The 57,508-nt window shown below is 60.5% G+C and carries 50 protein-coding genes, 1 tRNA gene and 1 pseudogene (2 of these 52 only partly in view); 18 read left to right on the plus strand and 34 right to left on the minus strand.

What is annotated here, in order from left to right; all coding sequences use genetic code 11:
• From AACY08_RS12980 to AACY08_RS13015, 8 genes are all read right to left on the minus strand, one after another.
• Positions 1-178 carry the beginning of a glutathione S-transferase gene (locus AACY08_RS12980; protein ID WP_339469762.1) on the minus strand. Its footprint begins 452 nt before the window's first position, so only the first 178 of its 630 coding nucleotides appear in the window; its start codon is at positions 176-178; its stop codon lies off the left edge, out of view.
• Positions 179-238: 60 nt separating this feature from the next.
• Positions 239-421 carry a hypothetical protein gene (locus AACY08_RS12985; RefSeq protein ID WP_339469763.1) on the minus strand — a complete coding sequence of 61 codons (183 nt, stop codon included), beginning with the start codon at positions 419-421 and terminating at the stop codon, positions 239-241.
• The gene (locus AACY08_RS12990) at positions 418-1,521 is read right to left on the minus strand and encodes a PepSY-associated TM helix domain-containing protein (RefSeq protein ID WP_339469764.1); all 1,104 of its coding nucleotides are present in this window, start codon (positions 1,519-1,521) and stop codon (positions 418-420) included. The genes AACY08_RS12985 and AACY08_RS12990 overlap by 4 nt, the downstream gene beginning before the upstream one ends.
• A gap of 62 nt (positions 1,522-1,583) precedes the next feature.
• Positions 1,584-4,016: a TonB-dependent siderophore receptor gene (locus tag AACY08_RS12995; RefSeq protein ID WP_339469765.1), complete on the minus strand. Its 2,433-nt coding sequence runs from the start codon at positions 4,014-4,016 to the stop codon at positions 1,584-1,586.
• A 133-nt stretch (positions 4,017-4,149) separates the two neighbouring features.
• Positions 4,150-5,112 carry a FecR family protein gene (locus AACY08_RS13000; RefSeq protein ID WP_339469767.1) on the minus strand — a complete coding sequence of 321 codons (963 nt, stop codon included), beginning with the start codon at positions 5,110-5,112 and terminating at the stop codon, positions 4,150-4,152.
• Positions 5,109-5,627: an RNA polymerase sigma factor gene (locus AACY08_RS13005; RefSeq protein WP_065871830.1), complete on the minus strand. Its 519-nt coding sequence runs from the start codon at positions 5,625-5,627 to the stop codon at positions 5,109-5,111. Before AACY08_RS13005 ends, AACY08_RS13000 begins: the two co-directional genes overlap by 4 nt.
• A gap of 100 nt (positions 5,628-5,727) precedes the next feature.
• The gene (locus tag AACY08_RS13010) at positions 5,728-6,435 is read right to left on the minus strand and encodes a 3'-5' exonuclease (RefSeq protein ID WP_339469769.1); all 708 of its coding nucleotides are present in this window, start codon (positions 6,433-6,435) and stop codon (positions 5,728-5,730) included.
• Positions 6,432-8,354 carry a putative nucleotidyltransferase substrate binding domain-containing protein gene (locus AACY08_RS13015; RefSeq protein WP_339469770.1) on the minus strand — a complete coding sequence of 641 codons (1,923 nt, stop codon included), beginning with the start codon at positions 8,352-8,354 and terminating at the stop codon, positions 6,432-6,434. Before AACY08_RS13015 ends, AACY08_RS13010 begins: the two co-directional genes overlap by 4 nt.
• A 245-nt stretch (positions 8,355-8,599) precedes the next feature.
• On the opposite strand from AACY08_RS13015, the gene AACY08_RS13020 reads away from it, so the two are divergent.
• Complete coding sequence (locus AACY08_RS13020) at positions 8,600-9,046, plus strand: response regulator (RefSeq protein WP_339415461.1); 447 nt, start codon at positions 8,600-8,602, stop codon at positions 9,044-9,046.
• Between the two features lie 99 nt (positions 9,047-9,145).
• Here the strand turns inward: AACY08_RS13020 and AACY08_RS13025 are convergent, their stop codons facing one another.
• The gene (locus AACY08_RS13025) at positions 9,146-11,323 is read right to left on the minus strand and encodes a malate synthase G (protein WP_339469771.1); all 2,178 of its coding nucleotides are present in this window, start codon (positions 11,321-11,323) and stop codon (positions 9,146-9,148) included.
• 267 nt (positions 11,324-11,590) lie between these two features.
• Between AACY08_RS13025 and AACY08_RS13030 the strand changes: the two genes are divergently transcribed.
• On the plus strand, positions 11,591-12,103 hold the full coding sequence (locus AACY08_RS13030) for a glycine cleavage system protein R (RefSeq protein WP_339415370.1): 513 nt from the start codon (positions 11,591-11,593) through the stop codon (positions 12,101-12,103).
• A 223-nt stretch (positions 12,104-12,326) separates the two neighbouring features.
• Here the strand turns inward: AACY08_RS13030 and rarD are convergent, their stop codons facing one another.
• From rarD to AACY08_RS13055, 5 genes are all read right to left on the minus strand, one after another.
• Positions 12,327-13,211 (minus strand): EamA family transporter RarD, encoded by an 885-nt coding sequence (gene rarD / locus AACY08_RS13035; RefSeq protein WP_339415371.1) that lies wholly within the window; start codon positions 13,209-13,211, stop codon positions 12,327-12,329.
• 170 nt (positions 13,212-13,381) lie between these two features.
• Positions 13,382-14,356 (minus strand): serine/threonine protein kinase, encoded by a 975-nt coding sequence (locus AACY08_RS13040; RefSeq protein WP_106575556.1) that lies wholly within the window; start codon positions 14,354-14,356, stop codon positions 13,382-13,384.
• A 153-nt stretch (positions 14,357-14,509) separates the two neighbouring features.
• A complete protein-coding gene (locus AACY08_RS13045) occupies positions 14,510-16,408 on the minus strand; it encodes a PhoX family protein (protein ID WP_339469773.1) in 1,899 nt (632 codons plus the stop codon).
• A 79-nt stretch (positions 16,409-16,487) separates the two neighbouring features.
• On the minus strand, positions 16,488-17,252 hold the full coding sequence (locus AACY08_RS13050; protein ID WP_339469774.1) for a TOBE domain-containing protein: 765 nt from the start codon (positions 17,250-17,252) through the stop codon (positions 16,488-16,490).
• 58 nt (positions 17,253-17,310) lie between these two features.
• Positions 17,311-18,048, minus strand: coding sequence for a ComF family protein (locus AACY08_RS13055; RefSeq protein ID WP_339469775.1), 738 nt, complete (start codon positions 18,046-18,048; stop codon positions 17,311-17,313).
• Between the two features lie 92 nt (positions 18,049-18,140).
• Here AACY08_RS13055 and bioB point away from each other — a divergent pair, with 92 nt between their 5' ends.
• From bioB to AACY08_RS13105, 10 genes are all read left to right on the plus strand, one after another.
• Positions 18,141-19,196: a biotin synthase BioB gene (bioB, locus tag AACY08_RS13060; protein ID WP_339469776.1), complete on the plus strand. Its 1,056-nt coding sequence runs from the start codon at positions 18,141-18,143 to the stop codon at positions 19,194-19,196.
• 69 nt (positions 19,197-19,265) lie between these two features.
• Positions 19,266-20,447, plus strand: coding sequence for an 8-amino-7-oxononanoate synthase (gene bioF, locus AACY08_RS13065; RefSeq protein ID WP_339469777.1), 1,182 nt, complete (start codon positions 19,266-19,268; stop codon positions 20,445-20,447).
• On the plus strand, positions 20,440-21,171 hold the full coding sequence (locus tag AACY08_RS13070; RefSeq protein ID WP_339469778.1) for an alpha/beta fold hydrolase: 732 nt from the start codon (positions 20,440-20,442) through the stop codon (positions 21,169-21,171). The genes bioF and AACY08_RS13070 overlap by 8 nt, the downstream gene beginning before the upstream one ends.
• Entirely contained in the window at positions 21,164-21,976 is an 813-nt protein-coding gene (gene bioC, locus AACY08_RS13075) for a malonyl-ACP O-methyltransferase BioC (protein WP_339469779.1), read from the plus strand. The genes AACY08_RS13070 and bioC overlap by 8 nt, the downstream gene beginning before the upstream one ends.
• Complete coding sequence (gene bioD, locus AACY08_RS13080) at positions 21,973-22,653, plus strand: dethiobiotin synthase (RefSeq protein ID WP_339469780.1); 681 nt, start codon at positions 21,973-21,975, stop codon at positions 22,651-22,653. Before bioC ends, bioD begins: the two co-directional genes overlap by 4 nt.
• Before the next feature lie 106 nt (positions 22,654-22,759).
• Entirely contained in the window at positions 22,760-23,041 is a 282-nt protein-coding gene (locus AACY08_RS13085; protein ID WP_339415380.1) for a pyrroloquinoline quinone biosynthesis protein PqqE, read from the plus strand.
• Between the two features lie 333 nt (positions 23,042-23,374).
• Entirely contained in the window at positions 23,375-25,180 is a 1,806-nt protein-coding gene (locus AACY08_RS13090; protein WP_339415381.1) for a phenylacyl-CoA dehydrogenase, read from the plus strand.
• 207 nt (positions 25,181-25,387) lie between these two features.
• On the plus strand, positions 25,388-26,674 hold the full coding sequence (locus AACY08_RS13095) for a GGDEF domain-containing protein (RefSeq protein WP_339469781.1): 1,287 nt from the start codon (positions 25,388-25,390) through the stop codon (positions 26,672-26,674).
• Between the two features lie 90 nt (positions 26,675-26,764).
• The gene (locus tag AACY08_RS13100) at positions 26,765-28,534 is read left to right on the plus strand and encodes an acyl-CoA dehydrogenase C-terminal domain-containing protein (protein ID WP_339415383.1); all 1,770 of its coding nucleotides are present in this window, start codon (positions 26,765-26,767) and stop codon (positions 28,532-28,534) included.
• Positions 28,535-28,655: 121 nt separating this feature from the next.
• Complete coding sequence (locus tag AACY08_RS13105) at positions 28,656-30,434, plus strand: acyl-CoA dehydrogenase C-terminal domain-containing protein (protein WP_339469782.1); 1,779 nt, start codon at positions 28,656-28,658, stop codon at positions 30,432-30,434.
• A gap of 226 nt (positions 30,435-30,660) precedes the next feature.
• On the opposite strand, the gene AACY08_RS13110 is transcribed toward AACY08_RS13105, so the two are convergent.
• A complete protein-coding gene (locus AACY08_RS13110; RefSeq protein ID WP_339427682.1) occupies positions 30,661-31,560 on the minus strand; it encodes a LysR family transcriptional regulator in 900 nt (299 codons plus the stop codon).
• 209 nt (positions 31,561-31,769) lie between these two features.
• Here AACY08_RS13110 and AACY08_RS13115 point away from each other — a divergent pair, with 209 nt between their 5' ends.
• Both AACY08_RS13115 and AACY08_RS13120 read left to right on the plus strand, forming a co-directional pair.
• Positions 31,770-33,032, plus strand: coding sequence for an aspartate aminotransferase family protein (locus tag AACY08_RS13115; RefSeq protein WP_339469783.1), 1,263 nt, complete (start codon positions 31,770-31,772; stop codon positions 33,030-33,032).
• A 171-nt stretch (positions 33,033-33,203) separates the two neighbouring features.
• On the plus strand, positions 33,204-33,362 hold the full coding sequence (locus AACY08_RS13120) for a YqaE/Pmp3 family membrane protein (RefSeq protein WP_049711246.1): 159 nt from the start codon (positions 33,204-33,206) through the stop codon (positions 33,360-33,362).
• A 5-nt stretch (positions 33,363-33,367) separates the two neighbouring features.
• On the opposite strand, the gene pqqE is transcribed toward AACY08_RS13120, so the two are convergent.
• From pqqE to AACY08_RS13175, 11 genes are all read right to left on the minus strand, one after another.
• Entirely contained in the window at positions 33,368-34,498 is a 1,131-nt protein-coding gene (pqqE, locus tag AACY08_RS13125) for a pyrroloquinoline quinone biosynthesis protein PqqE (protein ID WP_015886197.1), read from the minus strand.
• Positions 34,491-34,766 (minus strand): pyrroloquinoline quinone biosynthesis peptide chaperone PqqD, encoded by a 276-nt coding sequence (pqqD, locus tag AACY08_RS13130; RefSeq protein ID WP_339469784.1) that lies wholly within the window; start codon positions 34,764-34,766, stop codon positions 34,491-34,493. Before pqqD ends, pqqE begins: the two co-directional genes overlap by 8 nt.
• Positions 34,763-35,515, minus strand: a complete 753-nt coding sequence (gene pqqC, locus AACY08_RS13135; RefSeq protein WP_339469785.1) for a pyrroloquinoline-quinone synthase PqqC — start codon at positions 35,513-35,515, stop codon at positions 34,763-34,765. Before pqqC ends, pqqD begins: the two co-directional genes overlap by 4 nt.
• An 11-nt stretch (positions 35,516-35,526) precedes the next feature.
• Positions 35,527-36,438 (minus strand): pyrroloquinoline quinone biosynthesis protein PqqB, encoded by a 912-nt coding sequence (pqqB, locus tag AACY08_RS13140; RefSeq protein ID WP_339469786.1) that lies wholly within the window; start codon positions 36,436-36,438, stop codon positions 35,527-35,529.
• 66 nt (positions 36,439-36,504) lie between these two features.
• The gene (pqqA, locus tag AACY08_RS13145; RefSeq protein WP_003194766.1) at positions 36,505-36,579 is read right to left on the minus strand and encodes a pyrroloquinoline quinone precursor peptide PqqA; all 75 of its coding nucleotides are present in this window, start codon (positions 36,577-36,579) and stop codon (positions 36,505-36,507) included.
• Between the two features lie 159 nt (positions 36,580-36,738).
• Complete coding sequence (gene pqqF, locus AACY08_RS13150; RefSeq protein WP_339469787.1) at positions 36,739-39,087, minus strand: pyrroloquinoline quinone biosynthesis protein PqqF; 2,349 nt, start codon at positions 39,085-39,087, stop codon at positions 36,739-36,741.
• Positions 39,088-39,146: 59 nt separating this feature from the next.
• On the minus strand, positions 39,147-39,941 hold the full coding sequence (locus tag AACY08_RS13155) for a carbon-nitrogen hydrolase family protein (protein ID WP_339469788.1): 795 nt from the start codon (positions 39,939-39,941) through the stop codon (positions 39,147-39,149).
• 10 nt (positions 39,942-39,951) lie between these two features.
• The gene (locus tag AACY08_RS13160; RefSeq protein ID WP_339469835.1) at positions 39,952-41,634 is read right to left on the minus strand and encodes a flavin monoamine oxidase family protein; all 1,683 of its coding nucleotides are present in this window, start codon (positions 41,632-41,634) and stop codon (positions 39,952-39,954) included.
• 166 nt (positions 41,635-41,800) lie between these two features.
• Positions 41,801-42,247: an Lrp/AsnC family transcriptional regulator gene (locus AACY08_RS13165; protein ID WP_339469790.1), complete on the minus strand. Its 447-nt coding sequence runs from the start codon at positions 42,245-42,247 to the stop codon at positions 41,801-41,803.
• Positions 42,248-42,959: 712 nt separating this feature from the next.
• Positions 42,960-43,202 (minus strand): hypothetical protein, encoded by a 243-nt coding sequence (locus tag AACY08_RS13170; RefSeq protein ID WP_339469791.1) that lies wholly within the window; start codon positions 43,200-43,202, stop codon positions 42,960-42,962.
• A 10-nt stretch (positions 43,203-43,212) separates the two neighbouring features.
• On the minus strand, positions 43,213-43,713 hold the full coding sequence (locus AACY08_RS13175; protein ID WP_339415392.1) for a hypothetical protein: 501 nt from the start codon (positions 43,711-43,713) through the stop codon (positions 43,213-43,215).
• Positions 43,714-43,885: 172 nt separating this feature from the next.
• Between AACY08_RS13175 and AACY08_RS13180 the strand changes: the two are divergent.
• A pseudogene (locus tag AACY08_RS13180) lies at positions 43,886-44,041 on the plus strand (tyrosine-type recombinase/integrase); the annotation flags it as partial.
• 164 nt (positions 44,042-44,205) lie between these two features.
• On the opposite strand, the gene AACY08_RS13185 reads toward AACY08_RS13180, so the two are convergent.
• The 5 genes from AACY08_RS13185 to rpsU all read right to left on the minus strand — a co-directional run bounded on the left by AACY08_RS13185 (position 44,206) and on the right by rpsU (position 52,713).
• Positions 44,206-44,282, minus strand: a tRNA-Ile gene (locus AACY08_RS13185).
• Positions 44,283-44,297: 15 nt separating this feature from the next.
• On the minus strand, positions 44,298-48,041 hold the full coding sequence (locus AACY08_RS13190; protein WP_339469793.1) for an EAL domain-containing protein: 3,744 nt from the start codon (positions 48,039-48,041) through the stop codon (positions 44,298-44,300).
• 121 nt (positions 48,042-48,162) lie between these two features.
• Positions 48,163-50,013 (minus strand): RNA polymerase sigma factor RpoD, encoded by a 1,851-nt coding sequence (gene rpoD, locus AACY08_RS13195; RefSeq protein ID WP_339469795.1) that lies wholly within the window; start codon positions 50,011-50,013, stop codon positions 48,163-48,165.
• Between the two features lie 67 nt (positions 50,014-50,080).
• A complete protein-coding gene (gene dnaG / locus AACY08_RS13200; protein ID WP_339469796.1) occupies positions 50,081-52,051 on the minus strand; it encodes a DNA primase in 1,971 nt (656 codons plus the stop codon).
• 446 nt (positions 52,052-52,497) lie between these two features.
• Entirely contained in the window at positions 52,498-52,713 is a 216-nt protein-coding gene (gene rpsU, locus AACY08_RS13205; protein ID WP_002551877.1) for a 30S ribosomal protein S21, read from the minus strand.
• A gap of 202 nt (positions 52,714-52,915) precedes the next feature.
• Here rpsU and tsaD point away from each other — a divergent pair, with 202 nt between their 5' ends.
• A complete protein-coding gene (gene tsaD / locus AACY08_RS13210) occupies positions 52,916-53,941 on the plus strand; it encodes a tRNA (adenosine(37)-N6)-threonylcarbamoyltransferase complex transferase subunit TsaD (protein ID WP_065871797.1) in 1,026 nt (341 codons plus the stop codon).
• A gap of 33 nt (positions 53,942-53,974) precedes the next feature.
• On the opposite strand, the gene plsY is transcribed toward tsaD, so the two are convergent.
• Positions 53,975-54,544 (minus strand): glycerol-3-phosphate 1-O-acyltransferase PlsY, encoded by a 570-nt coding sequence (gene plsY / locus AACY08_RS13215; protein ID WP_339469797.1) that lies wholly within the window; start codon positions 54,542-54,544, stop codon positions 53,975-53,977.
• Positions 54,545-54,618: 74 nt separating this feature from the next.
• On the opposite strand from plsY, the gene folB reads away from it, so the two are divergent.
• On the plus strand, positions 54,619-54,972 hold the full coding sequence (gene folB / locus AACY08_RS13220; RefSeq protein ID WP_032883867.1) for a dihydroneopterin aldolase: 354 nt from the start codon (positions 54,619-54,621) through the stop codon (positions 54,970-54,972).
• On the plus strand, positions 54,963-55,481 hold the full coding sequence (folK, locus tag AACY08_RS13225; protein ID WP_339469798.1) for a 2-amino-4-hydroxy-6-hydroxymethyldihydropteridine diphosphokinase: 519 nt from the start codon (positions 54,963-54,965) through the stop codon (positions 55,479-55,481). The genes folB and folK overlap by 10 nt, the downstream gene beginning before the upstream one ends.
• 55 nt (positions 55,482-55,536) lie before the next feature.
• On the opposite strand, the gene AACY08_RS13230 is transcribed toward folK, so the two are convergent.
• Complete coding sequence (locus AACY08_RS13230) at positions 55,537-56,766, minus strand: multifunctional CCA addition/repair protein (RefSeq protein ID WP_339469799.1); 1,230 nt, start codon at positions 56,764-56,766, stop codon at positions 55,537-55,539.
• Between the two features lie 63 nt (positions 56,767-56,829).
• On the minus strand, positions 56,830-57,508 hold the final stretch of the coding sequence (locus AACY08_RS13235; RefSeq protein WP_049711259.1) for a SpoVR family protein. Its footprint extends 887 nt past the window's final position; only the last 679 of its 1,566 coding nucleotides appear in the window; its start codon lies off the right edge, out of view — the gene reads right to left on this strand; the stop codon is at positions 56,830-56,832.

Genomic DNA, 57,508 nt, shown 5'->3' on the forward strand with positions numbered 1-57,508 from the left:
CCGGGATCTTGCCCACCGGGTTGCCTTGCACCAGTTGGGCGTCCGGGTTGACCGGGGTCGGCATGCACCCGTGCAGGGCCACGCGATCTTGCTGGCCGGTTTCGGCCAGCAGCACACGGACCTTGCGCACGAACGGTGAAGCGGGGTTGTGGAACAGGGTCATGCTGGGAGCGGACATGGGCATTCCTCAAGATAGGCGTGGCTAGCCTAGAGGGTTGCATGACGGCTGGCGAGGCCCTTAGCCGCGCCGTTTGAACAACGCGTGCACGCCTATGACTGCTGGCACCCCTAAACCCACCCAACTGAGCGAATCCCACAGCCCATCCCCGAGCAACGCCGCAAACAACCCGGCGGCGCTGAGCAGGCCAATCCCCAGGGGAATGCCAAACACCTTCCAGAAATTCGACCGGCGCGGCTTCATGCCTTGCCCGCCTTGCGCCGCACGATCCACAAGTAAATCCCGCTCACAAGCACGATGATGGTCAGCACATCCAAGACGGCCCAGAGGATTTTCATCGGCATGCCGCCGTAGTCGCCAAAGTGCAGCGGTTGGGACATGCCCATGGCGTCCATGTACCACGGCCGTTCGGCGATGGCGGTGACGGCCAGGGTACTGGCGTCGATCAACACCGGCGTGAGCAAGTGCGACGTCAGGTGGGTGCTGCCCTTCATGAACACCGCGTAGTGGTGCTCACTGGAAAAGCGCGTGCCGGGGAAGGCGATGAAGTCCGGCTGCATGCCCGGCGCGGCTTTGGCGGCGATGGTCAGCAACTCGGTGGCCGGGGCGCGTTGGGTCAGGGGGGGCGCGCTTTTATAGGGCTCGATCATCGCGCTGAGGCTGTCCTGGCGCCAGGCGGCGATGATCAGGTCGGCGCAGGCGCTGATTACACCGGTCACGCCCACCACCAGCGCCCAGGTCAACGTGACCACACCGATCAGGTTATGCAGGTCGAGCCAACGCAGGCGAGTGGATTTGTCCTGGCGCACAGTGGCGAATGTCAGGCGGCGCATGAACGGCAGGTACAGCACCGTGCCGGAGATAATCGCCAGTACAAACAGAATGCCCATGAACGCCAGCAACAACTTGCCTGGCAGACCGGCGAACATATCCACATGCAACCGCAGCAGGAACAGGGTGAGCCCACCGTTGGCCGCCGGGGTTTCCACCGCTTCACCGGTGCGTGCATCCAGCATGAAAGTGTGCGACGCGTTGGGTTCGGTGCCGGCGGTGGCGGCCATGATTACGATCACGCCGTTCTGGTCGTCTTCGTCCCAGGCCAAGTACTGCATGGCTTCGCCGGGGCGATGAGACTGAGCTTTAGCCACAAGCTGCTCGAGGTTGAGCCGTGGGGTATCGGCGGGCATCTGCGCCAGTTCAGGCTCATTGCCCAGCAGGTGGTCGATCTCGTGGTGAAACACCAGCGGCAGGCCAGTCAGGGCGAGCAGCAGCAGGAAAACGGTGCAGATCAGGCTGATCCAGGTGTGGATGAAGGACCAGCGGCGGATGGTTTTGCTTTTCATTTTCTAACCTTCAGACACACGCAAGCCGCTCAAGGGAGCGGCCTGGTTGTTGGCTCAGCCGATTACCACTGATAGGTGGCGCTGGCGACTACGCTGCGTTGGTCGCCGAAGTAGCAGTAGGAACCGTCACAGGTGGAGATGTAGTCCTTGTTGAATAGGTTGGTGGCGTTGAGTTTGACCGATGCACCTTTGAGGCTGTTGTCGAGGCGGCCCAAGTCGTAATGCACCGCACCGTCGAACACGGTGTAGGCGTTGGCCTTACCCAGCCAGGTATTGCCCTGGTCGCCATAGGTGTTGCCGGTGTAGCGGGCGCCGAAGCCGATACCGAAGCCGTCGAGTACGCCGGTGTGCCAGGTGTAGTCGGTCCACAGCGAAGCTTGCTGGTTGGGCATCAGTTGCAGGCGGTTGCCCTTGAAGTCGCCTTTTTGCACTTCGGATTTGGCCAGGGTGTACGCCGCGATCACCTTGAGGTTCTCGGTCACGTCAGAAACGGCTTCCAGTTCCAGGCCTTTGACTTTCACTTCGCCGGTCTGGTCGGTGATCGGGGTGCCGCTCGTTCCGGTGCTGGTGACCAGTACGTTTTTCTGAGTGAGGCTATAGATCGCCGCACTCAGCAAGGTATTGGAGCCAGGTGGCTGATACTTGATTCCCAGTTCCCATTGCTTACCTTCGGTGGGTTTATACGACTTGACCGGGTCGGCGCTGGCGTTGCTTGCTGGCTGGAAGGATTCGGCGTAGGACAGGTATGGCACGAAGCCCGAATCGAACACATAGCTGACTGCCGCGTTGCCGCTGAAGTTTTTGTTGCGGTCGGTGTTGGTCGCGTCTTGTTTGTTGAAGTACGTGGTGCCTTGGTGCACCCAATCTTCACGACCACCGAGGGTCAGGCGCCAGTTGTTGAGGGCCATCTGGTCTTGCACGTAGAGGCCGGTCTGCACGGTTTTCTGGTTGTAGTCGTAGAACGCATCGGAGCGCGCCGGGCGCACTACCGGCGTGGTATTGACCGGGTTGAAGATATTGACACGCCCGGCACCCCCGAAGATCGACAGGTACGAGGTGTCGGTCCGCTGGTGGTCCAGACCCAGCAACAGGGTGTGGGTGACATCACCGGTGGCGAAGTCGGCCTGGAAGTTGTTATCCACCGCGAACTGTCCGATGTTCTCGTCGACGTTGGTCGAGAGGCGATCCATGTTGCCCGCTGCATCCACTGGAGCGAAGGCATAGGAACCCACGGTCAGTTGCTGGAACGACAACTCCGACTTGGTGTAACGCAGGTTCTGCTTGAACTGCCAGGTATCGTTGAAGCGATGCTCGAAGGCATAACCCAGCGCGTAGTAAGTGCGGTCGTAGAACTCGTAATCTGGATCGCCCAGGTTCTTGTGATGTGATACGTCGCCCGATGGCGATTTGATCTTGGTGCCCACGATCGGCAAGAACTGACTGGTGGCGCCAGTATCGTCACGCGTGAACTGCGACAGCAGCGTCAGCTTGGTGTCGGTGTCAATATTCCACGTCAGACTCGGCGCAATGTTGTAGCGCTTGTTGTCGATGTGGTCGACCTGGGTACCCGCATCGCGTACCACACCGCTGACGCCATACAGGAACTGGCCTTCATCATCGATCTTGCCGGTGCTGGCGAAGTTGATCTGGCGGTAGTTGTCACTGCCGTATTGCACCTGAATGGCATGGCTCGACTCTTCGCTCGGACGCCGACTGACCATGTCCAGCAGGCCACCCGGTGGCGTCTGGCCGTACACCGATGAGGCCGGACCGCGCAGCAGGGCAAGGCGGTCGAGGTTCCAGGTTTCGGCTTTCGGGTTGGCGTACACCCCGCGTGGTAGCGGCAGGCCGTCGAGGAACTGGGTCGGTTCGAAGCCGCGCACGCGCATCCAGTCGTAGCGGGTGTCGCTGCCGTAGCTGGCGGACACGATGCCGGGCATGTATTTGACGGCGTCGTCCAGGTTCTGCACGTTGCGGTCCTGCATCTGCTCGCGGGTGGCGACAGAGATCGAGCGCGGCGCTTCAACCAGCGCAGTGTCGGTTTTGGTGCCGGCGGCAGTGCGCGTGGCCAGGTAGCCTTGCACCGGGCCCCAGGCACTTTCCCGGCCGCTGTCTTGGCCAGTGATGTTGGTGACCGGCAGCGCCATTACGCCCTCTTGAATCGCCACCAAGGTGTAAGTCCCCGCGCTGCTCTGCTCCAGTTGCAACCCCGTCCCACGTAACGCTTCACGCAGCGCACCCGGCGCATCGAACTGGCCCTGGACCGGTGCCGAGGTCTTGCCGGCGGCGAGCGCCGGGCTAAGGGTCAGCGCCAAGCCGCCCTGGCTGGCGATCTGGTTCAGGGTGCTGGCCAGTGGCGCCGCCGGCAGGTTGTACGCACGCACGCTGGACGCCTGCTCGGCGGCGATCAGCACAGTGCTGGCCAGCGGGGCGCTGAGGGCGATGGCCACGGCTAACAGGCTGGGGCGCAACAAGGTGTCTAGGGTGCGGGACATACGGCGGCTCCTGAATGGAAATATTTCTCAATTGCCTAGGAGCCGAACGAGAATCGAAAAGTGATAGGGCGAGGTGAAAATATTTTTCCAGGGTGTTCTTGCCTGCGATAGCGATAGCACGGGCATCGCGAACCTAAGGCTCGCCCTTCACCGTCACCCACCACGGGGTGTGCTGCTCAATCTGCACCGGTAACGTCGGCAGCAGCGCATTCAGCGCCAGCGTGGTGTCGTGCAGCGGGAAACTGCCGGTGATACGCAAGTCGGCCACATCTTTATCCACACCCAGGTAACCGGCGCGGTAGCGGCCGAGTTCCTCGACCACATCCCCCAGGCGGGCGTTGTCGACCACCAGCATGCCGCGGGTCCAGGCGTCGGTGGCGGGGGTGACAGCCAGCAGCGGGCCGAGGCCGTCGCTGCGCATCAGCACTTGCTGGCCTTCCTTGAAGACCTGTTCCTGATGCAGCGCCTCAGGCTGGGCGGCCACCGCCGATTGCAGCACGCTCAAGCGCGTGGCGTCGTCTTCGCGCTTGACGATAAATCGCGTGCCCAGCGCCCGCAGGCTGCCGTCGCGGGTTTGTACATAGAACGGGCGCGCATCGTTGTGGCCGGTCTCGACCAGGATCTCGCCTTCCTGCAACACGATCAGCCGGCGTTTCTCATCAAAACGCACATCGATAGCACTGTGGGTATTGAGGTTGATCAGCGTACCGTCCGCCAGCTTCAGCGTGCGCTGCTCGCCGGTAGCGGTACGTTGGTCCGCCAGCCAATAGTGGATCGGCACGTAGCGCTCACCGGCAAACAACGCCACGCCAATGACCAGTGCAATGCTCGCCAGGCCACTGCCCAGCTTGCGCACGCGCTGGCGAATGCCTTCCCGCGATTGCAACAACGCCACCCGCGCCGGGCCCGAAGCGGCGCTGAAACGCTGGTCGAGCATGCCCAGTTGGCGCCAGGCGCGAGCGTGTTCTTCGTTGCTGGCCAGCCATTTATCGAATTCTTCGCGCTCAACCAGGCTGCCGTCGCCCGAATCGAGGGACAGTTGCCAGGCAATGGCTGCATCCAGCACATGGGCCGAGACCGGTCTGGAACCGTTCACAGCGGCTCACCATACAGGGCGATGTAGCACTGGCGAATGCCCTGGGCCAGGTACTGGCGCACGCGCGGCACGGACACGCCGAGGCGCTGGGCGATTTCCGCATGGCCCATGCCGTCGAGGCGGTTGTAGAGGAAGGCCGCGCGCGCCTTGCTCGACAATTTGCCGAGCAGGCGGTCGATGGCCTTGAGGTCTTCGAGGATCAGTTGCTGTTCTTCCGGCGAAGGGTGTTCGCTTTCCGGGATCAGCATCAGTTCGGTGAGGTAGGCCTGTTCCAGTGCGGCGCGGCGGAAGTAGTCGAACAGCAAGCCCTTGGCGATGGCGACCAGGAACGCCCGAGGTTCGCGGGGTTCGCGCAGTTCATCACGGCCCAGCAGGCGCATGAAAGTGTCTTGGCTCAGGTCTTCGGCGCGGCTTGGGCAGGCCACATTGCGTCGAAGCCAGGCCAGCAGCCAGCCACGATGGTCGCGATACAACGCGCCAACAAGCTCACTGTGTGGGTTCTGGACCGACGACAAGGCATCACCGAATAAACAAGAGGTTTAAATTAACGAGAATTATTCGCGATTGTGTCAGAGCCGTGGGGTGGGTGCAATTGGCGTCTGTCGAGAGAGGGTATTAAAACGATGGCGCGTGTTTACGCCGCTTCCACTGGCTCAAGCGCTCTTGCAGCGTGTGGGGGGTGTCGATCTGTTGCTGGCGTGCGCGGCTGAGCAGGATGAGCATCAGCTCCGCCGTGGCCAGCGCATCGGCGCTGGCATGATGGCGCTCGCCCACGTGCAGGTTGAAGTGGTTGATCCAATCGTCCAGCCCGGCTTCGCGTATATGCGCCTCGGGGCACAGCAGCGGGGCGATGTCGGCAACATCAAGAAACGGATGCGTCAGGCGGTAACCCAGGCTGTCCTTGAGCGCCCGGCACAGCATGTGTTGATCGAACGGTGCGTGGAAGGCCAGCAATGGGCTGTCGCCGACAAATTCCATAAAGTCCAGCAACGCCTCGGCCGGGTCGCTGCCGGCAGCAATGGCACTGGGGCCGAGGCCGTGGATCAATACGCTGGGGCTGAGTTTGGTGTCGGCGCGTTGCAGCGTGCGCTCGAACAATTGAGAAAAGTCCACCGCGCCGTCTTCGATCACCACCGCACCGATGGACAGCACCTGATCACGGTTGAGGTTCAGGCCGCTGGTTTCCAGGTCCACCACCACCCAGCGCTGACTGCGCAAGGAACCTTCGCCCAGCGCGGTGGGCTTGCGCAGTTGCTCCAGGCGTTGTTGCTGCGCGGTATCCAGCCCAGGCTTTTTCGTACGCAGCCAACTGAACAGGCTCACAACTGATACCGCAACGTCAGGCTGCTTTGCAGGCGTTGAGCCTGGCGCAGGGACTCTCGCAGGATGCGCCGGTCCAGGTGGTTGAGGCTGTCCGGGTCGACGCGGTTGGAATACGGCTGATTCTCGCGGGTTTGCAGCTGGTGCTGCTGCATGCGGGTTTGCTGGATGAAGTGGTAGGCCTCTTCATAGGCGGCGCCGTCCAGAGGCTCGATCACTTCCTTGACCACCAGTTGGCGCAGGCGCTCCAGGGTGTTATTGGCGTGGATGCCGTTGGCCAGGGCCAGGAGGCGCGCGCCGTCGACAAACGGCGTCAGGCCTTGCACCTTGAGGTCGAGAGTGGCTTTTTCGCCGCCTTTACGCGTCAGTACAAACTCGCGGAAGCGTCCTACGGGCGGCCGTTGGCGCAACGCGTTTTCAGCCAGCATGCGTTGGAACAAGCGGTTATCCGCGACCTGGTCGAGAATGCCCTGGCGCAATTGCTCGCAACCACGCTCATCGCCCCACACCACGCGCAGGTCAAAATAAATGCTGGAGCCCAGCAGATTCTCCGGCGTCGCCTCGCGGATAAACGCCGCAAAACGCCGCGCCCATTCCGCTCGGGACAGGCAAAGCTCTGGGTTGCCGGCCATGATGTTGCCCTTGCACAGGCTGAACCCGCACAACGCCAGGCTCTGGTTGATCTGCTGTGCCAGCGGCAACAGGCGACTACGGATCTGCGCTGCTTCGGCGGTGTCCTTGGCATCGAACAGAATGCCGTTGTCCTGGTCGGTGTACAGCGTCTGCTCGCGACGACCTTCGCTGCCAAAACACAACCAACTGAATGGCACGCCGGGGTCGCCTTTTTCAGCCAGCGTGAGTTCGATCACCCGGCATACGGTGTGATCGTTAAGCAGCGTAATGATGTGCGTGATCTGGGTAGACGACGCGCCATGGGCCAGCATGCGTTCGACCAACTGGCCGATCTCGCCGCGAATCGCCACCAGGTTTTCCACGCGTGGCGCGTTACGGATGGTGCGCGCCAGGTGCACCAGGTCTACCCGTTGCAGGGAAAACAGATCGCGCTCGGACACCACGCCACACAGGCGTTGGTCTTTGACCAGGCACACATGGGCGATATGCCGTTCGGTCATGGCGATGGCGGCGTCGAAGGCGCTGTGGTCCGGGGTCAGGAAGAAGGGCGCCTGGGTCATGTGGCCTTCGATGCCTTGGGTGAAATCGCTGGTGCCATCGGCCACCACTTGGCGCAAGTCGCGCAGGGTGAAAATGCCCAGGGGCGCCTGGCCCTCATCGACGATCACAATGCTGCCCACCTGTTGTTCGTGCATCATCGTCACCGCTTCGCGCAGCGGCGTGGTTGGGCTGCACATCACTGGGTGGCGCATGGCCAATTCACCCAGGCGGGTGTTCAGTGAGTATTGAGTGCCGAGGGTCTCCACGGCTTTTTGTTGCACCTGTTGATTAACCGTGTCCAACAGGCTGCTGACGCCACGCAGGGAGAAGTCGCGAAACGGGCTGGACAGCGCGAACAGCTTGATAAACGCCGGTTTGTTCAGTTGCAGGCAGAAGGTGTCTTCGGCCGCCTTGTGCTCGGTGCGGGTTGCCCGTTCACCTAACAGCGCCGCGAGGGGAAAGCACTCGCCCGTCGCGATTTCAAAAGTGGTTTCGGCGCTGTCCGGGCGCTCACCTACGACCCGTCCCTGCTTGACGATATAAAAGTGTTCAACCGGCCCGCCCGACGGTTTAAGGATGCTGTCGCCGGGGCCATAAAATCGCAGCTGGCACTGTTCCACCAAAAACGCCAGGTGTGCGTTTTCCATCTGGTTGAAGGGCGGGAAGCGTTGCAAGAACTGCAGGGTGCCGTGAATGTTTTGCAACACAGCAGTCTTCCCCGCCTGGGCGAAGGCATCAGCTTTACTCATAACAGTGGCCGCATTTTTTGTCGTTATCGTCCCTCATGGTCGACTCGCACGCGGCGGGTGCCCATTGGACGTAAGTCTAGGTCGATACAAACCGCACTCACCTAGGGGAAAGCCTTACATGACTATCGTCCAAAACCCGTAGAACGCCCACTAGTCAGACTTTCCGACGAAGTGCACATTGTTTGACCCTCCGGTGATGTCTGACGTCTGAGCGGAGGGGATTGATGAGAACTGCTGAGAACCGTATGTCCGACCACGATATTTTAAGCGATGCCGAGCGCGAGGCGCTGAGCGCTGTGATGCTGGAGCCTGATCTACCGCCACAGCGCGTGTTGATCGTCGATGACGACAAAGACGCGCGTGAACTGCTGGCGGAAATCCTGGGCCTGGACGGCATTCGCTGCATGACCGCCGAGAATGGTGAGGCGGCGTGGTACATGTTGAATTCCAGCAGCTCCATCGGTTTGCTCATCACCGACCTGCGCATGGCGCCCAGCAATGGCCTGGAACTGATCCGCCAGGTTCGCGAATCCACGCGTGCGGCGTTGCCCATCATCATCATGTCGGGGGACGCGGAAGCGCCGGATGTGATCGATGCGATGCATTTGAGTGTGGTGGATTTTTTGTTGAAGCCGATTGATAGCGCGAAGTTGGCGAAGTTGGTGAAGCGGGAGCTGGGGATGGCGTCCTGACTCTGTGTTGACGGTGATGGCCTCTTCGCGAGCAAGCGCCAGTCCAGCCGTCACAAAACCCAATAAAAAGCCCTGATCTCGCGACCAGGGCTTTTTCATTTACAGGCCGTTTTTAGCCTTGAACTCCCGCCGCCGACGGTGCAATACCGGCTCGGTATACCCATTCGGCTGTTTGGTCCCTTCAATCACCAACTCCACCGCCGCCTGGAACGCGATGTTGCTGTCGAAATCCGGTGCCAGCGGGCGATACAACTTATCCCCGGCATTCTGACGGTCCACCACCGGCGCCATGCGCTTGAGGCTTTCCATCACTTGGGCTTCGTTGACGATGCCGTGGCGCAGCCAGTTGGCGATGTGCTGGCTGGAGATGCGCAGGGTGGCGCGGTCTTCCATCAGGCCCACATCGTTGATGTCCGGCACTTTCGAGCAGCCGACGCCCTGGTCGATCCAGCGCACGACGTAGCCAAGGATGCCCTGGGCGTTGTTGTCCAGCTCGTTGCGGACTTCTTCGTCAGACCAGTCGGTGGTGCTGGCCAGAGGAATCGTCAGGATGTCGTCCACCGAGGCGCGCTCGCGCTTGGCCAGTTCGGCCTGGCGGGCGAAAACGTCGACCTTGTGGTAGTGCAACGCGTGCAATGCGGCTGCCGTTGGCGACGGCACCCAGGCAGTGTTGGCACCGGCCAATGGATGGGCGATTTTCTGTTCGAGCATCGCCGCCATCAGGTCGGGCATGGCCCACATGCCTTTACCGATCTGCGCGCGACCTTGCAGGCCGGTGCTCAAGCCGATATCGACGTTCCAGTTTTCGTAGGCGCCAATCCACTTCTCGGCCTTCATCGCGGCCTTGCGCACCATCGCGCCGGCTTCCATGGAGGTGTGGATTTCGTCGCCAGTGCGGTCAAGGAAGCCGGTGTTGATAAACACCACACGCTCGCTGGCCGCCTTGATGCAGGCCTTGAGGTTGACCGTGGTGCGGCGTTCCTCGTCCATGATCCCGACTTTCAGCGTGTTGCGCGGCAGGTTCAGCACGTCTTCGATGCGCCCGAACAGCTCGTTGGTGAACGCCGCTTCTTCGGGGCCGTGCATTTTCGGTTTAACGATGTACACAGAGCCGGTGCGGCTGTTCTTGCGGCTGCTGTTGCCGTTGAGGCTGTGGATCGCCGCGAGGCTGGTGAGCAAGCCGTCAAGAATGCCTTCCGGCACCTCGTTGGCGTTTTTGTCGAGGATCGCGTCGATGGTCATCAGGTGACCCACGTTGCGTACGAACAACAGCGAACGACCGTGCAGGGTGACATCCTTGCCATCCACGCCGGTGTAGACGCGGTCGGCGTTCATGGTGCGGGTAAAGGTCTTACCGCCCTTGGCTACTTCTTCGGCCAGGTCGCCCTTCATCAGGCCGAGCCAGTTGCGGTAGATCACCACCTTGTCATCGGCATCGACGGCGGCGACGGAGTCTTCGCAGTCCATGATGGTGGTCAGCGCGGCTTCCATCAGCACGTCTTTGACGCCGGCGGCATCGGTCTGGCCGACCGGGGTGCTGGCGTCGATCTGGATTTCGAAGTGCAGGCCGTTGTTTTTCAGCAGGATCGCAATCGGCTCAGCCGCAGGGCCTTGGAAACCGATCAACTGCGCGTCGTCACGCAGGCCGCTGTTGCTGCCGCCCTTGAGGCTGACGATCAGCTTGCCATCGGCAATCTTGTAGCCGGTGGACTCGGCGTGGCTGCCGGCGCTGAGCGGGGCGGCCTCATCGAGAAAAGCGCGGGCGAAGGCGATAACCTTGTCGCCGCGCACTTTGTTGTAGCCCTGGCCCTTCTCGGCGCCATCGGCTTCACTGATGGCGTCGGTGCCATACAGTGCGTCATACAACGAACCCCAGCGCGCATTCGAGGCGTTGAGTGCGAAGCGCGCGTTCATCACCGGCACGACCAACTGAGGGCCGGCCATGCGGGCGATTTCGTCATCGACGTTTTGGGTTGTGGCCTGGAAGTCTGCAGCTTCTGGCAGCAGGTAGCCGATGTCTTGCAGAAAGGCTTTGTAGGCCACCGGGTCGTGAGCCTGGCCGGCGTGGGTCTGGTGCCAGGTATCGATGCGCACCTGGAAATCGTCGCGTTTGGCGAGTAGGGCTTTGTTCTTCGGTGCCAGATCATGGATGACCTTGTCGGCACCGGCCCAGAACTGGTCGGCAGTGATGCCCGTACCGGGAATGGCTTCGTTGTTCACGAAGTCGAACAGGACTTTGGCGACCTGCAGGCCACCGACTTGAACGTGTTCAGTCATTGCTTGCCTCACTCTGCGGAGCTTATGCGCTTTTTCAGATTTTCATTATGTAGTGCACGGTTGGGCATACTACATGATGACTTGCGGTTGTGAAAATTAGACTAAATACGTCGTTTAGCGACCCACTTTGGTCGTACGGTCACAGCGGAGAATCGGATGTTCTCAAAAAACTATTGGATTGTTCCAGATAAATATAAAAATGGTACACGATTTGTTTTCAAGGGCTTCCGGGTCCACCTTGTAGATTGAATTCCAGAGGGCTTTGCCATGGACCATCTTGTACTCACAATTATCGCCGCCGACAAACCCGGGCTGGTTGAACGCATTGCGCAGAACATCAACGCCCACGGCGGCAACTGGCTGGAAAGCCGCATGGCGCACATGGCCGGGCAGTTTGCCGGGATCCTGCGGGTCAGTGTACCGACGCAGAGCCGTCAGGCGTTGGTGGGCGCGCTGGAGGATTTATCCACACACGGCATTCGTGTGCTGGTGGGTGAGGGCAGCACTGGCCAGGCTTCAGCATCCAAAGCGATTGTGATGACGCTGGTGGGCAACGACCGTTCGGGCATCGTGCGCGAGATCACGGCGCTGCTGAGCCAGCAGGGGGTGAACCTGGCGAGTCTGAGCACTGACGTTCGCCCGGCCCCTATGAGCGGTGACCCGTTGTTCACTGCCGAGGCGCTGTTGCAGGTGCCGGCAGCATTATCCCTGGATGTATTGCAGTTATCCCTGGAAACCCTGGCGGATGACTTGATGGTGGAGTTGCACCACGAGGAATAATCGGGCCATGAGGTTATGCATGGAAATCTTGCATGGGCCTGTGGATAACCTGTAGAGACCCGGCGCCAGGCCAGACCGGCCGGGCTTCTCCGTCAGCTGAGCAAAAAACGAGCAGTTTCAAGGGCTTGTGCACAAATGGCGGGGATCAGGTTGTGGATAACCTTGGGATGGGTGTCTGCAAGTCACGCCGACCGTGCCTTGCAGAGGTTTGTACGTTATTTGATCAGCGTTTTCGCACGCTCAGCCAGATATCCACGCTGTACACCACCAGGCCTGCCCAGATAAAGGCGAAGGCAGTCAACGTGCTCGGCGCCAGGTGTTCGCCGAACAGCAGCACGGCCTCCAGTAGCACCAGCGTCGGCGCCACATACTGCAGGAAGCCTAGCGCGGTGTAAGGCAAATGCCGTGCGGCGGCGTTGAAACACACCAGCGGGATCAGCGTCACCGGGCCCGCAGCTACCAGCCACCAGGCTTCTGAGGTGCTCCAAAATTCCAGCTGCGCACTGTGGGCCGTTGGGTTGAACAGCAGCCATGCGACAGCAATGGGCACCAGCATCCAGGTTTCTACCACCAGCCCCGGCAACGCTTTCACCGGCGCCTGTTTACGGATCAATCCGTAAAAGCCAAAGGTCAACGCCAGCACCAGCGACACCCACGGCAAGCTGCCCACCTGCCACACCTGTTGCGCCACACCCGCTGCAGCCAGCCCGACGGCGACCCATTGCAGACGGCGCAGGCGTTCACCCAGGATCAGCATGCCCAGCAGCACATTGACCAGCGGGTTGATGTAGTAACCCAGGCTCGCTTCCAGCATGCGCCCCGTATTCACCGACCACACATACGTCAGCCAGTTGGCCGCAATCAGCGAACCGCTGAGGGCCAGGATCGCCAGGCGCTTGGGGTTGTCACGCAGTTCGCGGAACCAGCCGGGGTGTTTCCACACCATCAGCAGCAAACCGCCGAACAGCGCTGACCACAGTACGCGGTGCACGATGATCTCGGCGGCGGGTACGCTGGCGATGGCTTTGAAGTAGAGCGGGAACAGACCCCAGATGACATAGGCGCTAAGGCCCAGGATGTACCCCTTGCGGGGGTTGGCGGCTTGCATGCGGAATCCTTGCTTAGGCAGCTAACAAAGCGTAATTGTAAGGATATTTCTCAGGCATTGGGATCTGCTTTCTGTGGGCGCCGGGCTTGCCCGCGATAGCATCATCTCGGTTCTCCTGCACAACCGAGGTGCCTGCATCGCGGGCAAGCCCGGCGTCCACAGAGAAGCCGTCAGAAGAGTTTCAGAGGTTCTTCGTTCAGGGCCGAGAGTTGTTCGCGCAATGCCAACACCTGGTCGCCCCAATAGCGCTCACTGCCAAACCAGGGAAAGCTGTGGGGAAACGCCGGGTCATCCCAGCGCCGTGCCAGCCAGGCGCTGTAGTGCATCAGGCGCAGGGCGCGCAACGGTTCGATCAACGCCAGTTCACGCGGGTCGAAGTCGTGGAATTCCTGATAGCCGTCCATCAATTCCGACAACTGTCCCAGACATTCTTGACGGTCTCCGGCGAGCATCATCCACAGGTCCTGCACCGCCGGGCCCATGCGGCAGTCATCCAGGTCGACGATATGGAACATCTCGTCACGGCACATCATGTTGCCGGGATGGCAATCGCCGTGCATACGGATGTTCTTGTGCGGCGTGGCCTTGTACACCTCTTCCACGCGTTTGAGCAGGTCGCGCGCCACGGACTCGTAGGCCGGCAGCAGGCTCTTGGGAATGAAGTTGCCTTCCAGCAGGGTGGTTAGGGAATCGTGCCCGAAGTTCTTCACGCCCAAGGCTTCACGGTGTTCGAACGGGCGGGTGGAACCCACCGCATGCAAACGGCCAAGCAGTTGCCCAAGGCGATACAGCTGATCCAGATTGCCCGGCTCCGGCGCACGGCCGCCACGGCGTGGGAACAAGGTGAAGCGGAAACCGGCGTGTTCGAACAGGCTTTCGCCATTGTGGATCAGTGGCGCCACCACCGGCACTTCGCATTCGGCCAGTTCGAAGGTGAAACGGTGTTCTTCAAGGATCGCCTCGTTAGTCCAGCGCTGTGGGCGATAGAACTTGGCGATCAACGGTTCGGAGTCTTCGATGCCCACTTGGTAAACGCGGTTTTCGTAGCTGTTAAGCGCGAGAATGCGCGCATCGCTGAGGAAGCCGATACTTTCGACAGCGTCGAGCACCAGGTCGGGAGTGAGTGTTTCAAACGGATGGGCCATGCAAACTCCTGCGCGCAGCAGGTCGCCGCGTCCGGCCGGGTATGGTAACGCACACGAGCATAGATAGGTGGTGGCTGTGGGGACGCCTTCGCGAGCAAGTCGAAGCGTCTAACCGCCGGTTCGACGCTTCGACTTGCTCGCGAAAGCGGTCTATCAGGCGCCGACGATACCGCCGTCATCCCGTCGAATCGCCATCACCGACGAACGCGGCTTGCCATTCGGTAGGTGCTCCGGCCAGGTGGAGCCGCCGGTTTCACCCGGATGCTGAATCCCCACAAACAACGTCTTCTGATCCGGCGAGAAGCTGATGCCCGTCACTTCACAGGCCACAGGGCCAACCATGAAACGACGGATTTCCCCGGTGGTCGGGTCAGCGCAGAGCATCTGGTTATTACCCATCCCCGCGAAATCACCCGCGTTGCTGTAGTCGCCGTCGGTCAGAATCCACAGCCGCCCGGCCTTGTCGAAACCCAAGCCATCAGGGCTGTTGAACATATTTTGCGGGTTGATATTCGACGAACCGCCCTTCGGCGTGCCGGCGTGAACGCCAGGGTTGCCGGCCACCACAAACAGGTCCCAAGTAAATGCCATGCTGGCGTGGTTATCGGCGTCGGCTTTCCAGCGCAGGATCTGGCCGTAGACGTTTTTCTCACGGGGGTTGGGGCCGCCGACGGGCTGGCCGTCTTCACCGCGCTTGGCGTTGTTGGTGAGGGTGCAATAGACCTGGCCATCGGTGGGGCTGACCACGATCCATTCCGGGCGGTCCATGCGCGTGGCTTTCACCACACTGGCGGCGAGGCGCGCGTGGATCAGCACTTCGGCCTGGCTGTTGAAACCGCTGCTGGCGTCGATGCCGTTTTTGCCATGGGTCAGCTCGACCCACTGGCCCTTGCCCTTGGGGTGGTCGGCATTGCCGTCGCCCGCGTCGAAGATCGCCACATACAGGGTGCCGTGGTCGAGCAGGTCTTTGTTGGCCTTGGGGTTCTTATGGTTGATCTTGTCGCGGCTGACGAACTTGTAGATGAACTCGCCGCGCTCGTCGTCGCCCATGTACACCACGGCGCGGCCGTCGCGGGTTTCAGCGAGGGCAGCGTTCTCGTGTTTGAAGCGGCCCAGGGCGGTGCGCTTGGCTGGGGTGGATTGCGGGTCGAACGGGTCGATTTCCACGACCCAGCCATGGCGATTGAGCTCGTTGGGGTTCTTGGCCAGGTCAAAGCGCGGGTCGTGCTGGTGCCAGTTGATGTCTTTGCTGGCGGCGCCGGCGCCGTAGCGTTTCTGCCCGGCATCAAACGTTTGCTGTGGGTTGCTGCTGCCAAAGCAGTCGGTGAAGTTCTCTTCACAGGTCAGATAAGTGCCCCACGGGGTTTTGCCGTTGGCGCAGTTCTGGAAGGTGCCGAGGGCTTTCTTGCCGGATGTGTCGGCGCTGGTTTTCAGCCATTCGTGACCGGCGGCGGGGCCGCTCAGACGGATCGGCGAGTTGCCGTGGATGCGCCGGTTGTAGCGCGAGTCCTGGACGAATTGCCAGGTGTCACCCTTGCGCCGCACTTCGATCACCGACACGCCTTCGCTGGCCTGCGCCTTGCGCACGTCTTCGGCCGATTGCGGCGCGCCGCCGTGGGCAAAGAGGTAGCGGTAGTTGGTGTATTCGTTGTTGATCGCCATCAGGGCGCGGTTGTCGTCGCCGGGGAAGGCGAACAGGCTCATGCCGTCGTTGTTGTCACCGAACTGCTGTTCCTGAGCGTTGGCCGTGCCGTTGCCGGACGGGTCGAACGCCGGCGCGCTCTTGCTCAGCGGCTGGCCCCAACTGATCAACACCGAAGCGCTGTAGCCCGGCGGCAAAGTGATAGCGTCGCTGGTAGCGGCGGCGATGCTGGTAAAACCCAACAGCGGGCTGGCGGTGGCGGCGTTGACGGCCAGGGCGCTGCGTGTCAGCAGGTTGCCGCCCAGGAACATCGCGGCACCGCACAAAGCGCCGGCGCCGATAAAGCGGCGGCGGGTGAGGCCGACCATCTGCTCAAGGTCGGTGGCTTGGTTTTCTTCTAATAGGCTCATCTCAGGCTCCCTGCGGTTTTTGCAGACACCTTAAGGAGCGGGCGTGACGAAATTGTTGCAGTTAAAAGAAGGTGGCGACTTACACCGGTGTTCCCAGCAGCACATTGCTCGGCGCGAACTGCACCAGGATCGTCTGGCCTCTGGCTGCGCCGAGGGCGTTGAGCGTGTCGCGCTGCGCCAGGGCGCATAGAACCTGGCCGTTGGGCAGCACGATGCGGACTTCGCTGGGGCCGTCGTCGGCATCGAGAATGGCGTCGACGGTGCCGCTCATGCAATTGTGTCCAGTTGTTGCAGAAACCTCGGGTGCGAGCAATTCCAACCAGCCCGCCTTGATCAGTGCGACCACTTCCACGCCAGTTTCCAGCTCCAGTCGCTGCGTGCTGTCGTGAGTGATCTGCGCATCCAGGGTCAGCCCGCCAGCCAGTTGCAGGCGGACCAGATCATTGCGGCCATGATGCTCGATGGCGCAGACTTGACCATGCAGTTGATTGCGCGCGCTGGTGCGCAGCATCAAGCGGCCGAGCAGGTTGAAGTCACTGGCGGCTTCATCAGAGCCCAGCACTTGGGCCTGTAACACTTGCAGGCGCTGGTAAAGACGCAACACTCGCTCACCCTCGACCGTCAGCTTGGCGCCGCCGCCGCCCTTGCCGCCGACGCTGCGTTCCACCAGTGGTTTTTGCGCAAGATTGTTCAGCTCGTCGATAGCATCCCACGCCGCCTTGTAACTCAAACCAGCGCTTTTCGCCGCGCGGGTGATGGAGCCCTGCTCGGCGATATGCGCCAGCAAGGCAATGCGCTGTGGGCGACGGATGATGTGCTGGCTGAGGGAGGCTGGCAGAGACATGTGGGTACGCTTCGATGAGATGGGCCGAACGTTGCGGGCAAGGTTGGCTGGAGTCAAGTCAGCTGCCCGGTTTGGGCGTGCGCGCCAGGCAGTACACATCAACCTGTCGCGCGCCGGCCTTCATCAACAGTTGCGCCAGGCTGTGGGCGGTGGCGCCGGTGGTGAGTACGTCGTCCACCAAGGCAAAGTGCCGGTCTTGCACTTGGGCGCCGGGGGCCAGGGCAAAGGCGCCGAGCAGATTGCGCTTGCGAGTCTTGGCGTCGAGGGCTTGCTGGGCGACCGTATCATGAGGGCGTAACAACACATGTTCATCGTGGGGGAGGTTCAGCTCGCTGCTGAGCCAACGCGTCAGCATCAAGGCCTGGTTATAGCCGCGCTCGCGCAGGCGTTTGCGCGCCATGGGCACCGGCAGCAAGCAATCCGGGCGTGTGAGTTCAGTGTTGTCCAGGCGGTACTGCAGGTGTTGCGCCAATAGTCTTGCGAGCATCTGCCCGAAGGGCCAGCGCGCCTGGTGTTTGAAGCGGCTGATCAGGCTGTCGATGGGAAAGCTGTAGGTCCAGGGGGCGATCACCTGTTTAAAGGGCGGTGGTTGTCTCTGGCATTGGCCGCACACCAAACCCTCCATCGGCAGTGGAAGGGCGCACACGTCGCAGTGCTCCAGCAGCCAAGGCAGCTCGGTTTCGCAGACGTTGCACACACAATGGGTGGATTGCGTCGCCTCATCGCAGATTAAGCAGGTCTGTACGGTTTTTAACCAGATGTAAACCTGGTGTTTATGCTCTGGTTGACAGTGCATGAATCTTCCTTAAATATGCCGAGCATCCGTGTCGTGCCTGTGGGTATTGCCCTTCCCACAGCGTTTGCCAAAGCATAATCAAGGAATCGCCCATGAGCGCCAGCACCACCGCCACTTTGCGTCACGATTGGTCTCTCGCCGAAGTCAAAGCGCTGTTCGTGCAGCCGTTCAATGACCTGTTGTTCCAGGCGCAGACCGTGCACCGCGCGCATTTCGACGCCAACCGTGTGCAAGTGTCGACGCTGCTCTCGATCAAAACGGGTGCCTGCCCGGAAGATTGCAAATATTGTCCGCAGTCGGGCCACTACAACACGGGCCTCGAAAAAGAAAAGCTGATGGAAGTGCAGAAGGTCCTCGAAGAGGCCGCTCGCGCCAAAGCCATCGGCTCGACGCGTTTCTGCATGGGCGCCGCCTGGAAGCACCCGTCGGCCAAAGACATGCCTTACGTGCTGCAGATGGTCAAAGGCGTGAAGGCCATGGGCCTGGAAACCTGCATGACCCTCGGCCGCTTGGACCAGGATCAGACCGAGGCCCTGGCCCAGGCCGGCCTTGACTACTACAACCACAACCTCGATACCTCGCCGGAGTTCTACGGCAGCATTATCACTACCCGCACCTATGGCGAGCGCCTGCAAACCCTGGCCTATGTGCGTGATTCGGGGATGAAGATCTGCTCTGGTGGCATCCTTGGCATGGGCGAGTCCCTCGACGACCGCGCCAACTTGCTGATCCAACTGGCCAACCTGCCTGAGCATCCTGAGTCAGTGCCGATCAACATGCTGGTGAAGGTCGCCGGTACGCCGCTGGAAAATGCCGAGGATATCGACCCCTTCGACTTCATCCGCATGCTGGCCGTGGCGCGCATCCTGATGCCGCAATCCCACGTGCGCCTGTCGGCCGGCCGTGAGGCGATGAACGAGCAGATGCAGGCTTTGGCGTTTTTTGCCGGTGCCAACTCGATCTTCTACGGCGACAAATTGCTGACCACCGCCAACCCACAGGCTGACAAGGACATGCAACTGTTCTCGCGCCTGGGCATCCTGCCGCAAGCGCGGGAAGAGCACGCGGATGAAGTGCATCAGGCCGCGATCGAGCAGGCGTTGGTGGAGCAGAAGAGCAGCGAGCAGTTCTATAACGCCGCTGTGTGACCCCCCCGGTCTCACCTTGGATGCGCTCCCACACTTCGACCGCGCTCAGTCTGCTTAAATGAGGCCTGCATGTCTTTTGATCTCGCCGCGCGCCTCGCTGCCCGCCGTGCCGAACACCTCTATCGCCGACGCCCGCTGCTGGGTAGCCCCCAAGGCCCGGAAGTGGTGGTGGACGGCCAGCCGTTGCTGGCGTTTTGCAATAACGATTACCTGGGCCTGGCCAATCATCCGCAGGTGATCGAGGCCTGGCGCGCCGGTGCCTCCCGTTGGGGCGTGGGCGGTGGCGCTTCGCACTTGGTGGTCGGGCATGCCACGCCGCACCATGAACTGGAAGAAGCCCTGGCGGACCTGACCGGTCGCCCACGCGCCTTGCTGTTTACCACCGGCTACATGGCCAACCTCGGTGCGGTCACGGCGTTGGTGGGGCAGGGCGACACGGTGCTGGAAGACCGGCTTAACCACGCCTCGCTGCTGGATGCCGGCCTGCTGTCCGGTGCGCGCTTCAATCGCTACCTGCACAACGACGCTGAAAGCCTGGTCAAGCGCCTGGAGAAGGCGACCGGTAATACGCTGGTGGTCACCGACGGCGTGTTCAGCATGGACGGCGACCTGGCGGATTTGCCCGCGCTGGCCCGTGAAACCAAGGCAAAGGGCGCCTGGTTGATGGTGGACGACGCCCACGGTTTCGGCCCTTTGGGCGCCCACGGCGGCGGGATCGTCGAGCATTTCGGCCTCAGCCAGGAGGAGGTGCCGGTGCTGGTCGGCACCCTCGGCAAGGCCTTCGGTACGGCGGGGGCCTTTGTGGCCGGCAGCGAAGAACTGATCGAAAGCCTGATCCAATTCGCCCGGCCTTACATCTACACCACCAGCCAACCGCCCGCCCTGGCCTGCGCTACCTTGAAAAGCCTGGAGCTGTTGCGTACCGAGCACTGGCGGCGCGAGCACCTCAACAGCCTCATTCGCCAGTTCCGCCAGGGCGCGGAGCAGCTCGGCTTGGACTTGATGGACAGCTTTACGCCTATCCAGCCGATCCTGATCGGCGACAGTGCCAAAGCCATGCGTCTGTCGCACATGCTGCGCGAACGCGGCTTGATGGTGACCGCGATCCGCCCACCTACCGTGCCGGCTGGCAGCGCGCGCTTACGCGTGACCTTGACCGCGGCCCACAGTGAGGCGCAGGTGCGGCTATTGTTAAATGCATTGGAAGCGTGTTTCCGCTTGTTAGGCGCCACGGAGCCCAACCATGCGTGATCGACTGATATTGCTGCCCGGCTGGGGCCTTGGCGTATCGCCGCTGGAGCCTTTGGCCGCCGCCTTGCAAGGCCTGGACGAGCACCTGCGGGTGCAGATCGAGCCGCTGCCGGCGCTGGGCTCCAGTGACCTGAATGAATGGCTCGACGAACTCGACGCCACGCTGCCGGACAACGCCTGGCTGGGCGGTTGGTCGCTGGGTGGCATGCTCGCTTCGGCGCTGGCGGCGCGGCGCGCAGAGCGCTGCTGCGGCCTGCTGACCCTGGCCAGCAATCCATGTTTCGTTGCCCATGACGGCTGGCCGAGCGCGATGCCCGCCGAGACCTTTGACGCGTTCCTCGCCGGCTGCCATGCCGACTCCCAGGTCACCCTCAAGCGCTTCGGCCTGTTGTGTGCCAAGGGCGCGGAGGACCCACGCGGGCTGTCGCGCCTGCTGGTCAGTGGCGCGCCGAATACACCGACGAGTGTGTTGATGCCCGGGCTAGAGCTGCTCGCCCAACTCGATACGCGCGACGCTTTGCTGGCCTTCCGTGGCCCGCAGCTGCACCTGTTTGCCGGCATGGACGAGCTGGTGCCCGCCGAAGCCGCCAGCGCCCTGCTGGCCCTGCTCCCCGATGTTGAAATCGGCCTGATTGAACAGGCCGGCCACGCGTTTCTTCTGGAAGACCCCCACGGTGTAGCGGGGGCCATCCAGGCCTTTTTGCATGAGTGCGTCGATGACTGATTTATCCCACGCCTCGCTGCCGGGTGGCTTGCCGGACAAGCGCCAGGTGGCGGCCTCCTTTTCCCGCGCGGCGGCCAGTTACGACAGCGTTGCCGAGTTGCAGCGGGCCGTGGGCAGCCAATTGCTGGCGCGTTTGCCAGCAGGCATCGCGCCGCAACGCTGGTTGGACATGGGCTGCGGCACCGGTTATTTCAGCCGTGTGTTGGGTGAACGGTTGCCCGCCAGCCAGGGCGTGGCGCTGGATATTGCAGAAGGCATGCTCAACCACGCGCGGCCGTTGGGTGGCGCTAGACATTTCATCGCGGGGGACGCCGAGCGTTTACCGCTGCACGATGCCAGTTGCGGGCTGATCTTCTCCAGTCTGGCGGTGCAATGGTGCGCGAACTTCGAGGCGGTGCTCAGTGAAGCCTATCGTGTGCTGCAACCGGGGGGTGTTCTGGCGTTTGCCAGTCTTTGCGTGGGCACCCTGGAAGAACTGCGCGAAAGCTGGCGCGCCGCGGATGGCCTGGTCCACGTCAACCGCTTTCGCACCTTCGAGGCTTATCAGCAGCGGTGCGCGGCCAGTGGCCTGCGAGTAGCGAGCCTGGAGCGCCGCCCCCATGTGTTGCACTACCCGGACGTGCGCAGCCTGACCCATGAGCTGAAGGCCTTGGGCGCGCATAACCTCAACCCCGGCCGGCCGGGAGGCTTGACGGGGCGTGCGCGGATTGTTGCACTGGTGCAAGCGTATGAGCAGTTCCGTCAGGCCCAGGGCCTGCCGGCGACTTACCAAGTGGTGTATGCCGTACTGGAGAAACCGCTATGACCGCCGCTTACTTCATCACTGGCACCGACACCGATGTCGGCAAGACCACCATTGCCGCCGGCCTGTTACACGCGGCGCGGCAAGCTGGCAAAAGCACCGCTGCCGGCAAACCGGTGGCTTCCGGCTGCCAGGTCACGCCCAAAGGCTTGCGTAATGCTGATGCGCTGGCGTTGTTGGCCGAATGCTCATTGCCCCTGAGTTATGCCGAGGTCAACCCGGTGGCATTCGAACCGGCCATCGCGCCCCATCTGGCGGCGCGGGAAGCGGGTGTCTCGCTCACCGTTCACTCTTTGCTCAAACCTATGCAGCAGGTTCTGGCCAGGCAAGCGGATTTCACCCTGATCGAAGGCGCCGGCGGATGGCGTGTGCCATTGGCTGATCAGGCGAATTTGTCGGACCTGGCCATGGCGCTCAAACTGCCCGTGATTTTGGTGGTGGGCGTGCGGCTGGGGTGCATCAGTCACGCCTTGCTTACCGCCGAAGCCATCGCGCGAGACGGTTTGCAGTTGGCCGGGTGGGTGGCCAATATCATCGACCCCAAGACCTCCCGTCTGGAAGAAAACCTCGCCACCCTGGCAGAGCGGTTGCCTGCGCCATGCCTGGGCCGTGTGCCGAAACTTAAGCATGCGGGGGCTGAAACCGTGGCGGAGTACCTACAGTTAGACTTGCTTGACTGATTTTGGCTATCGCTGAGGCATTATGCCATTAGTGTTTTTGTCGGGTGTTTTGTGGGCAACTCTGCTTCAATCACAGCTCACGATTCTCTAAAGGCAGGCTTACGCCATGGAAATCTCTGGAAGCAGCGCGTTTTACTCGGGGCTGAGCACTATTCAGGCCGGGCAGAACCGTGTCGACCAGGCTGCGGGCAAGATTGCCAGCGCCGCGACGACCCAGCCATCGGATGCGCAAAGCGACCGTCTGCAGGCCAACGACCGCGCCCAGCTGTCCAACTCGGCCAGCAACATGGTGGAAATGGCCCAAGGCAAGTTCCAAGTCGAGCTCGGCGTAAAAGTCGCCAAGGCTTCGGATGAAATGCTCGGCACGTTGATCGATACCTACGCTTAACGCTCTCTGCGCCTGCACACCGGCTTTCCTGTGGGAGATGGCTTGCCTGCGATAGCATCTGCGCGGTCCTGTTGATGCAGCGAGGCGCCTGTAGCGCAGGGAAGCCGCCCCACATTTGTTCTGCTTCGTCCTCTCGAACTTCTACACTCATTTTGGTGTGGCAATCCGCCGCAGACGTTGCCGTGCGCGCCATTGACCCACGTCATGACAAACGGCATCCGGACGACGCTTGACATCCCAAGGTGGTAAACGTATGTTTCAAACACCTGTTTGACCGCCATAACGCATCCACGCGGTTGTTCATTCCAGATACATCAGCAGAGGTTTATCGCTATGCCTGACTACAAGGCCCCCTTGCGTGATATTCGCTTCGTTCGTGACGAACTGCTCGGCTATGAAGCGCACTATCAGAGCCTGCCGGCTTGCCAGGACGCTACCCCGGACATGGTTGACGCCATCCTTGAAGAAGGCGCCAAGTTCTGTGAACAAGTGCTGGCACCGCTGAACCGCGTGGGCGACATCGAAGGGTGCACCTGGAGTGAGTCAGGCGTTAAGACCCCTGCTGGTTTCAAAGAAGCCTACAAGCAATTCGTTGAAGGCGGCTGGCCAAGCCTGGCCCACGACGTGGCGCACGGTGGCCAAGGCCTGCCGGAGTCACTGGGCCTGGCAGTCAGCGAAATGGTTGGCGAAGCCAACTGGTCATGGGGCATGTACCCGGGCCTGTCCCACGGTGCGATGAACACCATTTCCGAGCATGGCACCCCAGAGCAGCAAGAGGCCTACCTGACCAAACTGGTGTCGGGTGAATGGACCGGCACCATGTGCCTGACCGAGCCACACTGCGGCACCGACCTGGGCATGCTGCGCACCAAGGCCGAGCCTCAGGCTGACGGTTCCTACAAAGTCTCCGGCACCAAGATCTTCATCTCGGCCGGTGAACACGACATGGCCGACAACATCGTCCACATCGTACTGGCCCGCCTGCCGGACGCACCGGCTGGCACCAAAGGCATCTCGCTGTTCATCGTGCCGAAATTCATGCCAAACGCCGACGGTTCGGTGGGTGAGCGCAACGCGGTGACCTGTGGCTCCCTGGAACACAAGATGGGTATCCACGGCAACGCTACCTGCGTGATGAACTTCGACGCGGCCACCGGCTTCCTGATCGGCCCGGCGAATAAAGGCCTGAACTGCATGTTCACCTTTATGAACACCGCTCGCCTGGGCACCGCGCTGCAAGGCCTGGCCCACGCCGAGATCGGCTTCCAGGGCGGCCTGAAATACGCCCGCGACCGCCTGCAAATGCGCTCGCTGACTGGCCCGAAAGCGCCGGAAAAAGCCGCTGACCCGATCATCGTGCACCCAGACGTGCGCCGCATGCTGCTGACCATGAAAGCCTTCGCCGAAGGCAACCGTGCGATGGTGTACTTCACCGCCAAGCAAGTGGACATCGTCAAATACGGCACCGACGACGAAGCCAAGAAACAGGCTGACGGCCTGCTGGCCTTCATGACCCCGATCGCCAAGGCGTTCATGACCGAAGTCGGTTTTGAGTCTGCCAACCACGGCGTACAGATCTACGGTGGCCACGGCTTCATCGCCGAGTGGGGCATGGAGCAGAACGTTCGTGATAGCCGCATTTCGATGCTGTACGAAGGCACCACCGGTATCCAGGCGCTGGACCTGCTCGGCCGTAAAGTGCTGATGACCCAGGGCGAAGCGCTCAAGGGCTTCACCAAGATCGTCCACAAGTTCTGCCAGGCCAACGAAGGCAACGAAGCCGTTCAGGAGTTTGTTACTCCGCTGGCTGCGCTGAACAAAGAGTGGGGCGAGTTGACCATGAAGGTCGGCATGGCCGCGATGAAAGACCGTGAAGAAGTGGGTGCCGCCTCGGTGGACTACCTGATGTACTCCGGTTATGCGTGCCTGGCTTACTTCTGGGCCGACATGGCGCGCCTGGCTGCCGAAAAACTGGCTGCTGGCACCACCGAAGAGGCGTTCTACACCGCCAAGCTGCAGACCGCGCGCTTCTACTTCCAGCGTATCCTGCCGCGTACCCAGACCCATAAAGCCACCATGCTATCGGGCGCCAACAACCTGATGGACATGAAAGAAGAAGACTTCGGCCTGGCTTACTAAGCCTCACCAGGTTCACTTCCACAGCCGCTGCTCCGTGACAAGAGCAGCGGCTTTTTTGTGCGCGATAAAAAACCGCAGCACAGCACTCAGGGATTGCGGCCGGCTGCCGTTACAGTGATGGCAATGTGATATATGCGCGACGGGTTGTGCTTAACTGTCTGCGTAGAGGCATATTGCCACCATTTTTTGCGGGTCGGAGTTTTACCCTTGTCGCGCGTGTCCGCTGTCAGTTTCAGTCATTTTCTCCCTTCGTTACTGCTGTTGCTGGCCGGGCTCTCGGCTGCATATATCAAAGACCTCAACGTTTTCTTCACGTCACTGTTCAATGTGTTGCCGACCTTGGTGCTGTTGCTCGGCGGTTCGTACTGCGCGGTGTACCGGCGTCAGCGTGAACTGTTCCTGATGATCACGGTGTATATCGCCTACTTCCTGCTCGATACCCAGACCGACTTCTACCGCGACAACGGCCGCGTGCGCGAAGACGCGGCAGTGGTGTTTCACCTGTGCTGCCTGTTGTTGCCGTTGTTGTTCAGCATTTACGCGCTGTGGCAGGAGAAGACACACCTGTTCCGTGATTTCGTCGCCCGTGGCGCAGTGTTGCTGGCGATAGGCAGCGTGGCGCTGGCACTCGAGCAGAGTTTCCCCGTGGCGGTGGTGAACTGGTTGGCGGAGATTCGCTGGCCAGTGCTGCATGGCGCCTGGATGAGCCTGATCCAACTGTCGTATCCGATGTTCCTGATCGGCTTCCTGACCCTGGCCGCGCAATACTGGTACCAGCCGCGCCCGCTGCACGCCGCGCAACTGGTGGGTTTGCTGGGGTTGTTCTGGATGTTGCCGCAGACGTTCATCCTGCCGTTCACCCTGAATATCATGTGCAGCCAGGTGATGCTGATGATCGCCGCCGGCGTCGCCCACGAGGCCTATCAAATGGCCTTCCGCGATGAGCTGACCGGCTTGCCGGGACGACGCGCGCTGAACGAGCGTATGCAGCGGTTGGGCCGCAATTATGTGCTGGCGATGAGCGACGTCGACCACTTCAAGCGCTTCAACGATACCCATGGCCATGACGTCGGCGACCAGGTGCTGCGTTTGGTGGCGAGCAAGCTGTCGAAGGTCAACGGCGGCGGGCGCGCTTACCGGTATGGCGGTGAAGAGTTCGCCGTGGTGTTCGCCGGCAAGACGGTGGAAGAATGCTTGCCGCACCTGGAAGAAATCCGCGTAATCATCGCCGATTACGCTATCAAATTACGCAACCTGGACCGCCCCCAGGACGACCACCAAGGCCGCCAGCGACGGGCGGGCAGTGGCGCATCGAGTGTTTCGGTGACCATCAGTATCGGCGTGGCCGAACGCCAGGCTGAGCAGCGCACACCGGAGGAAGTCCTCAAGTCTGCCGACCAGGCGCTGTACGCCGCCAAGGGCGCCGGGCGTAACTGTGTGGTCGCCGCTGGCCAGACCCGCCGTGGCGCTGTGCGGGAAAGCGCTGCCGGTTGAGTAATGGTGCTGTATTCAGCAGCCCTACAGTGATTGTCGAGAGCCGTGGCCGGCAGTAGGGTTAAACCATCTGCTGCCGGAGACATCGCCATGCCTGACTACAAAGCTCCCCTGCGCGACATGCGCTTTCTGATCGACAACGTATTTGATTTCCACGGCCACTACGCCGCGTTGGGTGCAACCGACGCCAGCCCGGACATGGTCAATGCGATCCTCGAAGAAGGCGCCAAATTTTGCGAGAACGTGCTGTCGCCGCTCAACCGTAGCGGTGATGAAGAAGGCTGCCATTTCGACAATGGCGTCGTCACCACGCCCAAGGGTTTCAAGGAAGCGTTCGCCCAGTACGTTGAAGGCGGATGGCACGGCGTGGCGGCGGACCCGGCCTATGGCGGCCAGGGCTTGCCGCAGTCACTTGGTCTGGTGCTCAGCGAAATGATCGGCTCCAGCAATACCTCCTGGGGCATGTACCCAGGGCTGACCCACGGCGCAATGTCGGCGATCCACGCCCATGGCACCGCCGAGCAAAAAGATACGTTCCTGAACAAACTCACCGCCGGCGAATGGACCGGCACCATGTGCCTCACCGAAGCCCATTGCGGCACCGACCTCGGCCTGATCAAGACCCGTGCCGTGCCTCAGGCGGATGGCAGCTATGCGGTCACCGGCAGCAAGATCTTCATCTCTGCCGGCGAACACGACATGAGTACCAACATTATCCACCTGGTGCTGGCCAAGCTGCCGGATGCGCCGGCGGGCACCAAGGGCATCTCGCTGTTTATCGTGCCCAAGTTCCATGCCGATTCCGGCGAGCGCAACGCGGTGCACTGCGGCTCTATCGAGCACAAGATGGGCATCAAGGCCTCGGCTACCTGTGTGCTGAACTTTGACGGTGCCAGAGGTTTCCTGATCGGCGAGGCGAACAAAGGCCTCAACTGCATGTTCACCATGATGAACCATGCGCGCCTGGGCACCGGCATGCAGGGCCTGTGCAGCGGCGAGGCAAGCTTCCAGGGGGCGATCAAGTACGCCAACGATCGCCTGCAAATGCGCTCGCTGACCGGCGCCAAGGCTCCGGAAAAAGCTGCCGACCCTATCATTGTGCACCCCGACGTGCGCCGCATGTTGCTGACCATGAAAGCCTTCAACGAAGGCAACCGCGCGCTGGCCTACTTCACCGCGCAACTGCTCGACACCGCGCACCTGAGCAGCGACGCTGGCCAACGCCAGGACGCCGAAGACCTGCTGGCTTTCCTCACGCCACTGTGCAAAGCCTTTATGACCGATACCGGGCTGGAGGTGGCCAACCATGGCATGCAGGTCTTCGGTGGCCACGGCTATATTCGCGAATGGGGCATGGAGCAACTGGCCCGGGATGCGCGGATTGCGCCGATCTATGAAGGCACCAACGGTATCCAGGCCCTCGACTTGCTGGGGCGCAAGGTGCTGGGCAGTCAGGGCAAGTTGCTGCGCGGGTTTACCAAAATCGTGCACAAGTTCTGCGCCGCGCAGGCCGAGCATCCGCAACTCAGGGCCTATGTAGCGCAGCTCAATCAACTGAACGGTGAATGGGGCGAACTAACCACCCAGGTCGGTATGGCCGCGATGAAGAACCCCGATGAAGTCGGTGCGGCGGCAGTGGATTACTTGATGTACAGCGGTTACGTGGTGCTCGCTTACCTGTGGCTGCGCATGGCGATTGCTGCCCTTGACCAGCAAGACGCTGATTTCGCCAAGGCCAAGCTGGCCACTTGCGACTTCTACTTCAAGCGCCTGCTGCCGCGTACCGCCACCCACCGCGCGGCTGTGGAAGCGGGCAGCGAATGCCTGATGAGTCTGCCCGCGGAGGCATTTTCGCTGTGATGACTTAAAAATACCTATCAGTCACAAGTGGACCCTATGTGTCTGAAAAGTTGTTCGGGTACACTCGGAGCCTGTAAAACCGATCCTACCGAATCACTTTCACGTTCTTACGAGGTTTGCCATGGCTGATTACAAAGCGCCGCTGCGTGATATGCGCTTCGTCCTCAACGAAGTCTTTGAGGTCGCCGACACGTGGGCCCAATTGCCGGCATTGGCAGACACCGTTGACGCCGAAACCGTAGAGGCCATCCTCGAAGAAGCCGGCAAGGTCACTGCCAAATCCATCGCCCCGCTCAGCCGCAGTGGCGATGAACAAGGTTGCCGCTGGGACAACACCGCGGTGTTTACGCCGGACGGTTTCCCGCAGGCCTACAAAACCTACGCCGAAGGCGGTTGGGTTGGCGTAGGTGGCGACCCTGCCTTCGGTGGCATGGGCATGCCCAAGGCTGTGTCAGCCCAGGTCGAAGAGATGATCAACTCGTCGAGCCTGGCATTCGGTTTGTACCCGATGCTGACCTCCGGCGCCTGCGTGTCGATTGCCACGCACGCCAGCGAAGCACTCAAGGCCGCCTACCTGCCGAAGATGTATTCCGGTGAATGGGCAGGCTCCATGTGCCTGACCGAGTCCCATGCCGGTACCGACTTGGGGATGATCCGTACCAAGGCTGAGCCGCAGGCGGACGGTTCCTACAAAGTCAGCGGGACCAAGATCTTTATCACCGGTGGCGAACACGACCTCACCGACAACATCATCCACTTGGTGCTTGCCAAGCTGCCGGATGCGCCGGCCGGTCCCAAGGGGATTTCGCTGTTCCTGGTGCCGAAGTTCATGGTGAATGCCGACGGCAGCCTGGGCGCACGCAACCCGGTGAGCTGTGGCTCGATCGAGCATAAGATGGGGATCCAGGCGTCCGCGACCTGTGTGATGAACTTCGACGAAGCCGTGGGTTATCTGGTGGGCGAGCCGAACCGTGGTTTGGCGGCGATGTTCACCATGATGAATTATGAGCGTTTGGGTGTGGGTATCCAGGGCCTGGCGTCCGGCGAGCGCTCTTACCAGAACGCCATTGAATACGCACGTGACCGCTTGCAAAGCCGTGCGCCGACCGGCGCGCAGGCCAAGGAAAAAGCGGCTGACCCGATCATCGTGCACCCGGACGTGCGCCGGATGCTGCTGACCATGAAGGCCGCGAACGAAGGCGGCCGTGCCTTCTCCACCTACGTGGCGACGCAACTGGATATCGCCAAGTTCAGCGACGATGCCGTTGCCCGCGAACGTGCGGATAACCTGGTGGCGTTGCTGACCCCAGTGGCCAAGGCGTTCTTGAGCGACTTGGGCCTGGAAACCACGGTGCTCGGCCAGCAAGTGTTTGGCGGCCACGGCTATATTCGCGAGTGGGGCCAGGAGCAACTGGTGCGCGATGTGCGCATCACCCAGATCTACGAAGGCACCAACGGCATCCAGGCGCTGGACCTGATGGGGCGCAAGATCGTCGGCAGCGGCGGGGCGTTCTACACCTTGTTTGCCGATGAGATCCGCGCGTTCATTGCCTCGGCCGGTGCCGAGCTGGCTGAATTCACCAAACCGCTAAGTGCGGCAGTGGATGACCTGGATGAACTGACCGCCTGGGTGCTGGATCGCGTCAAAACAGACCCGAATGAAATCGGCGCGGCGTCCGTTGAGTATTTGCATGCATTTGGATACATGGCCTACGGCTATATGTGGGCGCGCATGGCCAAGGCGGCGCTGGGCAAGGAGGCTGAAGAAGACTTCTACGCCAGCAAGCTGGGCACCGCGCGCTTCTACTTTGCGCGCCTGTTGCCACGTATCCATTCGCTGAGTGCGTCGGTAAAAGCCGGCAGCGAATCGCTGTTTCTGCTGGATGAAGCCCTGTTCTAAGGGATTGGAGGGCATGTAAGCATTCTCTTACATGACGTGCTGCTATTCGTCCTCTATCGCCATATTGGATCCACGGCTAATCTACTTCACATGGACGTCGCGCAGGAAGCGCAAAGCAACAACACGGACACGTAGGATTCTGCCAGGACGGCGGAGTGAAATGGATGTCAGGGAAACAGTCTGCAAAGCCCCGCTTAGGCGGGGTTTTCTTTTGCCTGCGAAAAAGTCATGCCGGTGCCTGCGGCGCATTCATCACGTCTTCCAGCAAGGTGCGCAGCAACGCCACCGTCGCCTGCTGGCGCTGCACGTCGCGGCACACCAAGCCCACTTTCAGCGCCACCCTGGGTTCACTCAAGGGTTTCCACAACAGCGCCTGGCTATTGTGTTCGTCCTGGGAGCGCCCCGGCAGTACTGTCGCCAGCTTTGTGTGAGGCAAGCTGTCGAGAATCCCCACCATGGTATTGAGCTCGGCCTGCACTTGCGGGCGACGGCCGAGGTTGGCCAGTTGGCCCTGCCAGATCTGCCTGACCTGGAACTCCTCGCCCAGCAGCAACATGGGTAACTCCGCCGCCTGCTTCAGCGAGACCTTCTTGAATTCGCGCAGGGGATGATCCTCCGGGATGACCACCTTCAATTCGTCTTCATACAACAACACGCCGTGCAGCCCCGGCTGGCGGGGCGGCAAGTAGCTGATACCGATGTCCAGCGAACCGTTGAGCAATCGCCGTTCAATCTCAATCCCGGTCAACTCGTAGATCTGCACCACCAAGTGCGGCTGGGCCTTGCGCACGCGCTCGAGCATCTGCGGCACCAGGCTGGTGTGCACGGTTTGCAGCACGCCAATGGCCAAGGTGCGCATCGCCTGGCCCTTGAAGTTACGCAACGCCTCCACGGCTTGCTGCATGCCATCGATCAGCGGCAGAGCATGGTTGTACAACGTGTGGGCAGCCAGGGTGGGCAGCAGGCGCTTGCTGCTGCGCTCGAACAGGCTCACATCGAGGTTCTGTTCCAAGTGGCGAATCTGCTGGGACAGCGCCGGTTGGGAGATCGACAAGCGCTCCGCAGCACGGCCTACGTGGCCTTCCTCATACACCGCGACGAAATAACGCAGTTGCTTGAAATCCATAAGGCTTACTTATCGAAAAAGCTGGAAAATCGAAATGGCCGTTGGCCCTTGAGACGCCTAGTCTAGCGCCTATTCGCAGGGCTTACAGGGCCGGATCGGGCAATGAACAGCGTTGATGTTGATAGCGTTTACATAGGCAAGACAAAAAACCTCCAGGCCGTATCGGCACGTTGTACCGACCAACGTCCGGTTGCTATTGGGGGTGAGCTATGAATCTGTTTCGTCGCCCTGCGCCGAGCCTGGATGATTTGATGCTGGAGACGCCCAGGGATAATCCTTCCAGTGAATCCCTGATGCCCTCCCTAAGGCGATCGCCGCAAGTATTTGCGCGCGGCCAGGGTTCCTGGCTGTGGGACAGTGGCGACCGTGCCTACCTGGATTTCAGCCAGGGCAACGCGGCCAACAGCCTAGGCCACAGCCCGCAGGTGTTGATCAAGGCGCTGGCCGACCAGACCCAGGCGCTGATCAACCCGGGGAGCGGCCTGTACAACCGCGCTCAACTCAACCTCGCCGAACGCTTGTGCCACCGTACCGGCAGTGACCAGGCGTATCTGCTGAACAGCGGTGCGGAAGCCGTTGAAGCCGCGATCAAATTGGCGCGCAAATGGGGCCAGCTGCATCGCGGTGGCGCCTACCGCATCATCAGCGTGAGCGGTGGTTGCCATGGTCGCAGCTTTGCGGCGATGTCGGCGTCGGCGGGCACTGTTGAAAACCGTTTTGAACCACAGTTGCCAGGTTTCAGCCACGTACCCTTCAACGACCTGCCGGCCCTGCATGCGGCAGTCGATGCGCAAACCGTCGCCATCCTGCTCGAGCCGATCCAGAGCGAAGCCGGGGTGATCCCTGCGACGGAGCACTACCTCAAAGGGGTCGAGAGGCTTTGTCGCGAGTTGGGGATCCTGCTGATCCTCGACGAGGTGCAAACCGGCATAGGCCGCTGCGGCACCTTGCTCGCCGAACAACAGTACGGCGTACGTGCCGACATCATCACTCTCGGCAAAGGCCTGGGCGGCGGCGTGCCCCTCGCCGCGCTGCTGGCTCGCGGTAAAGCCTGCTGTTTTGAGGTGGGCGAACTGGAAGGCACCCATCATGGCAATGCGTTGATGGCATCGGCCGGGCTGGCGGTACTCGATACGGTACTGGACCACGGCTTTCTAGAGCAGGTGCGTGAGTCCGGCCTTTACCTCGGCGAAGGCCTGACACGCCTGGCCTATCGCTACGACCATGGCCAACTGCGCGGCCACGGCCTGATGTGGGGCCTGACGCTGTCGGATGATTCTGCGGATGCGGTGGTAAAAGCGGCCTTGCATGAAGGCCTGATCCTCAACGCCCCACAACCCAACTGCCTGCGTTTCACCCCGGCCCTGACGGTGAGCAAAAGTAACATCGACGAAATGCTCCTGCGCCTGGCCCGTGCCTTTTCCCGGGTGCGCACCGGGCAGTTGCAATGCCGCAAGGGCATCGCCGTTTAATCCCTATTCCTGAACCGTCTCGCGGTCTACGCGACGCCTCCAGCCTGATTCTTTTGGTTGGGGGCGTTTTTTTGTCTGGATGGCCCAACGCCAGATCCCACTGAACCCTCACGAACGCCCAAGGTCGATTAGCTACACGGCTCGCACGAGCCGATTTTTCGGAGCTTACCCATGGACATCATTCGTATCATCATCGCCATTCTGCTGCCGCCACTGGGTGTGTTCCTGCAAGTGGGTCTCGGCGGCGCGTTCTGGCTGAACATCTTGCTGACCCTGTGCGGTTACTTCCCAGGCGTTATCCACGCGGTGTACATCATCGCCAAGCGCTGAGGCCGTCAGCCTTTTGCGATGAGCCGTGAGTTGCGCTCATTGCGAAAGGCCAACTGCTCGATGGTCTGGGTCGCGTGTTCGGCTTCTTCCCGCGCCTGCAGGATGATGCCGTGCTGCTCGGACTTGCTGCACACCGGGTCGGCATTGCTCGCATCCCCTGTGAGCATGAAGGCCTGGCAACGGCAGCCGCCGAAGTCTTTTTCCTTTTCGTCGCATGAACGGCACGGCTCGGGCATCCAGTCGTAACCGCGAAAGCGGTTGAAGCCAAACGAGTCGTACCAGATGTGCTGCATGCTGTGGTCACGCACGTTGGGAAATTGCACCGGCATCTGTCGTGCGCCATGGCAGGGTAGGGCGGTGCCGTCTGGCGTGACTGTCAGAAAAATACTGCCCCAGCCGTTCATGCAGGCTTTCGGACGCTCCTCGTAGTAATCCGGGGTGACGAAGATCAGCTTGCATGGGTGGCCTTCGGCTTCCAGCTTGGCGCGGTATTCATTGGTGATGCGTTCGGCGCGCACCAGCTGTTCCCGGGTCGGCAGCAACCCCACACGATTGAGCTGCGCCCAGCCGTAGAACTGGCAGGTGGCGAGTTCGACAAAGTCCGCTTCCAACGCAATGCACAGCTCAATGATGCGGTCGATCTTGTCGATGTTGTGCCGATGGGTGACGAAGTTCAGCACCATCGGGTAGCCGTGGGCTTTCACCGCACGGGCCATTTCCAGTTTTTGCGCGAAAGCTTTTTTCGAGCCGGCCAGCAGGTTGTTCACCTGTTCGTCGCTGGCCTGGAAACTGATCTGGATATGGTCCAGGCCAGCCTTCTTGAAATCGCTGATTTTCTGCTCGGTCAAGCCGATGCCGGAAGTGATCAGGTTGGTGTAGAAACCCAACTTGCGCGCCTCTGCGATCAGCTCGGCGAGGTCCTGGCGCACCAGCGGCTCACCGCCGGAAAACCCCAGTTGTGCGGCGCCCATCTCGCGAGCCTCACGAAACACCTTGATCCACTGCTCGGTACTCAGCTCCTTGCCCTGCTCGGCAAAATCCAGCGGGTTGGAGCAGTACGGGCACTGCAACGGGCAGCGGTAGGTCAGCTCAGCCAGCAGCCACAGCGGCAGTCCGATGGCTGGCTTTTCAGGCAAGGGTGATCCAGTGCTCAGCACGGGCGACCTCCATGAATTGCTCGATGTCTTCGCCGAGCTCGGGTACGCCGGGGAATTGTTTATCCAGCTCGGCGATGATCGCGGTCACGTCGCGCTCGCCGTCGATCAAACCACCAATCAGTGCGGCGCTGTCGTTGAGCTTGATCATGCCCTCGGGATACAGCAGCACATGGCCTTTTTGCGCAGGCTCGTACTGGTAACGATAGCCCTGGCGCCAGGTGGGTTTTTTGCTGCGATCAAAGCTCATAGGGTGATCCCTTTATGCCACACCCGCTGCTCGGTCACGCTGTGATACGGCGGGCGTTTGAGTTCATAGGCCATGCTCATGGCATCCAGCATGCTCCACAGGATGTCCAGTTTGAACTGGAGAATTTCCAGCATGCGCTCTTGGCCGTCACGGGTGGTGTAGTGCTGCAGGGTGATCGCCAACCCGTGCTCCACATCGCGCCGGGCCTGGCCCAGGCGGGTGCGGAAATACGTATAACCGGCTGGGTCGATCCACGGGTAATGCTGTGGCCAGCTGTCGAGGCGCGACTGGTGGATCTGCGGCGCGAACAGCTCGGTCAACGAGCTGCTGGCGGCTTCCTGCCAATTGGCGCGGCGCGCAAAGTTCACGTAGGCGTCTACCGCAAAGCGCACGCCGGGCAGCACCAGTTCCTGGGAACGCAACTGGTCAGGGTCGAGGCCGACCGCTTGGCCCAAACGCAGCCAGGCTTCGATACCGCCGTCTTCACCCGGTGCGCCATCGTGGTCGAGCAGACGCTGGATCCACTCGCGACGTATTTCACGGTCCGGGCAGTTGGCCAGGATCGCGGCGTCCTTCAGCGGGATGTTCACCTGATAGTAGAAACGGTTGGCGACCCAGCCCTGGATTTGTTCACGGGTGGCACGGCCTTCGTACATCGCCACGTGATACGGGTGATGGATATGGTAGAAGGCGCCCTTGGCGCGCAGGGCTGCTTCAAATTCGGCGGGCGTTAGCGGTGCGTCAGTCATATTGTCTGCTCCTACAATTCAATGCTCATGCCGTCGTACGCCACTTCGACATTGCGCCGCACCAATTCCGCTCGCTCGGGGGAGTCTTCATCAAGGATCGGGTTGGTGTTGTTGATATGGATAAGCACCTTGCGCTGCTCGGGCAATTGCTCCAGCACCTCGAGCATGCCACCGGGGCCGTTCTGTGCCAGGTGGCCCATCTCGCGGCCGGTGCGGGTGCCGACACCCCGGCGCTGCATTTCATCGTCATCCCACATCGTGCCGTCCACCAGCAGGCAGTCGCTGCCGGCCATGATTTCCAGCAGTGGCGCGTCGACCTTGCCCAGGCCTGGGGCGTAGAACAGTTTGCCGCCGGTGCGCAGGTCTTCGACGATCAGGCCGATATTGTCACCGGGGTGCGGGTCGAAACGGTGTGGCGAATAAGGCGGTGCGGCGCTGCGCAGTGGCAGCGGGGTGAAACGCAGGTTGGGGCAGGCCGGGATGCTGAAGCTGGCGTCCAGGTCGATGCGGTTCCAGGCCAGGCCGCCGTTCCAGTGGGTCAGCATGGTGAACAGCGGGAAGCCGGTGCTCAGGTCTTCATGGACCATGTCGGTGCACCACACCTGGTGCGGGCAACCCTCGCGCAGGCTCAACAGGCCGGTGGTGTGGTCGATCTGGCTGTCCATCAGGATGATCGCGCTGATGCCGGTGTCACGCAGGGCGCGGCCCGGTTGCATCGGCGCGAAGCTCTGGAGTTGCGCGCGGATATCCGGCGAGGCATTGCACAGCACCCAATTCACACCATCGTCGGAGATCGCGATGGATGACTGGGTACGCGCTTGCGCCCGCAGGCTGCCATCGCGCAAACCAGCGCAGTTCACGCAGTTGCAGTTCCACTGCGGGAAACCACCGCCGGCGGCGGAACCTAAAATCTGGACAAACATGGTCGCTCCATCAAGCTCAAAACAAAAACGCCCCGGGCGAACCGAGGCGTTGTATTACCCAGCGGATTAACGGCTGGCGAAGTACATGGTGACTTCGAAACCGATGCGCAGATCAGTGTAAGCAGGTTTGGACCAAGTCATGTTCTTACTCCTACGAAGGGATGGGACGTTCACTACCAAGTAATACATATAGTCCACCTCCAGTCGGAGATGTTCACAGGTATGCGTGGGAATGTTACGCAATTATTTTAAAGTTAGCGCTGTCTTGGTGGAAAAAGCCTTTTGCAAGGGCGGCAATGATCAGTCTGCCGCTTGCCAGGTAGCCGAAATGCGCGCGCCGTTGGCGACGCAGCGCCAGCCGCCTGTGGCGTCGTTCAATTGCTGGGCGGCCAGTTGCAACGCTTCGAGGCTACAGGCTTGGATCTGGGATTGCAGTTGTTCCAGATAACCCGACGGATGGCCAGCCAGATGGGCGTGCCAGAGCAGGTCGGCAGCTTGAGCATTGGGCAGTGCCTGCGCTGAAAATTGTTGCGCCAGATCCAGGTTGCCGAGGTCGTCGCAGCCATTGATCAGTGCTGGCAGTTGCGCCAGGAAGGTTTGCAGGTGCTCGGCGATGCCTTCCAGGGAAACGCTGGGGGACTGTACGCCGAATAGCAGGCCGGTCTGGCCGTTTATCTGCCGGATGGCGCTGAACACGGCGTAGCCGATTTGCAGTTCTACCCGTAGCTTTTGGTAGAACGGCCCTTGGAGCAGATGGCCGAGCAGTCGCCACGCGGCCTCGTCCGCCAGGGATTGACCGGGTGTTGGGCAAAAAAGCAGCAGGGCGGCGTCGTTGGAGTCGGTTTTCACTTCATGCCAGATACGTTGGCCGCTGAGGGATGGCACCCTGTGATTTATGTTTGCGGGTTGCCCGGGCAGTCGGGCGGCTGCTGCTTTGACAGCGGCCTCATACGCGGCAGGAAACCCCAGTCCCAGGCCTTGCCAACATGCGGTGGCCCACGATTCAGAACGAGGCGTGATAACGGTGCAGCAAGCGGGCAGGGCTTTGAGCAACTCCCGAATGGCGATCATCGGCGGTGAGGCAGGTTGCGCCTCTTGCGGTTGAATCAGACTCTGCGCCAACACGTCCAGCACGGAGGGTATGGGTTCCAGCAGCCCTATCATTTTTACCAGCGCGTCATTGCCCAGGCTTTCGAACGACAATTCGACACCCGCCTGACGCGCATTTTCACGCAACGCCTGCAATGCGCTCTCCAGGCCGGTGGGGGCCGACTGCCATTGCAAATACAGTGCACCTTCACCACTGTCATCCGCCAGCGCCTGGCTGAAGTTCAATGCCGACACCTCCCGACGTCCGCGGGAGCGATCCTGGGCGAAGGTGCGCAACCCCCGGTGTGCGCTGGTCTGGCCGCGAATCAGGCCGGCGCGTTCTTCCTTGACTGATGGTCGTAGGAACGGGTTGTTCGGCGGCAGTTGCCAAGTGTGCGCGGAGGGTGGCAGCCGCAGCGAACCAAGCATGGCTTTGAGGGCGACGACATCCTGTTCCGAAAGAGCCTGGCTGTCGTGTCTGGCCAAGGCCAGCGCGCCTTGGACCTGTCGTTGACGAACGGCCAACAGCGCGAACTCTTCCCGTAGTGAAGTCCAATCCCTCTGTGCGAAAAAGCTCAGCCAATCGTGCAGCAACGCCTCTATCTGCGTAGCCGACTTATCTTGGGCGCTGAGCGTGACGTCGATATCCAACACAGCTTGCCCGGCGAAGTGATAAAGCACCGACGCCTGCAGTGCACTGGCCAGTTGCCGCGCTTTCAGTTCAGCCAGCAATCCGCCGGGTGCCGAGGCATTCAGCCAGGCACAGAGAAAATCCAGTGCTTCACGCGGCGCGTCACAAGTGATGACGTGGTGCAGGTGGTCATTGGCGATGTGCTGATAGCTCCGCGCTTCACCCTTCATCAAAGCCGGTGGCGCAGATTGTGGGCGTAGAGGTCCTGAGGTCAGTTGCTCACTGAACTGCTGTGCCAGGCTTTGCAGTTCATCCAGCGACAGTGGGCCGGCCAGGCTCAGCGTCATCTGCCCGCTCTGATAGAAATGCGCGTGGAATTCCCGCAATGCCTGCTGAAATGCCTCACGCTCCACCGGCAAGCTGTCGCGGTTGCCCGCATGAAAACCCCGCAGCGGATGGTCTGCGGCCAGGCCTTGCAGCAACGCGACTTGTTGCTGCGCCCCGACATCCTGGGACCAGGCGACAAACTCTGCGTGCAACACCTCGCGCTCGCGTAGCTGATCCTCCAGCGCCAGGCGTGGATGGGACAGCATGTCGGCCAAGCGCTCCAGGCCACTCGTAAACGTTGACGCCGGCAGCTCAAAGAAGAAAGCCGTGGTGCGCTCACGGGTGCTCGCATTGACTTGGCCCCCATGACGCTGCACGTAGGCCATCAACCCCTCTGTGGTGGGAAAACGCTCGGTGCCGAGAAACAACACATGTTCCAGAAAGTGAGCCAACCCCGGCCAGGCCAATGGCACGTCATGGCTGCCGGCCGACACCCGCAAAACGGCAGCGCAACGCTTCAAACGCGGGGCATGATGCAAGGAAACCCGCAAGCCATTGGCCAGGGTCAGGTGAAGGTGATGAGGGTGGGCCGGCGCAGGCATGGGCACTTCCGAAACATAGGAAGTGGCTATATTAACAAACCGCTACCCAACCCGTCGGGTCAGGGCTTGTACAGCGCGCCGTACAACTCGGGGCGGCGGTCATGCAGATAGTGATTGGCGGCGCGCGCATTGATGATCGATTGGCGCTCCAGCGTACCGACAATCAAGGCTTCATCCAGGCCAGCCTGGGCTATACGCTCGCCGTTCGGTGCAGCGATGCTACTTTGCCCGCAGTACAGGATCTCGCCTTCGTGCCCGCAGTAATTGGCGTAGGCCACATAGCATTGGTTCTCGAAGGCCCGCGCCCGCACGGTGACATCGGCCACAAAGTCGAACGGCACCATATTGGCGGTGGGCACCAGGATCAACTCGGCACCGGCAAGGGCCAGGCGCCGGGTGTTTTCCGGGAACTCCAGGTCGTAGCAGATCAGGAATCCAAGCTTCCAACCGTTGAGTTCCACCAGCGGGAAATCGTCGTCACCGGCACTGAACATCGAGTGGTCCAAATCGCCAAACAGATGCGTCTTGCGGTAGTTGCACAGGCGCTGGCCATGGGCGTCGATCAACTGCACGGCGTTGTAGAGCTGGCCGTCCTCGGCACGTTCCGGGTAACCGTACAGAATGGCAAGCCCGGCGCCTTTGGCCAGTTCGGCAATCGCCTGTGCGGATGGCCCGTCTTGCGCTTCAGCTAACGCGCCAACCGCTTCAGCGCCGATGTTGTAGCCGCTGAGAAACATCTCCGGCAGCACCAGCACATCGGCGCCGCACGCTTCATGGGCCAGTTGGTGCAGGCGCTTGAGGTTGCCGGCCACGTCCAGCGGCAGTGGTGGGCATTGGTAAAGGGCAACACGCATGCTCAGCTCCTTATTCGGCCAGGGCGATCGGCCCGATTTCGTCGAACACATCACCCGGCCCTGGGTTCTCCGGATGAGTACTGCCGCCGAAGTGGGTCATGATGCCCCATACCGCGTTCAATGAGGTTTGCACTGCGCCTTCGACCCAGGCCGGGGTCCAGGAAACGTCGTCACCTGCGATAAAAATCCCACGTTGCTCGGCGGGCATGTCTTTCTGCATGAAGTGCGCATACATACGCTGGTTATAGCGATAGTGGCCGGGCAATGCACCTTTGAAGGCACCGAGGAAATGCGGGTCGGCTTCCCAGGACACCGTGATCGGGTCGCCGATGATGCGCGCCTTGATGTCGACTTTCGGGTAGATCTTGTTCAGCGCGTCGAGTGCCAGTTTCACGCGTTTATCGATGGGCTGCGGCAGCATCTTCAGTGCATCGCTCATCCACGAGTAAGACAGGCAAATCACCCCCGGCTTATCGTCACCATTGTCGAACAGATAAGTGCCACGGGTCAGGCGATCCGTGAGGGTCATGCTCATCAGGTCGCGGCCGGTTTCCGGGTCTTTGTCTTTCCAGAACGGGCGGTCAACCATCACGAACGTTTTTGATGACTGCATGTAGCGGGTGCGGTCCAGGGCCATCCACATCTTTTGCGAGAACAGGGTTTCGTCGCATTCGATCTGGGTGGTCAGCAGCCAGCTTTGGCAGGTGGTCAGCACGGCGGCGTATTCGCGGGTGTCGCCGTAGTTGTCGGTGACGGCAAAGCGGCTGTCGGCGGCATGAGCGATGCGTTTCACCCCGGCCCGCGGCGCACCACGGTGCAACGAACTGAGGCTAGTGCCGGCCGGCCAGTGGGCGCAACGCTCCGGCACATGGCGCCAAATGCCCATCGGCACCTGGGCCACGCCGCCGACGACCAAGTGTTGGTGATCGTCGCAGTTGGTCATCACCACGCGGAAGATTTCCAGCATCGAGTTGGGGAAGTCCGAATCCCAGCCGCCAGTGCCGAAACCGACCTGGCCGAATACTTCGCGATGGTGAAACGACAACTTGGCGAAAGCCTTCGACGTGGCAACGAAGTCGTAGAAGGTGCGGTCGTCCCACAGTGGCACCAGCTTATTCCACAGCTCTTTGAGGCGTGGCACGTCACGGTCGCGGATGGCTTGCTGGATATCGCCGAACTGCGAGCCGGCTTCCAAGGCGTCGGCCCAGGCGTCGGCGACTTCTTGAAACAGTGCAGGAAGATCGGACAGTTTTTGTGCGTAGTGAGTCTGGCCTTCCAGGTCAATCACCGTGCTGCCGGAGGCTGGCGTCAGCGGGTTGGGGAAGGGTTTGGTTTCCAGGCCGAGTTTGTCCACGTAGTGGTAGAACGCGGTGGACGACACCGGGAAGCGCATGCCACCCAGTTCGGCGATGATGCCTTCGGCGCCTTCGAAGGCTTGGGAGCGCAGGCGGCCGCCCATTTTCGAAGCTTCATACACCACCGGCTTGAGGCCCAGTTTCATCAGCTCGTAGGCGGCAACCAGGCCCGCGATCCCTGCACCGACGATCGCCACTTCGGCGCCATGGTTGGCGACGGGGATGCTGCCCAGGCCGGCCGGGTGCTCGATCCAATCATCAAAGGCAAACGGAAAATCCGGGCCAAAGATGGTGATGGGTTTCTTACCGTCTGCAGGGTGGCGATTGGTCTTGCTGATGGTGCTGGACGGAATGCTCATGGCTGACCTTACTGGCGACTGGGCGGACGTGACCCGCTGAGTATAGGAAAAGATGGCAGCCAGTTTAGGGAGCGTAGCGTTCGTTAATAAGACGCAAAGTGTCGTCGGATTGGACTGTTTTTAGTCGTAATGACGAAATTGGTGGTCAGATTGGCTGACCGCGATCCAATTTGTTACTCAAGATGATTGAGGTCGTGGTTTTCTCCACGCCGGCCACACTGCCGATCTGGTCGAGTAATTGGTCCAACTGCTCCGGCGAGTCAGTGCGCAGCCAGGCCACGTAATCGAACTCGCCACTGACCGCGCACAACTGTTGCACCTGCGCCATGGCACTCAGTCTGCGCAACACTTCTTTACCCGAGCGTGCCTGCACGGTGATGCCCACATACGCCTGCAAACCACCGTCCACCACCCGCTGGCCGAGACGCACACCATAACCGGTGATCACCTGGGTTTTCTCCAGGCGCGCCAGGCGTGAGGTCACCGTGGTGCGCGCGATGCCCAACTGCCGGGCAAGCATGGCCACGCTTTCGCGGGCGTTGATTTGCAGGGCGGCTATTAGTTGGCGGTCGATTTCATCAAGGGCGGACAAGGGGGGGGCTCCGGTATGGGCGGCGATGGGGAGCATATTACAGGCTTCCAGACACACAAAAGCCGCGCATTGCGCGGCTTTTAAGTTTGGTGGGCCCAGTAGGACTCGAACCTACGACCAAGACATTATGAGTTGCTGGGCGAACTGGTATGCCTAGAGAAGGCGTTCTTAGGTGAACGTAGGTTGGCATGGCTGGATGCCCCGTATTACTTGGTGTTGAGCGTAATTCAGAGTGAGTGGCTCAAGCTGAGTGCTGTAGCGTGGTTGTACGGTTTTTACGGCCTTTGAGTTTCGCAATTCGCCTCGCAGCTCCAAACCACGTTCCATTCACAGATCGAGAAGCAAAACGCGGCTTGGCCCGGGGCATGCCTATAGTCTGACTTTAAAGGTTGGCGATTGCGGCGACCTTTCATGTGCGCTAGATCCGTGCTGTCTAGGATCAGAATTAGGACGCGTCCGCTGAGTTCGCGAGGCTGGTCAATGTGGTATTACACATTTACGACTGCACCTGGCCTGCGTTACAGCCGCCATTCATCATTTAGCAGTGATTTTGGCGGCATCTAACCTACGTTAGGCGTTACCAGTATGTTCGAAGTAACCCCCAATCCGCCGGCAAGGTCCAACGCTAAGATCATCGATCAACGCGCTGTTGATCGACTGTTATCCCATCTGATTTGGGTCAGAGACGGCACCGAGAAATCGTGCCGGGGCTTCAGTCCCCCTCCGTGAACCGCCGCCGCGTCAGGAATAGCACCACGCCCAGCGGCACGGCCAGCAGTGCTAGCAGCTCCAGGTCAAAGCCCAGCACCTGCTGCTCACCAACCTTGAAGATGCTGACCAAGCCCGTTGCCAGTAGGGCCAAACCCAGCCACTTGCGCAGCATGTATGGTTTCAGAAACTGAACGAGGATCGCGCCCAGCACCAGAAGGACGACAGTTTGCATGATGTAGGGCATGTGCACTTCCTCAGACCTTGATGACCAGCGTCACGACAGAGCGCTGTGGGCCAATCCCGCCATGGACCTCTCCCTCGATGCTGACCAGCACGTCACCTGCATGCAGGTTCGGCAGGGCCCCTTTGAGGTACCAGTTGACACCTGTCGTCACCACTGCACCTGAAGCCCAGCCAATGAGCGGCCCGCCCAACGCACCTACCTTGCCGGCAACGCCACCTGAGGCCGCAGCAATTCCCTTGGCGACGTTGCCCCGCATAGTGCTGATAGCATCGGCCTGCTGCCGGGTGAGGGGATTGGAAATGCAGACTTTCAGCAGGCATGGCAGGTTTCGAGCCTGCATTCGGTCGTACATATCGACGACCATGCCGTTAACTTGGTAATGGGCGCGTTTCGCTTCGCCAAAGTGCAACTCGCGCAGGCGACCTCGGTCGCTTTCCATGAGGGTGATTTGAGACAGATTGAAGACGATCCCTTCCGCGGACCTGTACTGCGTGGTCTTCTCAAACTTCATGCGCGTATCCATTCGTGCAAAAAGACGATGATTTTCTACACGCGGTGACTAAGATGCAAATGGTCTTTGATGTAAGGCCCCGGGGAATTTGACGTCTGCACGGGCCTCATCGCCAGCAAGCCAACTCCCCGTTAACAACACATCGAGCGCGTCGGTTTTGGAGACGTTAGGTGTGTTACGCCATACTTTCGCCAGTCACTACATGATGACTGGTGGCGACATCCTGACGCTGCAGCGTGTGCTTGGGCATTCGACCTTGGCCATGACTCAACAGTACGCGCACTTCAGCCCTGGACACATGGCAGAGGTCGTTTCGTTAAACCCTTAGCGGGCATTTTCGAGAAGGATCATGATTAAAAAGTGGCCGAGAATTCAGCCGTCGAAAAATGAGATTGGACGAATCTTGGACGGAACCACTTTTTTGCAATGTTTCGGCTTGAGCTTTCCAAGCCCTAGAAACGACGAAAGCCACGCAGTGCGTGGCTTTCAAAGTGGTGGGCCCAGTAGGACTCGAACCTACGACCAAGGGATTATGAGTCCCCTGCTCTAACCAACTGAGCTATAGGCCCTCAGTAGGTCGCGGATTATAGCGATGGTTTCCCCGCTGTGCTATCCGAAAAATCCTTAATGCTCATACGAAGAAAGGTCGAGGCAAAAAGCTCGGGCGGTAGCGGCAGGCTGACGATGTAGCCTTGCATCTGTTCGCAGCCTTCGGCAGCCAGGAAGGCTTGCTGTGCCGGGTTCTCCACGCCTTCGGCGATGATAGTGAATTGCATGCTGTGGCCCAGGGCGATAATGGCGCGCACGATCGCTGCGTCGTGGGGGTCGTCGGGCAGGCCGCGGACGAAGGATTGATCGATCTTGAGGAAGTCCAGCGGCAGGCGTTTGAGGTAGCTGAGGGATGAATAGCCGGTGCCAAAATCATCGATGGCCAGTTGTACGCCCAGGTCTTTGAGCTGGTGCAGTACCTCCAGCGCTTCTTCGGCCTGGCTCATGATGAAGTTCTCGGTGATCTCCAGTTGCAGGCAGCCTGGTTCGAGCCGGTAGTCGTGCAATAGCTGTTCGATGCGAGCCAGCAAGCTGGGGTGACGCAGTTGGGCGCCGGCCAGGTTGACCGACAGGGGGCCAAATGCGTCGAAAGTGCCTTGCCAGGCATGCATTTGTCGGCAGGCCTGTTCCAGCACCCAGTCACCGATCTGCAGGATCATGCCGTTCTCTTCGGCGAGGGCAATGAAGTGTTCGGGCGGCACGTCGCCAAAGGTGGGATGGCGCCAGCGGAGCAGCGCTTCGGCGCCGATCAGTGCTTGAGTATTCAGGCTCAGTTTTGGCTGGTAGTACAGGGTCAGTTCATCGCGCTCGATGGCGCGGCGCAGTTCATGTTCGAGTGCCACGCGTTCGTTGGCCTGCGCAGTAAGGTCGCGGGTATAGCTTTCGACCCGGTTACGTCCCTTGGCCTTGGAGCGGTACATCGCAGCGTCGGCATTTTTGACCAGCGTCGCGACGTCGGTACCGTCCTGCGGGTACAGGCTGGTGCCGATGCTGGCGCTGATGAAGAACTCGTGTTCACCTGCCTGGAAGGGTGGGGTGAAGCAGGCCAGCAGTTTATTGGCCAGGTATTGGGCATCGCTGGGGTGCTGCAGGCCGGGGAGCAGGATGATGAACTCGTCGCCGCCCAGGCGAGCAACGGTGTCGATGTCGCGCAGTTGTTCCTTGAGGCGCGCCGCGACGTCTTTGAGCAGCAAGTCGCCGATCGGGTGGCCGAGGCTGTCGTTGATGTGTTTGAAACGGTCCAGATCGAGAAACAGTACGGCTCCCTGTTTGCCGGTTTCTTGATGCCCATTGAGGGCGACCAGCAATCGGTTTTCGAACAAAGTGCGGTTGGGCAGGCCGGTCAATGGATCGTGATGCGCCTGGTAATCGAGGCGGGCCTGGGCAAGCTTGAGGCTGGAGATGTCGGCAAACACCGCGACGAAGTGCGTGATCAACTGATCGCGATTACGCACGGCGCTGATCGTCAGCCAGCTGGGGTACAGCTCGCCGTTCTTGCGTCGGTTGGAGATCTCGCCCTGCCAATGCCCTTGAGCTGTCAGTTGGTGCCACATCGCCGCGTAGAAGGCGCTGTCATGCAGGCCGGAGGCAAGCAGGCGCGGCGTATGGCCGAGGGCTTCGGCCTCGCTGTAGCCGGTTATCTCGGTGAAGGCGCGGTTGACGGCGCTGATGTTCTGTCGGATATCAGTGATCAAGACGCCTTCGGCCGTGCTTTCGAACACCGTGGCGGCCTGTTGCAGTTTTTCCTGCATCAGTTGGCGTTCGGTGATGTCCCGCGCAATGGTCAGCATGCAGTCTTCGTCGCCGATAGGCAGTGGGCGGCTGGACAACTCGCACAGGCGAATCTGCCCATCGTTGCGACGAATATGGCAGATGAAATCACGCACAAAGCCATCGCGCTGCATCAGTTCCAGCATGTGTTTGCGTTCGTTGAGGTCGACCCAGATGCCCAGGTCCAGGGTTGATTGGTCGAGGGATGTTGCGCTGGTGAAGCCCGTGATTCGACTGAAACCATCGTTCACTTCAATCAACAGTCCATCGCTCTGTCGGCTCAGCAGCAAGCCGTCGGGCGAGGCGTGGAAGGCCTTGGCGAATTTCTCTTCGGAGGTTTGCAGTTGTTGCTGGGTTTCCTTGAGTTGAGTGATGTCTCGCACCGCCACCACGATGGCCTCGGTGGTGTCCAATTGGAACGGCTCGGCGGAAATCAGCCCGATGAAGGCTTGGCCATTGCTGCGCAGAAAGGGCATTTCGAGGTTGCGGATGCTGGTGGTCTGCACCCGTTGCAGCAGGTCGGGGCCGACACCCTGGATGCCCCAGATATTCAGTTCGGTGGCGGTTTTGCCGACGACCTGTTCCGCCGTCAGGCCAATCTGGTCTTCGAACGCTTTGTTCACCTCCAGCAAGCAGCCATCAGACAGCCGTGCGATCACTAGCATGTCTGGGCATTGCTGGAACACCGAGGCGAATTTTTGCTCGGACAGTTGCAAGGCTTCTTCAGTGCGCTTGGCCTCGCTGATATCGATCATCAAGCCGCGCAGTACGGGCTCATGGCCGTGCTCGATCAGGCTGACGATGTCGCGCACCCACAAGCAGCGCCCATCTGCGGTGATCACCCGGTAGTCGACGCTGTGGTCGCGATTGGCCCGGGTTTCCTGGTAGCAGTAGGCTTCGGTGCGGATCAGGTCGGCAGGGTGAATGATGTTGCGCCAGAACCCCGGGATCAGCCAGTGGGCGCGCGGATAACCCAGTAATTCCTCAGCGTGGGGCGAAACATAGCTGTAGGTGAAGTCGGTGATACTGGCTTCCCAGGCGATGGCGGACAGGCTTTCCACCAAGCCGCGATAGTGATATTCGCTGCTGCGCAGTTGCTGTTCGAGGGCGACGCGTCGGGAAATTTCCGAACTGAGCCGACGATTGATCCGAATCACCACGGCCAGCACGGTGCTCAGCAACAGTACCGCAGGCAGGCCGTAAGTCAGCAGATCCCTCCAGAAGGTGCGGTGGTCGGTAAAGCTACCGACCCAATGTTGTTGGATCGCATCGGTTTCGTCCGGGCTGAGGTCGGCCAGTACCTTATCGAGGATGCCCACCAGTACTTTGTTGTCGCGCGGTACGCCCATCGCCAGTTGGTAGCGGTAGGGCGTTTCACCGCTGACGTACAAACCGTCGAGCTTGAGTTGGCGCAGGCTCCAGACACTTGAGGCCAGGTCGCCGACCACCGCATCCACCTCATCGGTGGCTAAGGCTTGCAGGGTCGAGCTGACATTCGGCATGGCCACCAGGTTGAGGTCGGGATGTTGGGTGCGGAGCAACTCATGGGGCGCGTAGTTTTCCACAACGGCAATCTTCAATCCGTAGAGGTCCTTAAGGGTGCGTGGTTTCGCGCCGCCTTCGTGGGCCAGGATGACGATGGGGAAATCAAGGTACGGGCGGGTAAACGCCATGTAGCGCTGGCGTTCCGGCGTGGACATGATGCCAGGCAGCAGGTCGATTTGGTTGTTCCGGGCCTGCTCCAGCAAGGCGCTCCAGTTCGCCGGCTCAATCAACTTGACCCGCACGCCGAGGCGATCCTGGATCAGGCGCACGTAATCCGCCGCCAGGCCTTGGTAGCGGCCATCTTCGTCATGGTATTCAAAGGGTGGCCATGACGCGTCCACTCCCAGGCGCAACTCCTGATGGTCCGCCAGCCAGCCGCGCTCATCATCGCTAAGACTCAACGCGCCAGCCGTTGCGGTCCAGGTCAGCAGCCACAGTAAAAACACAGCCGGCAGTCTGGGCATAACGGTCTCGTTATGGCACGGGGAATGTTTCGAGTGTAGACGGGCATTACGGGGGAGGGGGATTACGGAAGGTTTTATCGATACAAAACAAAACCCCCGGCCTGGGCCGGGGGTTTTGGTATCACTCGTCGAGGAAGGAGCGCAGATGCTCGCTTCGCGTCGGGTGGCGCAACTTGCGCAGCGCCTTGGCTTCGATCTGACGGATCCGTTCACGGGTCACGTCAAACTGCTTACCGACTTCCTCAAGGGTGTGGTCGGTATTCATGTCGATGCCGAAACGCATGCGCAGTACCTTGGCTTCACGAGCAGTGAGGCCGGAGAGTACGTCGCGAGTCGCTTCCTTAAGGCTCTCAACGGTGGCGACATCGATTGGCGACTGCATAGTCGAGTCTTCGATGAAGTCACCCAGATGGGAGTCTTCGTCATCACCAATCGGCGTTTCCATGGAGATCGGCTCTTTAGCGATCTTCAATACCTTGCGGATTTTGTCCTCAGGCATTTCCATGCGTTCGCCCAGCTCTTCCGGGGTCGGTTCACGACCCATTTCCTGCAACATCTGCCGGGAAATGCGGTTCAGCTTGTTGATGGTCTCGATCATGTGCACCGGAATACGTATGGTGCGGGCCTGGTCGGCGATCGAGCGAGTGATCGCCTGACGGATCCACCAAGTGGCATAAGTCGAGAACTTGTAGCCACGACGGTATTCAAACTTGTCCACAGCCTTCATCAAGCCGATGTTGCCTTCCTGGATCAAGTCGAGGAATTGCAGGCCACGGTTGGTGTACTTCTTGGCGATGGAGATCACCAGACGCAAGTTCGCTTCGACCATCTCTTTCTTCGCGCGGCGGGCCTTGGCCTCACCGATCGACATGCGACGGTTGATGTCCTTGATCTCGGCAACCGTCAGACCGGTTTCGGTCTGCAGTGCGATCAGCTTTTGCTGGCAGCGAATGATGTCCGGCTGCAGGCGACCAATGGCTTCGGCGTATTTGCCTTTGCCTTTGGCGAGGCCGTCGGACCAGCTTTCGTCAGCTTCGTTGCCCGGGAACTGGCGCAGGAAGTCGGCACGCGGCATGCGCGCATCACGGACACAGAGCTGCATGATCGCACGCTCTTGTGCACGCAGACGCTCAAGGGCACTGCGAACACGCTCAACCAGGCCTTCGAATTGCTTCGGTACCAGCTTGATCGGCATGAACAGTTCGGCCAGCGCCACCAGCTCGGCAATAACCAGCTTATTGCTGCGACCGTGCTTTTTCAGCGCCTTGCGGGTGATTTCCATTTGATCGGAAACCGCACCGAAACGCTGGGCAGCCACGATCGGATCCGGACCGCTTTCAACTTCATCTTCGTCGTCGCTGCTGGCTTCGGCATCGTCGTCTTCGGAATCGTCGTCGGCTTTCGCCGCTTTCGGGTCGACAGGCGGCGGCACTTCGGCGGCAGGCGGCGCAATGCCGTCGTCCGGATCGATGTAGCCACTCAGCACGTCGGACAGGCGACCACCTTCGGTGGTGACGCGGGTGTACTCGGAGAGAATATGGTCAACCGTGCCAGGGAAGTGCGCGATTGCGCCCATCACTTCACGGATGCCCTCTTCGATACGCTTGGCGATTTCGATTTCGCCTTCGCGTGTCAGCAGCTCGACGGTACCCATTTCACGCATATACATGCGCACAGGGTCGGTGGTTCGACCGATATCGGTCTCCACAGCAGCCAGCGCGGCAGCAGCTTCTTCAGCTGCAGCCTCGTCGGTATCGGCGTCCGCCAGCATAAGAGAATCCTTATCTGGCGCAGCTTCGAATACGTTGATCCCCATGTCGTTAATCATGCGGATGATGTCTTCCACCTGCTCTGGATCTGAAATATCCTCAGGCAGGTGGTCGTTGACCTCCGCGTAAGTCAGGTAACCCTGCTCACGACCGAGAACGATCAACTCTTTGATACGAGACTGCTGTTGCGCTTTTCCGGACATAACACCCTATCCACTGAAGGTCTTGGCGGGCAAAAAACAAGCCGAGGATTATACCCGAGCTATGACCTCACACGCCAGCTGAGGTCGGGTTTGATGCGGAAACATTCTGTTTTAAGAGGTCGCGCATCTGTTTTGCTATCTGATTTTGCTCTTCAGCCGATAATCCAGGCTGCCTTGCTCTCTTGATGAGTTCATCGAGGGTCTGCGTGTGCTGACCCGCAGATAACCTAGTAATGGTGTCTAAAAACTGTTGTTCAAGGTTATCGCCGTCAATTAGCCACTCCTTTTCCGCGAGTGCTTTCAATAGGCGGCCTTGTTCGGTGCCATGCCAACGAGCCATCAGCTGAATTGAGTTTAGCTTAGGGTTTTTCTGTACCGCCTCGATCAAGGCGATCAGCACCTGAGCGTAGGTGTTGCTCGCGTTGGCAAAATGGTCGGCGCTCTCGACCTTGCCCGCCAGTTGCGGGTGATGGATGAGCGTACGCAACGCAATGAGCGTTGGCGCTTCTACGGCCACAGGCGTTCGCGGGGCGAAGGCCTCATCGCGATCACCGCGTTTGCCGTTCTTGCTCCAGGGTTTGTTGTCCCATTTCTTGCCGCCGGCGCCGGGCTTCTTCGGTGTCCACTCCTGCTGGGGCGTGTAGGCCTCCTGCGGTTGGTGGAAGTCGGAGTAGTCCGGCATAGCGTCGTAATCTATGCCTGGGTCATAGGTCGGCGGCGCCTCCTGCGGTGCGTTGTGCACCAGCTGGCTGACGGCTTCGCCGCTCAGTCCAGTAATTTCCAGCAGGCGCATGCGCATCAGTGATTTCAGGTTGGCGCCTGGGACTTTATCGATCAGCGGCGCCGCGAGGGTGGCCATGTGGGCCTTGCCTTCGAGGGAGCGCGGGTCGGCCTCTTCGGTCAGTTGCTGGAAAAAATAGTCTGCCAGGGGCTGTGCATGTTGATTGATGCGCGCGCGGAACGCGTCGGTGCCTTCGGAGCGCACCAAGGTGTCCGGGTCTTCGCCTTCAGGCAGGAACAGGAAGCGTGCCCGACGCCCGTCCTGCAGGCTCGACAGCGTTGCTTCAAGCGCGCGCCAGGCGGCGTTGCGGCCGGCCTGATCACCGTCAAAGCAGAACAATACGCTGGGCACCACGCGAAACAGGCGTTTCATGTGCTCTTCGCTGGTGGCGGTGCCGAGTGTGGCCACGGCGTTGCGCAGGCCCTGTTGGGCGAGCGCGATCACGTCCATATAGCCTTCAACCACGATGATCTCATCGAGGTTGCGGTTGTTCTTGCGCGCCTCGAACAGGCCGTAGAGTTCCTGGCCTTTGTGGAATACCGCGGTTTCCGGGGAGTTCAGGTACTTGGGCTTGTCATCCCCCAGTACTCGACCACCAAAGGCGATGATGCGGCCACGGCTGTCGCGGATCGGGAACATCACGCGGTCGCGGAAGCGGTCATAGCGTTTGCCGGTTTCGGCGTTTTCCACCAGCAGGCCGGCGTCGATCATGGCTTTTTGCTGGAGAGTGTCGCTGCTCAAGTGCTTGTACAGGTTGTCCCAGCCGGGCGGGGCGAAGCCGAGGCCGAAGTCACGGGCGATTTCACCGGTGAGGCCGCGGCCCTTGAGGTAGTCGACGGCGGCTTTGCGCTGCGGATGGCTTTTAAGCGCCTGACGGTAGAAGTCGGCAGCGGCGGTCAGCAGTGGGTACAGCGGCGAATCAGTGGGTTGCCGCGGTTTGTGCGGTCGGCCACTTTCTTCGCGAGGGATTTCCATGCCGGCAGCTTTCGCCAGGTCCTCGATCGCCTGGGGGAAATCCAGGTTGTCGTGGTCCATGAGAAAGCCCAGGGCGTTACCGCCTGCGCCGCAACCGAAGCAGTAGTAGAACTGTTTGTCGGGGCTGACGCTGAACGATGGGGTTTTCTCTTTGTGGAACGGGCAGCAGGCGGTGTAGTTCTTGCCGGCTTTTTTCAGTTGCACGCGCGAGCTGACAACATCGACGATGTCGGTGCGGTTCAGAAGGTCGTCAATAAAGCTCTGGGGAATTAGCCCGGCCATGGCGTTCTCGTCATCACTGCGTGTAAATGAGGGCCCGCTAAGTGCTCAAGCGCACGTATCGTGTGGCTCGATCATCGGTTGTCTGCTTGGGCTTTCAGGAAGTGTATCTGCCGATCATTCACTGACGTTAATTTCAATCAGGTTTTCGGCATGGAAATGTTGCCCTGGCCTCCGGTCTTGGCCAATGGCGGGCCTCGGAAGCGCATTGTCGGGCACAGTCGATACAGTTGATCGCCTGCTTGAATAATAAGTGTGCGCGTCAGTAGCCTTGTTAGGCTCGTCAGAAGAGACGTGCACCGCTGGCAAAAGAGCCAGTCCTGACGTGTGAAGCAGTTGTCTCAGTCGCATGTGCGGCGTCAACAGTGAAGCATCAAGCGATATCCGAAAATGCCATTAGCCCGGCTGAGGGCCGGGCTTGGCAGAAGCTTGCTACGGACGTCTGTGTATTAGTACAGACGAACGGCGCGGCGCTGTTCGCGCTGAACTTTCTTGGCGTGACGCTTAACAGCGGCTGCTGCTTTACGCTTACGCTCAGAAGTTGGCTTCTCATAAAATTCGCGGCTACGAACTTCAGCCAGTACACCGGCTTTTTCGCAGGAGCGCTTGAAACGACGCAGAGCTACGTCGAAGGGTTCGTTCTCTTTAACTTTGACGGCTGGCATCCAGAGCTACCTTCTTTCATTACCGGGATCAACGTTCTCGTCGCAAAAAATTCGCGGCTGAGGTCGTCGGTTTTTAAGGGTTGCGGATGTTAACCCCTCATTGCCCGGAATGCAAAGCCTCTGATCGAAAACCGCTAGTCGGGAGGGGGAGTGGCGACTATTATGCGCGCCTTCGAATCTAGCCTCTACAAGGCGCAAACCCATGCTAGTACTGGGACTTGAAACCTCCTGCGACGAAACCGGTGTCGCACTTTACGACAGTGAACGCGGGCTCTTGGCCGATGCGCTGTTCAGTCAGATCGACCTGCACCGCGCCTATGGCGGCGTTGTGCCGGAGCTGGCCAGCCGTGATCACGTCAAACGCATGCTGCCCCTGATTCGCCAGGTGCTGGATGAGGCCGGTTGCGTGCCGACCGAGATCGACGCGATCGCCTACACCGCTGGCCCTGGATTGGTCGGAGCCCTGCTGGTTGGGGCCTCTTGCGCCCAGGCGCTGGCTTTTGCCTGGGGTATTCCAGCCCTCGGTGTGCACCATATGGAAGGCCATTTATTGGCGCCCATGCTGGAAAAAACGCCACCAGAGTTCCCGTTCGTCGCTTTGTTGGTTTCCGGCGGCCATACGCAACTGGTTCAGGTGGATGGAATCGGCCAATACACCCTTTTGGGTGAGTCCTTGGATGACGCCGCCGGTGAGGCGTTCGACAAGACCGCGAAGATGATGGGCCTCAATTATCCCGGCGGCCCGGAAATCGCCCGTCTTGCCGAAAAAGGCGTTGCCGGCCGTTATACCTTCCCACGCCCGATGTGCGATCGGCCTGGCCTGATGTTCAGTTTCAGTGGTTTGAAAACCTCGGCGCTGAACACCTGGCAGCAAAGCGTCAGCGCCGGGGACGACAGTGAGCAAGCCCGTTGCGACATCGCGCTGGCGTTCCAGCAGGCGGTGGTGGAGACTTTGACCATCAAGTGCAAGCGCGCCCTGAAACAGGCGGGCATGAAGCGCCTGGTGATCGCAGGCGGCGTCAGTGCCAACAAGGCGTTGCGCACGTCACTGGAAAAAATGCTCGGCGAGATGAAGGGCGACGTTTTCTACGCGCGGCCAGAGTTTTGCACCGACAATGGCGCGATGATCGCCTATGCCGGTTGCCAACGCTTACAGGCGGGTCAGCACGAAAGCCTGGCGATCAGTGTGCAGGCGCGCTGGCCGATGGAGCAGTTGTCGCCGCTGTAGGGCCGCAACGTGAGCCGGGCTCATCGAACGTATTTAAAAATGCCGTTCGCGCCCGGCAAACAGGTCGCGTAAATTGCCCCGGTGGCGCCAGACGATCAGCAGTGTCAGTGCGCTCATCGGCAACAACGCCGCCGGTTCTTGCCAGGCCAACAGCGGAAGGGTGAGCGGGGTGGCGATCAGCGCGGCGAGTGAGCTGGTGCGGGTCAGGTAGAACGTCAGGAGCCAGGCAAGTACGGCCAGCAACGCCGCCGGTGGGTAAATCCCCAGCAGCATGCCGGCTGCCGTGGCGACGCCTTTGCCACCGCGAAAGCGGAAGTACAGTGGAAACAGATGGCCGAGGACGGCGCATATGCCGATCCAGGCCTGTTGTTGCAGGGTAAGGCCGGCGAGGCTGGCGATCAGCACGGGCAGCAAGCCCTTGCATACGTCGCCCAGCAGCGTGAGTACGGCGAGCTTCTTACCTGCCAGGCGCAACATATTGGTGGCGCCGGCATTGCCTGAGCCACTCATTCGCGGATCGGGATTTCCCGTCAGGCGGCTGAGCAAAATGGCGAAGGACAGCGAGCCGAGCAGGTAGGCGAGGATCGCCAGTGACCAAAACATGCTAACTATTCCGGGCGAGGACGCCCTGATTCTAACGGGGCATTGCGCCCTTGTCGTGCTGCGGAGAAGAGTGCTTGGACAGAGTGTTTATCGAAGGCCTGGAAGTCGACACCGTCATCGGGGCCTACGACTGGGAGCGCGGAATACGCCAATGCCTGCGCCTGGACCTGAGCTTCGCCTGGGATAACCGCCCGGCCGCCGCTGGCGATGACCTGACCCTGGCACTGGATTACGCCAGCGTGTCCGCTCGCATCCAGGCATTTGCCGAGCAATCCCAGTACCAGTTGGTGGAAACCTTCGCCGAGCGCCTGGCGCAAGTACTGATGAGTGAGTTCCAGATTCCTTGGCTGCACCTCAAGTTGACCAAGCCGGGGGCCGTGCCGGCTGCCAAGGGTGTGGGCGTGGAGATCGAGCGCGGATGTCGCTAACTCAGGTATACCTTGGCCTAGGCAGCAATATCGAGCGCGAATCTCATCTGCGCGCCGGCCTTGACGCGCTGGCGAGCTTTTTGACGGATGTGCGCTGCTCGCCAGTGTTCGAAAGCCAGCCGGTGGGCATCAAGAGCGGTCCGTTCTTCAATCTGGTGGTCTCGGCCTACACCGACCTGCCGCTGATTGAGCTGGATCGCCGGTTGAAATTCATCGAGGCCGATAATGGTCGCTATGCACCGGACCGCAAGGGCCTGCCGCTGGATATCGATGTGCTGCTGTACGGCGAGCTGGTGGGTAACTTCGATGGTTTGGTCCTGCCGCGTGCAGAGATCCTGAAAAACGCGTTTGTGCTGTGGCCGCTGTCGTTGATGGCGCCAGAGCGTGTGCATCCTGAAGTGGGCAAGACCCTGGCTGAGTTATGGCGCAATGCGCAAATCGACCAAGTGCTCGCGCCTGTCGGGTTTGAATGGCAAGGCCAGCAACTCACCCCAGACGCGCTCTTGTAGGCGCCGAGCTTGCTGTGGTGAGGGAGCAAGCGCCCTCACCACAGGAGGGCCGCGTCTAGGAAATAGGCTGTTCTTTGTAGGCCTTCAGCGCTTTCAAGCGTTCGCGTTTGAGCGCTTCACCCAGTTCCGGGCCTTTGAAGCCTTTTTCCAGCAGTGGTGCCACCGGCACTTCGCGCGCCGCCTTCGACGCCCCGCGCAAATAATCCGCCTGTGGATAACTTCGCTGCTCTAAGCCTTTTCGGCCTCGGGCATCCATCTCGCACGCAACCACAAACTCTTCAAAGCGCTGCGGCCGCCGGTAAACGTCGAAACTTTGCAGCAATTCCAGCAGCGTCGAGGCTTTCAACTCCAGCGCCCGATGGCCGTGGGTGTGATATTGGCCCACCAGCAGCGCCAGCTCCTGGCAGTCCTTCGGTACTTTGAAGCGTTCATTGACGGCCTTGATCAGCTTCAAGCCGGTGTGTTCGTGAGCAATATGCTGCGGTAACTTATCCACCGGCGTCAGGCCCTTGCCCAAGTCATGCAGCAGGCAGGCCCAACGTACGGTCAGCGGCTGTTTATGCAGGGCGGCCTGTTCCAGCACGCTCAAAGTGTGTATGCCCGTGTCGATTTCGGGGTGATGGGCTTCAGGTTGCGGTACGCCGAACAGTGCATCGACTTCGGGCATCAAGGTTTTCAATGCATTGCAGTCGCGCAGTACTTGGATAAACACCTGGGGCTGGTCTTCCATCAGCGCTCGGGAGATTTCTTTCCAGCTGCGCTCAGGCGTCAGGGCTTCCAGTTCGCCGGATTCGCTGAGTTGACGCATCAGCGCCAGTGTTTCCGGAGCGACCGTAAAACCCAGGTGCGCGTAACGTGCAGCAAAGCGCGCAACGCGGAGTACTCGTAGCGGATCTTCGGCGAACGCCGGGGAAACGTGGCGCAGGATGCGCGCTTCAAGATCATGCTGGCCATGATAAGGGTCGGTCAAATTACCCTCATCGTCTTCCGCCATGGCGTTGATGGTCAGGTCGCGACGGATCAGGTCTTCTTCCAGCGTCACCTCTGGGCTCGCATGAAACACAAAGCCGCCATAACCCCGGCCACTCTTGCGCTCTGTGCGGGCAAGGGCGTATTCATCGCCATTTTTCGGGTCGAGAAACACGGGGAAGTCAGCGCCGACGGGTTTGAAACCTTTGGCCAGCATCTCTTCGGTGGTCGCCCCCACGACGACGCGGTCAACATCGGTGACCTTGATGCCCAGCAGGCGGTCACGCACGGCACCGCCGACTTTGTAGATTTTCATGAAAAAGCCTCCATTAGCCGCACAGGATACCGCCTGTGCCTAGCCAATGGAGGCTTTGCTGTTTCAGAGATGAACGACGGCCAGGTCCAGTCGGCCGTAGTCGTTGTCGCCATGCTCGCTGCGCGGCGGTACATGGTGAGTCTTCATCACTTGGTCGCCCTGCAGCGTTTCCAAATGAATGTCGAAGCCCCATAGGCGGTGCAGGTGCTTGAGTACTTCCTCGGTGGATTCGCCCAGGGGTTTGCGGTCATGTTGCTGGTGGCGCAAGGTCAACGAGCGATCGCCGCGCACATCGATGCTGTAGATCTGCACATTGGGCTCGCGGTTGCCCAGGTTGTACTGCGCCGCCAGCGTTTCGCGGATGGTGCGGTAGCCGGGCTCGTCGTGGATGGCTGGTACCACTAGGTCATCCTTGAGGTCGTCATCCATGATGCTGAACAGCTTGAGGTCCCGAATCACCTGGGGTGACAGGTACTGCAGGATAAAACTCTCGTCCTTGAAACTGCTCATGGCGAACTTGATGGTGGACAACCAATCGGTGCCAGCGATTTCCGGGAACCAGCGGCGGTCTTCTTCGGTAGGGTGTTCGCACATACGCCGGATATCGCGGTACATGGCGAAGCCCAGTGCGTAGGGGTTGATACCACTGTAATACGGGCTGTCGAACCCCGGCTGAAACACCACGCTGGTGTGGGAGGTGAGGAACTCCATCATGAAACCGTCAGTGACCAGGCCTTCGTCG

Origin of the sequence: Pseudomonas sp. EL_65y_Pfl1_R83 (assembly GCF_963970695.1) — a bacterium.
Classification (GTDB): domain Bacteria; phylum Pseudomonadota; class Gammaproteobacteria; order Pseudomonadales; family Pseudomonadaceae; genus Aquipseudomonas; species Aquipseudomonas tritici.

Bases quoted from the DNA above. Each gene is read 5' to 3' on its own strand.
- AACY08_RS12985 (WP_339469763.1), bottom strand. From the start codon at position 421: ATGAAGCCGCGCCGGTCGAATTTCTGGAAGGTGTTTGGCATTCCCCTG.
- AACY08_RS12990 (WP_339469764.1), bottom strand. From the start codon at position 1,521: ATGAAAAGCAAAACCATCCGCCGCTGGTCCTTCATCCACACCTGGATC.
- AACY08_RS12995 (WP_339469765.1), bottom strand. From the start codon at position 4,016: ATGTCCCGCACCCTAGACACCTTGTTGCGCCCCAGCCTGTTAGCCGTG.
- AACY08_RS13015 (WP_339469770.1), bottom strand. From the start codon at position 8,354: ATGAGTAAAGCTGATGCCTTCGCCCAGGCGGGGAAGACTGCTGTGTTG.
- AACY08_RS13020 (WP_339415461.1), top strand. From the start codon at position 8,600: ATGTCCGACCACGATATTTTAAGCGATGCCGAGCGCGAGGCGCTGAGC.
- AACY08_RS13025 (WP_339469771.1), bottom strand. From the start codon at position 11,323: ATGACTGAACACGTTCAAGTCGGTGGCCTGCAGGTCGCCAAAGTCCTG.
- AACY08_RS13030 (WP_339415370.1), top strand. From the start codon at position 11,591: ATGGACCATCTTGTACTCACAATTATCGCCGCCGACAAACCCGGGCTG.
- rarD (WP_339415371.1), bottom strand. From the start codon at position 13,211: ATGCAAGCCGCCAACCCCCGCAAGGGGTACATCCTGGGCCTTAGCGCC.
- AACY08_RS13040 (WP_106575556.1), bottom strand. From the start codon at position 14,356: ATGGCCCATCCGTTTGAAACACTCACTCCCGACCTGGTGCTCGACGCT.
- AACY08_RS13045 (WP_339469773.1), bottom strand. From the start codon at position 16,408: ATGAGCCTATTAGAAGAAAACCAAGCCACCGACCTTGAGCAGATGGTC.
- AACY08_RS13050 (WP_339469774.1), bottom strand. From the start codon at position 17,252: ATGTCTCTGCCAGCCTCCCTCAGCCAGCACATCATCCGTCGCCCACAG.
- AACY08_RS13055 (WP_339469775.1), bottom strand. From the start codon at position 18,048: ATGCACTGTCAACCAGAGCATAAACACCAGGTTTACATCTGGTTAAAA.
- bioB (WP_339469776.1), top strand. From the start codon at position 18,141: ATGAGCGCCAGCACCACCGCCACTTTGCGTCACGATTGGTCTCTCGCC.
- bioF (WP_339469777.1), top strand. From the start codon at position 19,266: ATGTCTTTTGATCTCGCCGCGCGCCTCGCTGCCCGCCGTGCCGAACAC.
- AACY08_RS13070 (WP_339469778.1), top strand. From the start codon at position 20,440: ATGCGTGATCGACTGATATTGCTGCCCGGCTGGGGCCTTGGCGTATCG.
- bioC (WP_339469779.1), top strand. From the start codon at position 21,164: ATGACTGATTTATCCCACGCCTCGCTGCCGGGTGGCTTGCCGGACAAG.
- bioD (WP_339469780.1), top strand. From the start codon at position 21,973: ATGACCGCCGCTTACTTCATCACTGGCACCGACACCGATGTCGGCAAG.
- AACY08_RS13085 (WP_339415380.1), top strand. From the start codon at position 22,760: ATGGAAATCTCTGGAAGCAGCGCGTTTTACTCGGGGCTGAGCACTATT.
- AACY08_RS13090 (WP_339415381.1), top strand. From the start codon at position 23,375: ATGCCTGACTACAAGGCCCCCTTGCGTGATATTCGCTTCGTTCGTGAC.
- AACY08_RS13100 (WP_339415383.1), top strand. From the start codon at position 26,765: ATGCCTGACTACAAAGCTCCCCTGCGCGACATGCGCTTTCTGATCGAC.
- AACY08_RS13105 (WP_339469782.1), top strand. From the start codon at position 28,656: ATGGCTGATTACAAAGCGCCGCTGCGTGATATGCGCTTCGTCCTCAAC.
- AACY08_RS13110 (WP_339427682.1), bottom strand. From the start codon at position 31,560: ATGGATTTCAAGCAACTGCGTTATTTCGTCGCGGTGTATGAGGAAGGC.
- AACY08_RS13115 (WP_339469783.1), top strand. From the start codon at position 31,770: ATGAATCTGTTTCGTCGCCCTGCGCCGAGCCTGGATGATTTGATGCTG.
- AACY08_RS13120 (WP_049711246.1), top strand. From the start codon at position 33,204: ATGGACATCATTCGTATCATCATCGCCATTCTGCTGCCGCCACTGGGT.
- pqqD (WP_339469784.1), bottom strand. From the start codon at position 34,766: ATGAGCTTTGATCGCAGCAAAAAACCCACCTGGCGCCAGGGCTATCGT.
- pqqC (WP_339469785.1), bottom strand. From the start codon at position 35,515: ATGACTGACGCACCGCTAACGCCCGCCGAATTTGAAGCAGCCCTGCGC.
- pqqB (WP_339469786.1), bottom strand. From the start codon at position 36,438: ATGTTTGTCCAGATTTTAGGTTCCGCCGCCGGCGGTGGTTTCCCGCAG.
- pqqF (WP_339469787.1), bottom strand. From the start codon at position 39,087: ATGCCTGCGCCGGCCCACCCTCATCACCTTCACCTGACCCTGGCCAAT.
- AACY08_RS13155 (WP_339469788.1), bottom strand. From the start codon at position 39,941: ATGCGTGTTGCCCTTTACCAATGCCCACCACTGCCGCTGGACGTGGCC.
- AACY08_RS13170 (WP_339469791.1), bottom strand. From the start codon at position 43,202: ATGCCCTACATCATGCAAACTGTCGTCCTTCTGGTGCTGGGCGCGATC.
- AACY08_RS13175 (WP_339415392.1), bottom strand. From the start codon at position 43,713: ATGAAGTTTGAGAAGACCACGCAGTACAGGTCCGCGGAAGGGATCGTC.
- AACY08_RS13190 (WP_339469793.1), bottom strand. From the start codon at position 48,041: ATGCCCAGACTGCCGGCTGTGTTTTTACTGTGGCTGCTGACCTGGACC.
- rpoD (WP_339469795.1), bottom strand. From the start codon at position 50,013: ATGTCCGGAAAAGCGCAACAGCAGTCTCGTATCAAAGAGTTGATCGTT.
- dnaG (WP_339469796.1), bottom strand. From the start codon at position 52,051: ATGGCCGGGCTAATTCCCCAGAGCTTTATTGACGACCTTCTGAACCGC.
- rpsU (WP_002551877.1), bottom strand. From the start codon at position 52,713: ATGCCAGCCGTCAAAGTTAAAGAGAACGAACCCTTCGACGTAGCTCTG.
- tsaD (WP_065871797.1), top strand. From the start codon at position 52,916: ATGCTAGTACTGGGACTTGAAACCTCCTGCGACGAAACCGGTGTCGCA.
- plsY (WP_339469797.1), bottom strand. From the start codon at position 54,544: ATGTTTTGGTCACTGGCGATCCTCGCCTACCTGCTCGGCTCGCTGTCC.
- folK (WP_339469798.1), top strand. From the start codon at position 54,963: ATGTCGCTAACTCAGGTATACCTTGGCCTAGGCAGCAATATCGAGCGC.
- AACY08_RS13230 (WP_339469799.1), bottom strand. From the start codon at position 56,766: ATGAAAATCTACAAAGTCGGCGGTGCCGTGCGTGACCGCCTGCTGGGC.